53 protein-coding genes and 1 tRNA gene (1 of these 54 only partly in view) are annotated in these 56,718 nt (G+C 71.4%); 40 read left to right on the top strand and 14 right to left on the bottom strand.

The annotated features are described in order from the left end of the window. Nucleotides 1-20: 20 nt before the first annotated feature. Nucleotides 21-93 (top strand) — tRNA-Glu (locus tag BMZ82_RS26945). Between the two features lie 183 nt (nt 94-276). Here BMZ82_RS26945 and ndgR read toward each other — a convergent pair. Beyond that, the gene (gene ndgR, locus BMZ82_RS26950; protein WP_028806673.1) at nt 277-993 is read right to left on the bottom strand and encodes an IclR family transcriptional regulator NdgR; all 717 of its coding nucleotides are present in this window, start codon (nt 991-993) and stop codon (nt 277-279) included. Between the two features lie 187 nt (nt 994-1,180). On the opposite strand from ndgR, the gene leuC reads away from it, so the two are divergent. From leuC to BMZ82_RS26970, 4 genes are all read left to right on the top strand, one after another. Next, entirely contained in the window at nt 1,181-2,611 is a 1,431-nt protein-coding gene (leuC, locus tag BMZ82_RS26955) for a 3-isopropylmalate dehydratase large subunit (RefSeq protein WP_093780000.1), read from the top strand. Nucleotides 2,612-2,617: 6 nt separating this feature from the next. Then, nucleotides 2,618-3,211 (top strand): 3-isopropylmalate dehydratase small subunit, encoded by a 594-nt coding sequence (leuD, locus tag BMZ82_RS26960; protein WP_093780001.1) that lies wholly within the window; start codon nt 2,618-2,620, stop codon nt 3,209-3,211. Between the two features lie 277 nt (nt 3,212-3,488). Then, nucleotides 3,489-3,719: an SCO5555 family protein gene (locus tag BMZ82_RS26965; RefSeq protein ID WP_093780002.1), complete on the top strand. Its 231-nt coding sequence runs from the start codon at nt 3,489-3,491 to the stop codon at nt 3,717-3,719. A gap of 138 nt (nt 3,720-3,857) precedes the next feature. Continuing rightward, nucleotides 3,858-4,517: an HU family DNA-binding protein gene (locus BMZ82_RS26970; protein ID WP_093780003.1), complete on the top strand. Its 660-nt coding sequence runs from the start codon at nt 3,858-3,860 to the stop codon at nt 4,515-4,517. A gap of 67 nt (nt 4,518-4,584) precedes the next feature. Here the strand turns inward: BMZ82_RS26970 and BMZ82_RS26975 are convergent, their stop codons facing one another. Both BMZ82_RS26975 and cofC read right to left on the bottom strand, forming a co-directional pair. Further along, entirely contained in the window at nt 4,585-4,797 is a 213-nt protein-coding gene (locus BMZ82_RS26975; protein ID WP_093780004.1) for a hypothetical protein, read from the bottom strand. 9 nt (nt 4,798-4,806) lie between these two features. Next, complete coding sequence (cofC, locus tag BMZ82_RS26980; RefSeq protein ID WP_093780005.1) at nt 4,807-5,445, bottom strand: 2-phospho-L-lactate guanylyltransferase; 639 nt, start codon at nt 5,443-5,445, stop codon at nt 4,807-4,809. A 163-nt stretch (nt 5,446-5,608) separates the two neighbouring features. On the opposite strand from cofC, the gene BMZ82_RS26985 reads away from it, so the two are divergent. From BMZ82_RS26985 to BMZ82_RS26995, 3 genes are all read left to right on the top strand, one after another. Beyond that, nucleotides 5,609-6,421 (top strand): lysophospholipid acyltransferase family protein, encoded by an 813-nt coding sequence (locus BMZ82_RS26985; protein WP_093780006.1) that lies wholly within the window; start codon nt 5,609-5,611, stop codon nt 6,419-6,421. Further along, the gene (locus BMZ82_RS26990; protein WP_093780007.1) at nt 6,418-7,428 is read left to right on the top strand and encodes an NAD(P)H-dependent glycerol-3-phosphate dehydrogenase; all 1,011 of its coding nucleotides are present in this window, start codon (nt 6,418-6,420) and stop codon (nt 7,426-7,428) included. The genes BMZ82_RS26985 and BMZ82_RS26990 overlap by 4 nt, the downstream gene beginning before the upstream one ends. 115 nt (nt 7,429-7,543) lie before the next feature. Next, a complete protein-coding gene (locus BMZ82_RS26995; RefSeq protein ID WP_093780008.1) occupies nt 7,544-8,701 on the top strand; it encodes a D-alanine--D-alanine ligase family protein in 1,158 nt (385 codons plus the stop codon). Nucleotides 8,702-8,785: 84 nt separating this feature from the next. Here BMZ82_RS26995 and BMZ82_RS27000 read toward each other — a convergent pair whose 3' ends face one another. Together BMZ82_RS27000 and BMZ82_RS27005 are read right to left on the bottom strand one after the other, a co-directional pair. Continuing rightward, nucleotides 8,786-9,268, bottom strand: a complete 483-nt coding sequence (locus BMZ82_RS27000) for a DUF3515 domain-containing protein (protein WP_093780009.1) — start codon at nt 9,266-9,268, stop codon at nt 8,786-8,788. 20 nt (nt 9,269-9,288) lie between these two features. Next, the gene (locus BMZ82_RS27005) at nt 9,289-9,522 is read right to left on the bottom strand and encodes an Lrp/AsnC family transcriptional regulator (RefSeq protein WP_020128743.1); all 234 of its coding nucleotides are present in this window, start codon (nt 9,520-9,522) and stop codon (nt 9,289-9,291) included. Nucleotides 9,523-9,728: 206 nt separating this feature from the next. Between BMZ82_RS27005 and BMZ82_RS27010 the strand changes: the two genes are divergently transcribed. Next, nucleotides 9,729-10,694 (top strand): thiamine-phosphate kinase, encoded by a 966-nt coding sequence (locus BMZ82_RS27010; RefSeq protein ID WP_093780010.1) that lies wholly within the window; start codon nt 9,729-9,731, stop codon nt 10,692-10,694. Beyond that, nucleotides 10,691-11,485 carry a bifunctional hydroxymethylpyrimidine kinase/phosphomethylpyrimidine kinase gene (gene thiD / locus BMZ82_RS27015; RefSeq protein ID WP_093780011.1) on the top strand — a complete coding sequence of 265 codons (795 nt, stop codon included), beginning with the start codon at nt 10,691-10,693 and terminating at the stop codon, nt 11,483-11,485. The genes BMZ82_RS27010 and thiD overlap by 4 nt, the downstream gene beginning before the upstream one ends. Nucleotides 11,486-11,620: 135 nt before the next feature. Here thiD and rpmB read toward each other — a convergent pair whose 3' ends face one another. Then, on the bottom strand, nt 11,621-11,806 hold the full coding sequence (gene rpmB / locus BMZ82_RS27020; protein WP_013000438.1) for a 50S ribosomal protein L28: 186 nt from the start codon (nt 11,804-11,806) through the stop codon (nt 11,621-11,623). A 255-nt stretch (nt 11,807-12,061) separates the two neighbouring features. On the opposite strand from rpmB, the gene BMZ82_RS27025 reads away from it, so the two are divergent. Next, nucleotides 12,062-13,735 carry a DAK2 domain-containing protein gene (locus tag BMZ82_RS27025; RefSeq protein WP_093780012.1) on the top strand — a complete coding sequence of 558 codons (1,674 nt, stop codon included), beginning with the start codon at nt 12,062-12,064 and terminating at the stop codon, nt 13,733-13,735. A 68-nt stretch (nt 13,736-13,803) separates the two neighbouring features. Here BMZ82_RS27025 and BMZ82_RS27030 read toward each other — a convergent pair whose 3' ends face one another. Together BMZ82_RS27030 and BMZ82_RS27035 are read right to left on the bottom strand one after the other, a co-directional pair. After that, complete coding sequence (locus BMZ82_RS27030) at nt 13,804-16,779, bottom strand: hypothetical protein (RefSeq protein WP_093780013.1); 2,976 nt, start codon at nt 16,777-16,779, stop codon at nt 13,804-13,806. Then, complete coding sequence (locus tag BMZ82_RS27035; protein ID WP_093780014.1) at nt 16,772-18,652, bottom strand: HSP90 family protein; 1,881 nt, start codon at nt 18,650-18,652, stop codon at nt 16,772-16,774. Before BMZ82_RS27035 ends, BMZ82_RS27030 begins: the two co-directional genes overlap by 8 nt. A gap of 167 nt (nt 18,653-18,819) precedes the next feature. Between BMZ82_RS27035 and recG the strand changes: the two genes are divergently transcribed. The 8 genes from recG to mutM all read left to right on the top strand — a co-directional run bounded on the left by recG (nt 18,820) and on the right by mutM (nt 26,236). Then, nucleotides 18,820-21,066, top strand: a complete 2,247-nt coding sequence (gene recG, locus BMZ82_RS27040) for an ATP-dependent DNA helicase RecG (RefSeq protein WP_093780015.1) — start codon at nt 18,820-18,822, stop codon at nt 21,064-21,066. A 149-nt stretch (nt 21,067-21,215) separates the two neighbouring features. Next, nucleotides 21,216-21,803: a 16S rRNA (guanine(966)-N(2))-methyltransferase RsmD gene (gene rsmD / locus BMZ82_RS27045; RefSeq protein WP_093780016.1), complete on the top strand. Its 588-nt coding sequence runs from the start codon at nt 21,216-21,218 to the stop codon at nt 21,801-21,803. 26 nt (nt 21,804-21,829) lie between these two features. Continuing rightward, nucleotides 21,830-22,309, top strand: coding sequence for a pantetheine-phosphate adenylyltransferase (gene coaD, locus BMZ82_RS27050; RefSeq protein WP_093780017.1), 480 nt, complete (start codon nt 21,830-21,832; stop codon nt 22,307-22,309). A gap of 58 nt (nt 22,310-22,367) precedes the next feature. Beyond that, nucleotides 22,368-23,420: an ATP synthase F0 subunit B gene (locus BMZ82_RS27055; protein WP_093780018.1), complete on the top strand. Its 1,053-nt coding sequence runs from the start codon at nt 22,368-22,370 to the stop codon at nt 23,418-23,420. A gap of 161 nt (nt 23,421-23,581) precedes the next feature. Beyond that, entirely contained in the window at nt 23,582-24,235 is a 654-nt protein-coding gene (locus tag BMZ82_RS27060) for a YceD family protein (protein WP_093780019.1), read from the top strand. Nucleotides 24,236-24,237: 2 nt separating this feature from the next. Beyond that, nucleotides 24,238-24,411 carry a 50S ribosomal protein L32 gene (gene rpmF, locus BMZ82_RS27065; RefSeq protein ID WP_007493396.1) on the top strand — a complete coding sequence of 58 codons (174 nt, stop codon included), beginning with the start codon at nt 24,238-24,240 and terminating at the stop codon, nt 24,409-24,411. A gap of 7 nt (nt 24,412-24,418) precedes the next feature. Then, nucleotides 24,419-25,252 (top strand): ribonuclease III, encoded by an 834-nt coding sequence (gene rnc, locus BMZ82_RS27070; protein WP_371271309.1) that lies wholly within the window; start codon nt 24,419-24,421, stop codon nt 25,250-25,252. A 123-nt stretch (nt 25,253-25,375) separates the two neighbouring features. Beyond that, nucleotides 25,376-26,236 carry a bifunctional DNA-formamidopyrimidine glycosylase/DNA-(apurinic or apyrimidinic site) lyase gene (gene mutM, locus BMZ82_RS27075; protein WP_093780021.1) on the top strand — a complete coding sequence of 287 codons (861 nt, stop codon included), beginning with the start codon at nt 25,376-25,378 and terminating at the stop codon, nt 26,234-26,236. On the opposite strand, the gene BMZ82_RS27080 is transcribed toward mutM, so the two are convergent. Further along, nucleotides 26,209-26,610: a winged helix-turn-helix transcriptional regulator gene (locus BMZ82_RS27080; RefSeq protein WP_093780022.1), complete on the bottom strand. Its 402-nt coding sequence runs from the start codon at nt 26,608-26,610 to the stop codon at nt 26,209-26,211. The two genes, mutM and BMZ82_RS27080, sit on opposite strands and share 28 nt — an antisense overlap. A gap of 106 nt (nt 26,611-26,716) precedes the next feature. Here BMZ82_RS27080 and BMZ82_RS27085 point away from each other — a divergent pair, with 106 nt between their 5' ends. After that, nucleotides 26,717-27,304, top strand: coding sequence for a flavodoxin family protein (locus BMZ82_RS27085; RefSeq protein WP_093780023.1), 588 nt, complete (start codon nt 26,717-26,719; stop codon nt 27,302-27,304). Between the two features lie 35 nt (nt 27,305-27,339). Here the strand turns inward: BMZ82_RS27085 and BMZ82_RS27090 are convergent, their stop codons facing one another. Further along, complete coding sequence (locus BMZ82_RS27090) at nt 27,340-28,539, bottom strand: CAP domain-containing protein (protein ID WP_093780024.1); 1,200 nt, start codon at nt 28,537-28,539, stop codon at nt 27,340-27,342. Nucleotides 28,540-28,736: 197 nt separating this feature from the next. Between BMZ82_RS27090 and BMZ82_RS27095 the strand changes: the two genes are divergently transcribed. From BMZ82_RS27095 to BMZ82_RS27110, 4 genes are all read left to right on the top strand, one after another. Further along, entirely contained in the window at nt 28,737-29,018 is a 282-nt protein-coding gene (locus BMZ82_RS27095) for an acylphosphatase (protein ID WP_093780025.1), read from the top strand. Nucleotides 29,019-29,399: 381 nt separating this feature from the next. Further along, nucleotides 29,400-29,603: a hypothetical protein gene (locus tag BMZ82_RS27100; RefSeq protein WP_093780026.1), complete on the top strand. Its 204-nt coding sequence runs from the start codon at nt 29,400-29,402 to the stop codon at nt 29,601-29,603. A 299-nt stretch (nt 29,604-29,902) separates the two neighbouring features. Beyond that, nucleotides 29,903-33,472 (top strand): chromosome segregation protein SMC, encoded by a 3,570-nt coding sequence (gene smc, locus BMZ82_RS27105; RefSeq protein ID WP_093780027.1) that lies wholly within the window; start codon nt 29,903-29,905, stop codon nt 33,470-33,472. 223 nt (nt 33,473-33,695) lie between these two features. Beyond that, entirely contained in the window at nt 33,696-35,114 is a 1,419-nt protein-coding gene (locus BMZ82_RS27110; protein ID WP_093780028.1) for a sugar porter family MFS transporter, read from the top strand. A 3-nt stretch (nt 35,115-35,117) separates the two neighbouring features. Here BMZ82_RS27110 and BMZ82_RS27115 read toward each other — a convergent pair whose 3' ends face one another. Further along, nucleotides 35,118-36,089 carry an LLM class flavin-dependent oxidoreductase gene (locus tag BMZ82_RS27115; RefSeq protein ID WP_093780029.1) on the bottom strand — a complete coding sequence of 324 codons (972 nt, stop codon included), beginning with the start codon at nt 36,087-36,089 and terminating at the stop codon, nt 35,118-35,120. Nucleotides 36,090-36,248: 159 nt separating this feature from the next. Between BMZ82_RS27115 and ftsY the strand changes: the two genes are divergently transcribed. Next, nucleotides 36,249-37,454, top strand: coding sequence for a signal recognition particle-docking protein FtsY (gene ftsY, locus BMZ82_RS27120; protein WP_093780030.1), 1,206 nt, complete (start codon nt 36,249-36,251; stop codon nt 37,452-37,454). A gap of 109 nt (nt 37,455-37,563) precedes the next feature. On the opposite strand, the gene BMZ82_RS27125 is transcribed toward ftsY, so the two are convergent. Beyond that, nucleotides 37,564-38,220, bottom strand: coding sequence for a bifunctional DNA primase/polymerase (locus BMZ82_RS27125; RefSeq protein ID WP_093780031.1), 657 nt, complete (start codon nt 38,218-38,220; stop codon nt 37,564-37,566). A 447-nt stretch (nt 38,221-38,667) separates the two neighbouring features. Between BMZ82_RS27125 and BMZ82_RS27130 the strand changes: the two genes are divergently transcribed. The 6 genes from BMZ82_RS27130 (at nt 38,668) to ftsH (ending at nt 48,388) form a co-directional block, all read left to right on the top strand. Further along, a complete protein-coding gene (locus BMZ82_RS27130; protein ID WP_093780032.1) occupies nt 38,668-40,152 on the top strand; it encodes a transcriptional repressor NsdA in 1,485 nt (494 codons plus the stop codon). Between the two features lie 339 nt (nt 40,153-40,491). After that, a complete protein-coding gene (locus BMZ82_RS27135; protein ID WP_093780033.1) occupies nt 40,492-41,829 on the top strand; it encodes an ammonium transporter in 1,338 nt (445 codons plus the stop codon). Then, the gene (locus BMZ82_RS27140; protein WP_006379495.1) at nt 41,826-42,164 is read left to right on the top strand and encodes a P-II family nitrogen regulator; all 339 of its coding nucleotides are present in this window, start codon (nt 41,826-41,828) and stop codon (nt 42,162-42,164) included. Before BMZ82_RS27135 ends, BMZ82_RS27140 begins: the two co-directional genes overlap by 4 nt. A 26-nt stretch (nt 42,165-42,190) precedes the next feature. After that, complete coding sequence (locus tag BMZ82_RS27145) at nt 42,191-44,641, top strand: [protein-PII] uridylyltransferase (RefSeq protein WP_093780034.1); 2,451 nt, start codon at nt 42,191-42,193, stop codon at nt 44,639-44,641. Between the two features lie 135 nt (nt 44,642-44,776). Beyond that, the gene (ffh, locus tag BMZ82_RS27150; protein ID WP_093780035.1) at nt 44,777-46,327 is read left to right on the top strand and encodes a signal recognition particle protein; all 1,551 of its coding nucleotides are present in this window, start codon (nt 44,777-44,779) and stop codon (nt 46,325-46,327) included. 117 nt (nt 46,328-46,444) lie between these two features. Beyond that, nucleotides 46,445-48,388: an ATP-dependent zinc metalloprotease FtsH gene (gene ftsH / locus BMZ82_RS27155; protein WP_093780036.1), complete on the top strand. Its 1,944-nt coding sequence runs from the start codon at nt 46,445-46,447 to the stop codon at nt 48,386-48,388. 29 nt (nt 48,389-48,417) lie between these two features. Here ftsH and BMZ82_RS27160 read toward each other — a convergent pair whose 3' ends face one another. Both BMZ82_RS27160 and BMZ82_RS27165 read right to left on the bottom strand, forming a co-directional pair. Beyond that, the gene (locus BMZ82_RS27160) at nt 48,418-49,053 is read right to left on the bottom strand and encodes a hypothetical protein (protein ID WP_093780037.1); all 636 of its coding nucleotides are present in this window, start codon (nt 49,051-49,053) and stop codon (nt 48,418-48,420) included. A 165-nt stretch (nt 49,054-49,218) separates the two neighbouring features. Continuing rightward, a complete protein-coding gene (locus BMZ82_RS27165; RefSeq protein ID WP_093780038.1) occupies nt 49,219-50,160 on the bottom strand; it encodes a class I SAM-dependent methyltransferase in 942 nt (313 codons plus the stop codon). A gap of 507 nt (nt 50,161-50,667) precedes the next feature. Between BMZ82_RS27165 and BMZ82_RS27170 the strand changes: the two genes are divergently transcribed. The 9 genes from BMZ82_RS27170 to lepB (BMZ82_RS27210) form a co-directional block, all read left to right on the top strand. Beyond that, nucleotides 50,668-51,264 carry a hypothetical protein gene (locus tag BMZ82_RS27170; RefSeq protein ID WP_093780039.1) on the top strand — a complete coding sequence of 199 codons (597 nt, stop codon included), beginning with the start codon at nt 50,668-50,670 and terminating at the stop codon, nt 51,262-51,264. A 286-nt stretch (nt 51,265-51,550) separates the two neighbouring features. Further along, nucleotides 51,551-51,973 carry a 30S ribosomal protein S16 gene (gene rpsP, locus BMZ82_RS27175; protein WP_093780040.1) on the top strand — a complete coding sequence of 141 codons (423 nt, stop codon included), beginning with the start codon at nt 51,551-51,553 and terminating at the stop codon, nt 51,971-51,973. Nucleotides 51,974-51,978: 5 nt separating this feature from the next. Next, nucleotides 51,979-52,218, top strand: coding sequence for an RNA-binding protein (locus tag BMZ82_RS27180; protein WP_003973401.1), 240 nt, complete (start codon nt 51,979-51,981; stop codon nt 52,216-52,218). Between the two features lie 85 nt (nt 52,219-52,303). Next, nucleotides 52,304-52,849, top strand: coding sequence for a ribosome maturation factor RimM (gene rimM / locus BMZ82_RS27185; RefSeq protein ID WP_093780041.1), 546 nt, complete (start codon nt 52,304-52,306; stop codon nt 52,847-52,849). Continuing rightward, nucleotides 52,846-53,679: a tRNA (guanosine(37)-N1)-methyltransferase TrmD gene (gene trmD / locus BMZ82_RS27190; protein ID WP_093780042.1), complete on the top strand. Its 834-nt coding sequence runs from the start codon at nt 52,846-52,848 to the stop codon at nt 53,677-53,679. Before rimM ends, trmD begins: the two co-directional genes overlap by 4 nt. A gap of 137 nt (nt 53,680-53,816) precedes the next feature. Further along, nucleotides 53,817-54,167, top strand: a complete 351-nt coding sequence (rplS, locus tag BMZ82_RS27195; protein ID WP_093780043.1) for a 50S ribosomal protein L19 — start codon at nt 53,817-53,819, stop codon at nt 54,165-54,167. Between the two features lie 45 nt (nt 54,168-54,212). Beyond that, complete coding sequence (gene lepB / locus BMZ82_RS27200) at nt 54,213-54,959, top strand: signal peptidase I (RefSeq protein ID WP_093780044.1); 747 nt, start codon at nt 54,213-54,215, stop codon at nt 54,957-54,959. Continuing rightward, nucleotides 54,952-56,055 (top strand): signal peptidase I, encoded by a 1,104-nt coding sequence (lepB, locus tag BMZ82_RS27205; protein WP_093780045.1) that lies wholly within the window; start codon nt 54,952-54,954, stop codon nt 56,053-56,055. The genes lepB (BMZ82_RS27200) and lepB (BMZ82_RS27205) overlap by 8 nt, the downstream gene beginning before the upstream one ends. After that, nucleotides 55,943-56,718 carry the 5' portion of a signal peptidase I gene (gene lepB / locus BMZ82_RS27210; protein WP_093780046.1) on the top strand. It continues 208 nt past the right edge of the window, so the window shows 776 of its 984 coding nt (coding positions 1-776); it begins with the start codon at nt 55,943-55,945; its stop codon lies off the right edge, out of view. The genes lepB (BMZ82_RS27205) and lepB (BMZ82_RS27210) overlap by 113 nt, the downstream gene beginning before the upstream one ends.

The raw sequence follows: 56,718 nt of genomic DNA on the forward strand, positions 1-56,718 counted from the left end.
TGCGGAAACGCAGTGTTCACGCCCCCGTTGTGTAGCGGCCTAGCACGCCGCCCTCTCAAGGCGGTAGCGCCGGTTCGAATCCGGTCGGGGGTACGTGATCGAAAAGCCCCTCGCTTCGGCGGGGGGCTTTTTCGTATGCCAACCGGACGCGGGACAGGGGCGGTTCGGCGTCCCGTGCGTAGCCGGGTCGTGCGTAGCCGAGTGGGAAAAAGGCCGCCGCGGCGTTGAGGCTGCCCTGTTCCCTCGGTCTCTCGGTCGTCGTCCCCCAGGCGGGCGTCAGCCCGTGCGGCGCAGTGCCTCCGACAGGCGGCCCGCCGCGTCGATGACCGCCTGCGCGTGCATCCGGCCCGGGTGCCGGGTCAGCCGCTCGATGGGGCCCGAGACGGAGACGGCCGCCACCACGCGGTTCGAGGGGCCGCGCACGGGAGCCGACACGGACGCGACGCCCGGCTCGCGCTCGCCGATGGACTGCGCCCAGCCCCGGCGCCGTACGCCCGACAGGGCCGTCGCCGTGAAGCGGGCGCCCTGGAGGCCGCGGTGCAGGCGCTCCGGCTCCTCCCAGGCCATCAGGATCTGGGCCGAGGAACCGGCCTTCATCGTGAGCGTCGAACCGACCGGGACCGTGTCCCGAAGGCCGGACAGGCGCTCCGCCGCGGCCACGCAGATACGCATGTCGCCCTGGCGGCGGTAGAGCTGCGCGCTCTCACCCGTGATGTCCCGAAGATGCGTGAGCACCGGGCCCGCCGTGGCCAGCAGGCGGTCCTCGCCGGCGGCCGCGGCCAGCTCGGCCAGCCGGGGGCCCAGAATGAAACGGCCCTGCATGTCGCGCGCCACCATACGGTGGTGTTCCAAAGCCACGGCCAGCCGGTGGGCCGTGGGTCGTGCGAGTCCGGTGGCAGCGACCAAGCCTGCGAGGGTGGCCGGACCGGACTCCAGGGCGCTCAGGACAAGGGCTGCCTTGTCCAGGACGCCGACGCCGCTACTGTTGTCCATGAAACGATACTCCCGTCTCACTCTGTGAAACGCAAGTTCATTTTCCCGTGAGACGCGCAACCCTGGACACATGGCGGCCCGAAGACCGACGGGCCTGGCGGCGGGTGCCCGGATACGGGGCGTGGGCGTCGCCTCCACAAGATCTCTAGTTGGGCCGGTGCGCCATTTGCCGGCCGGAGGGAAAGCGATGGGTAGGACACTCGCGGAGAAGGTCTGGGACGACCACGTCGTCCGGCGCGCCGAGGGCGAGCCCGACCTCCTCTTCATCGATCTGCACCTGCTGCACGAGGTGACCAGCCCGCAGGCCTTCGACGGTCTCCGTCAGGCGGGCCGTCCGGTGCGCCGTCTCGACCTCACCATCGCCACCGAGGATCACAACACCCCGACCCTCGACATCGACAAGCCCATCGCGGACCCGGTCTCCCGCGCCCAACTGGAGACGCTGCGCAAGAACTGCGCCGAGTTCGGGGTCCGGCTGCATCCGCTCGGCGACGTCGAGCAGGGCGTCGTGCACGTCGTCGGCCCGCAGTTGGGTCTGACCCAGCCCGGCATGACCGTCGTCTGCGGCGACTCGCACACCTCCACGCACGGCGCGTTCGGCGCGCTGGCGTTCGGCATCGGCACCTCGCAGGTCGAGCACGTGCTGGCCACCCAGACGCTGCCGCTGGCCCGCCCCAAGACCATGGCGATCACGGTCGACGGCGAGCTGCCCGACGGCGTCACCGCCAAGGACCTGATCCTCGCGATCATCGCCAGGATCGGCACCGGCGGCGGCCAGGGCTACATCCTGGAGTACCGCGGCCCCGCCATCGAGAAGCTCTCGATGGAGGCCCGGATGACCATCTGCAACATGTCGATCGAGGCCGGCGCCCGCGCGGGCATGATCGCCCCCGACGAGACGACCTTCGAGTACATCAAGGGCCGCGCCCACGCCCCCGAGGGCGAGGACTGGGACGCCGCGGTCGCGTACTGGAAGACGCTGAAGACGGACGACGACGCCGAGTTCGACGCCGAGGTCGTCATCGACGGCGCCGCGCTCGCGCCGTTCGTCACCTGGGGCACCAACCCCGGCCAGGGCGCGCCGCTTTCGGCGGACGTCCCCGACCCCGCTTCGTACGAAGACGCTTCGGAGCGCCTCGCCGCCGAAAAGGCCCTGGAATACATGGGGTTGACGGCCGGGCAGCCGCTGCGCTCCATCAACGTGGACACCGTCTTCGTAGGTTCGTGCACCAACGGCCGGATCGAGGACCTGCGCGCCGCCGCCGCGATCGTCGAGGGCCGCAAAGTCGCCGACGGCGTACGGATGCTGGTCGTCCCCGGCTCGGTGCGGGTCGGTCTGCAGGCCGTCTCCGAGGGCCTGGACGTCGTCTTCAAGGACGCCGGCGCCGAATGGCGGCACGCGGGCTGCTCGATGTGCCTCGGCATGAACCCCGACCAGCTCGCGCCGGGGGAGCGCTCCGCGTCCACCTCCAACCGCAACTTCGAGGGCCGGCAGGGCAAGGGCGGTCGTACGCACCTGGTGTCGCCGCAGGTCGCGGCCGCCACGGCCGTCCTGGGCCACCTGGCCTCCCCGGCCGACCTGTCCGACGCCGAGACCCGTACGCCCGCTGGAGTCTGAGAAGCCATGGAAGCATTCACCACGCACACCGGGCGGGCCGTCCCGCTGCGCCGCTCCAACGTCGACACCGACCAGATCATCCCTGCTCACTGGCTCAAGAAGGTCACACGGGACGGGTTCGAGGACGGGCTGTTCGAGGCCTGGCGCAAGGACGAGAACTTCATCCTCAACCGCCCCGAGCGGCAGGGCGCCACGGTGCTGGTCGCCGGCCCCGACTTCGGCACCGGCTCCTCCCGTGAGCACGCCGTCTGGGCGCTGCAGAACTACGGCTTCAAGACCGTGATCTCGTCCCGCTTCGCCGACATCTTCCGCGGCAACTCGCTGAAGAACGGCCTGCTCACGGTAGTGATCGCACAGAGCGTCGTGGACGCGCTGTGGGACCTCACGGAGCGCGACCCGCAGGCCGAGATCACCGTCGACCTCGAGGCCCGCGAGGTGCGCGCCGAGGGCGTCACCGCCCCCTTCGAGCTGGACGAGAACTCCCGCTGGCGGCTGCTGAACGGGCTGGACGACATCTCCATCACCCTCCAGAACGAGGGCGACATCTCCACGTACGAGGCCAAGCGGCCGTCGTACAAGCCGAGGACGCTCCAGGCCTGACCCCGGAGCCTTCGCGAAGGCCCTGGGCAAGTCGAGTTTCGGCCAGCGCGACACCCCCGCCGTACCCCCGATCGGACCGATCGGGGGTACGGCTGTTTCTGCACCCGTTCGGCCCCGAGAACCTTCGCCGTATCTCCCAACTTCCCACGTTAGGAAGGGTGTTGACTGGGTACGCGCAGTGTGTGGGGATGACCGCCGAAAGCGCCCGGACGGCCGTTCGGGGCGGCAGTTGCCCCCTGGGCGGGCGACAACTCGCCCCAGATGGCACAATCTGTGCATGGAACACGACGGCCAACTCGAGCTCTACGCGGCGGTCGCGGACCAACTCAAGGAAGCGCACGCAGCGGTGCGCGCACTGCAAGTCCCGGAGGGCGTACGGATGGCGCTGACCCGGAAGCTGCTGGTCATTACGGCCGCGGCCAAGCACGATCTCGCCGATGCGACAAGGCGTCTGGAGCGGTTCATGGCAGACCTCGAAGACGGGCGAATGCCCGAAGAGGAGCACTGATCGCCTCCGGAGCCGCCGATTTCGTTGCGGCACAAGGGTGATTAGCCCGTTTCGTGTTTGATTTGCGGTATATATCTGCCTAACGTGCGAAAAAGCTTGAACAGTTTCGTTCTGGCTAATGTCTCCGAAGGGGAAGACGTGAACAAGGCGCAGCTCGTAGAAGCGATTGCCGACAAGGTCGGAGGCCGTCAGCAGGCCGCCGAGGCGGTCGACGCGGTCCTGGACGCCATCGTCCGCGCGACCGTCGCCGGAGACCGGGTCTCGGTGACCGGCTTCGGTTCGTTCGAGAAGGTCGACCGGCCCGCCCGTTACGCCCGCAACCCGCAGACGGGTGAGCGGGTTCGGGTCAAGAAGACGTCCGTGCCGCGGTTCCGCGCGGGCCAGGGCTTCAAGGACCTGGTGAGCGGCTCGAAGAAGCTCCCGCGCGGTGGCGAGGTCGCCGTCAAGAAGGCCCCCAAGGGCAGCCTGACCGGCGGTGCTTCCGCGACGGTCAAGAAGGCCGTCGCGAAGAAGGCCGCCCCGTCGACGCGGGCCGCCGCCGCGAAGCGGACCACCGCCGCCGCGAAGAAGACCACCGCGACCGCGAAGAAGACCGCGGCCACGGCCAAGAAGGTCACCGCGAAGAAGGCCACCACCAAGTCGGCGGCGGCGAAGAAGACCACCACCGCGAAGACGGCCGCCGCGAAGAAGACGGCGGCCAAGAAGGCCCCGGCCAAGAAGGCGACCGCCACGAAGGCCCCGGCCAAGAAGTCGACCGCGCGCAAGACCACCGCCAAGAAGGCCACCGCCGCCCGCTAGACACCAGGCAGCGGGGGCACTCACGCGCCGGGCCGGACTCCCTCACGGAGTCCGGCCCGCGGCGTTCTCAGAGCGTCTGGAGCGTCACGAGGGTGATCCGGGGGGCGTCCGCCGCATCCTCGGCCGCCGCCACCTCGATCCGTACCCGCTGGCCGGGCCGCAGCAGCCGCAGCCCGCCCGCGTCGAACGCCGGGGCGTCGAAGGGCAGCGGGGTGCCGTCGTCCAACAGCACCTGTCCGCTGCGCGTGTCGGGGTCGTACGTGTATGCGGTCGCCTGCATGGCGGCAGCCTACTGCCCCGCGATCAGCAGCCGCGCGGCCGCCGCGGCCGTTCGGGGCCCCACGCCCAGGGACAGGGCCGTGCGCAGGTCTTCGCCGGTGTCCACGTCCTGGCGTACGGAATCCACCGCGTCGAGCAGGAGTTCCACCGCTCCGGAAGCGCGGTGGCGGGCGCGGGAATCCGTACCGAATGCGGGGAGCAATTCACGCCCGGCGGCGACGGCGAGAAGTGTGGTGCCGATTGCGGCGGCGTCCGCGAGAAAAGCGCGGGGGAATTCCGCGGCGGCGTCCAGGACCCGGGCCAATTCCACCGGACGCAGCGCCGGCAGATCCGCGTTGAGGGCCGCGAGCGGGGAATCGGGACGCAGTGCGCGCACGGCCGCCGCGCCGTGCGCCAGAGCCGCGTTCAGGCCCGTGCGCGGCTCGCCCGGGACGATGCGGGCGCCCAGGGCGGCCAGGGTGCGTCCGGCCAGCGCGTCGTCCGTGACGACGGCCACATCCCGCACCGCGGGCGAGGCCAGCGCCGCCGCCACGGTGTCCTCGGCGAAGGCGAGGGCGAGGCCGGGGCGCAGTCCGTCGCCGGCGGTGTCCGCGAGTCGGCTCTTGGCCAGCGTCAAGGGCTTCAGGGGTATGACCAAGGTCCACTGCACCGGCGTACCGTTCCTCTCTTGTCGCGGCCATTGTCACCCGGCCCATTCGCCGCTAGGGCGCGCGGGCGTACCGTGTTCTCGACAGACCGGCGGCCCGGGGCGACACTTGTGCGGCCCCAGGCCCGGGAGCAGGCCTTGGGAAGTCCTAGAGGAAGGTGTTCGCGTGCCCCGCCGCAGAATCGGCTTCTGGTACCGCTTCGCAGCGGTCCTCTGCAAACCCTGGCTGGTGGTTCTGATCAAGCGGGACTGGCGCGGAATGGAGCACATTCCGGCCGAGGGCGGATTTATCACCGCGGTGAACCACAATTCACACGTCGACCCCTTCGCGTACGCGCACTTCCAGTACAACACCGGCCGGGTGCCGCGATTCCTGGCGAAGAGCGCCCTGTTCAGGGACGGGTTCGTCGGCGCCGCGATGCGCGGCACCGGACAGATCCCCGTCTACCGCGAGTCCACGGACGCGCTCAGCGCCTTCCGCGCCGCGATCGACGCCGTGGAGCGCGGCGAGTGCGTCGCGTTCTACCCCGAGGGCACCCTGACCCGCGACCCCGACGGCTGGCCCATGACCGCCAAGACCGGTGCCGCGCGCGTCGCCCTGCAGACCAGGTGCCCGGTGATCCCGGTCGCCCAGTGGGGCGTCAACGAACTGCTCCCGCCCTACGCGAAGAAGCCCGACGTCCTGCCGCGCAAGACGCACCATGTGCTCGCCGGGCCGCCGGTGGACCTCTCGCGGTTCTACGGCCGGGAGATGACCCCGGATCTCCTGAAGGAGGCGACGGAGGTCATCATGGCCACCGTCACCGCGCTGCTGGAGGAGATCCGGGGCGAGAAGGCACCCGAGACGCCCTACGACCCGCGCCTGGAGCGGATCGAGCAGCGCCGCCGCACCCGCGCGGAGACCACCGCGCACACCGGTGCGGACGCCGGCGCCGAGACGGGTGCGGAGATCAGTCACGAGGGGGAGAACAGCAAGTGAGCAAGTCCGTGAAGGCGGCCGTCTTCGGTACCGGATCCTGGGGGACCGCCTTCGGCACGGTCCTCGCCGACGCGGGCTGCGAGGTGACGCTGTGGGCGCGCCGCCCCGAGCTGGCCGACGCGGTCAACTCCACGCGCAGCAACCCCGACTACCTCCCCGGCGTCGAACTCCCGCGCAACCTGCGGGCCACCGCCGACCCGGCCGAGGCGGCCCGCGACGCCGACTTCACCGTCCTCGCGATCCCCTCGCAGACCCTGCGCGCCAACCTCGCCGACTGGGCGCCGCTGCTCGCCCCGGACACCGTCCTGGTGTCGCTGATGAAGGGCGTCGAGCTCGGTACGACCATGCGGATGAGCGAGGTCATCGAGGACGTCGCCAAGGTCGGCCCGGGCCGTATCGCCGTGGTCACCGGGCCCAACCTCGCCAAGGAGATCGCCTCCCGCAGGCCGGCCGCCGCCGTGGTCGCCTGCACCGACGAGGCCGTCGCGCGGCGGCTCCAGGCCGCCTGCCACACGCCGTACTTCCGCCCGTACACCAACACCGACGTGGTGGGCTGCGAGCTGGGCGGCGCGGTGAAGAACGTGATCGGCCTCGCGGTCGGCATCGCGGACGGCATGGGGCTCGGCGACAACGCCAAGGGCTCGCTGATCACGCGCGGGCTCGCCGAGACCACCCGGCTGGGCCTGGCGATGGGCGCGGACCCGCTCACCTTCGCCGGTCTCGCCGGGCTCGGCGACCTGGTGGCGACCTGCTCCTCGCCGCTGTCGCGCAACCACACCTTCGGCACCAACCTCGGCAAGGGCATGACCTTGCAGGAGACCATCGCGGTCACCCGGCAGACCGCCGAGGGCGTCAAGTCCTGCGAGTCGGTGCTGGATCTGGCCCGGCGGCACGGCGTCGACATGCCCATCACCGAGACGGTCGTCGGCATCGTCCACGAGGGCAAGCCTCCGGTGGTCGCGCTCAAGGAGCTGATGTCGCGCAGCGCGAAGCCCGAACGACACTGAGCGAACCCCGACGGGGCCTTCGGCGCGACCCTGTGACGCAACCCGGGGGAACCCTGAGGAACCTGGGGGACGGACGCTGACTCGCGGCATTGCCACCGGGTACTCTCAACCCGATATGAGCACCGAGAACCTCCCCCAGAGCCCTCAGCAGCCCATCCGCAAGCCGCGGGTGGCCGTCGTCTTCGGCGGCCGCAGCTCCGAGCACGGGATCTCCGTGGTCACCGCGGGCGCGGTCCTCAGGGCCATCGACCGGACCAAGTACGAGGTCCTGCCGATCGGCATCACGCGCGAGGGCCGCTGGTTCCTCACCGCCGACGAGCCCGAGCGGATGGCGATCACCGACCGCCGCACGCCCGACGTCGACGAACTCGCCGAGTCGCGGGACGGCGGCGTGCTGCTCCCCGTCGACCCCGCCAACCGCGAAGTCGTCTACTACGAGGCCGGATCGGTGCCCAAGGCGCTCGGCGAGGTCGACGTCGTCTTCCCGGTGCTGCACGGCCCCTACGGGGAGGACGGCACGCTCCAGGGCCTGCTGGAGCTCTCCGGGGTGCCGTACGTGGGTTCGGGTGTGCTCGCCTCGGCCGTCGGCCAGGACAAGGAGTACATGAAGCGGGTGTTCACCTCCTTCGGGCTCAAGGTCGGCCCGTACGTGGTGATCCGGCCGCGCGAGTGGGAGCGGGACGAGTCGGCGGCCCGCAAGGAGATCGTCGACTTCGCGGGCGAGCACGGCTGGCCGCTCTTCGTGAAGCCCGCGCGCGCGGGTTCGTCGATCGGCATCACCAAGGTCGACGACCTGGCAGGGCTCGACGAGGCGATCGCCGAGGCCCAGCGGCACGACCCGAAGATCCTGGTGGAGGCGGCGCTGCGGGGCCGCGAGATCGAGTGCGGCGTCCTGGAGTTCGAGGACGGCCCCCGCGCCTCCGTCCCGGCCGAGATCCCGCCGCCGGACGCGCACGCGTACTACGACTTCGACGCCAAGTACATCGACTCGACCCCGGGGATCGTCCCGGCGCCGCTCACCCCCGAGGAGACGGCGGACGTCCGGCGGCTCGCGGTGGACGCCTTCGAGGCGGCGTCCTGCGAGGGCCTGGTGCGCGCGGACTTCTTCCTCACGGAGGACGGCGAGTTCGTCATCAACGAGATCAACACGATGCCCGGCTTCACGCCGATCTCCATGTACCCGAAGATGTGGCAGGCGGCCGGGATCGCCTACCCGGAGCTGGTGGACCGCCTGGTGCAGGCGGCGCTGCGCAGGTCGACGGGGCTGCGTTGATCTTGGGCTGATCCGGAGCGGATCCAGTGTCGATCTTGCTCCGGTTCGCCTCGGGCACTGCCCCCGCGCCGCTGCGGTGTCGGTCTAGTCGGCGATCCCTTCGGGGATCGCCTTCTTGATGGCGGGGGCCAGGTCGACGAGCGGCGCCATGCCGTTTTCCGTGCGGTCCTTGGGGATCGTCACCTCGACGTACGCCCGGCGCAGGGTCGTGGTGAACCGGAACGACCCCCCGTCCCGCTTCTCCAGCAGCCAGCCCACCCCGTTCACCTCGACTCCGTCGGCCTGGGGGTCGAGCATCTTCTCGGGTCGTTCGACACCGCAGCGCAGTATGATCGCCGGGTTCCCCCAGCCCGAGGTCAGCGCGGACTCGGGCGAGGGATCCCGGCGGCCGAGATCGTCCACGGTGGACGGCAGCGCCTTGTCCAGGTTCCGGCACAGCCCGGTGACCGTCGCCGAGGGACTGGGAACCGCTGCCGCCGTCTCACCGTCTGCTGAGGAGCAGCCCGCCACGGCGAGCAACAGGGCGAGCGAGGGCAGGCCGAAGGGCCGGTGACGGAAAGGGTTCACCGGCCAAGGTTAGACGGGGGCTACAGATGCACGACCGGGCAGGTCAGGGTACGGGTGATCCCGTCCACCTGCTGGACCTTGGCGACCACCATCCGGCCGAGGTCGTCCACCGTGTCGGCCTGGGCCCGCACGATCACGTCGTAGGGTCCCGTCACGTCCTCGGCCTGGACGACGCCAGGAATCTTGCCGATCTCCTCGGCTACGGTCGACGCCTTGCCGACCTCGGTCTGGATCAGGATGTACGCCTGTACCACGGAACCTCCAGGGCGGCCACGAGGATCATGTGGGGAAAAGGAACGCCACGGTATCGCGTCGCCGCTCGCCACGGGGAGACTCGCGCGGCCCACGACTTGCGCGCCGGGGTGCAGGCACGACAGAAGTTGACGGCTCTCTCGACCGTATCGAGGACACTGGTTATGCGCGACCGGGCACGGACAGGTACAGAAGGGGCCAAAGGGCAATGAAGGGCACTGTTGGTGAACTCGGCGAGTTCGGGCTCATCAGGGAGCTCACCTCCCGTCTCACCACCACCCCCGCGGTCCGGGTCGGCCCCGGCGACGACGCCGCGGTGGTCGCCGCGCCCGACCGGCGGGTGGTGGCCAGCACCGACATCCTGCTGGAGGGCCGGCACTTCCGCCGCGACTGGTCCACGGCCTACGACGTCGGCCGCAAGGCCGCCGCGCAGAACCTCGCCGACATCGCCGCCATGGGCGCGGTGCCGACGGCCCTGCTGCTCGGCCTCGTCGTGCCCGCCGAGCTGCCGGTCACCTGGCCGTCCGAGCTGATGGACGGGCTGCGCGACGAGTGCCATGTCGCCGGCGCCTCCGTGGTCGGCGGCGACGTCGTACGGGGCGACACGATCATGGTGTCGATCACCGCGCTCGGCGATCTGCGCAACCAGGAGCCGGTCACCCGGGGCGGCGCCCAGCCCGGCGACCTGGTCGCGGTGACCGGCTGGCTGGGCTGGTCGGCGGCCGGGTACGCGGTGCTGTCCCGCGGCTTCCGCTCGCCCCGCGCCTTCGTCGAGGCCCACCGCCGCCCCGAGCCGCCGTACCACGCGGGTCCGGCGGCGGCGGGGCTCGGCGCGACGGCGATGTGCGACGTCAGCGACGGGCTGATCGCCGACCTCGGGCACATCGCCGAGGCCAGCAAGGTCCGCATCGACATCCGCTCCGGCGCGATCGACGTCCCGACGCAGATGTACGACATCGGGCAGGCCGTCGGCGTCGACCCCATCCAGTGGGTGCTGACCGGGGGCGAGGACCACGCGATCGTGGCGACCTTCCCGCCGGACGTGAAGCTGCCCGCCCGCTGGAAGGTGATCGGCGAGGTCCTCAACCCGTCCGCGCTGCCCCAGGTGACGGTCGACGGCGCGCCCTGGACCGCCAAGGGCGGCTGGGACCACTTCGGGGACCTGGAGCAGTGAGGCCCAGGGTTCTGACGGTGGCCGGCTCCGACTCCGGTGGCGGGGCCGGGATCCAGGCCGACCTGAAGACGATGCTCGCGCTCGGCGTGCACGGCATGAGCGTGCTCACGGCGGTCACCGCGCAGAACTCCCTTGGCGTGCAGGGGGCTTGGGAGCTGCCGGTGGCGGCGGTGCGGTCGCAGTACCGCAGCGTCGTCGACGACATCGGCGTGCAGGCGGTGAAGACGGGCATGCTGGCCTCCGCCGAACTCGTGGAGACGGTCGCCGAGTTGATCGCCGGCACGGACGCTCCGGTGGTCGTCGACCCGGTCGGCGTCTCCAAGCACGGCGACCCGCTGCTGGCGGCCTCCGCGCTGGACTCCGTACGCACGAGGCTGCTGCCGGCCGCGACCGTCGCCACCCCGAACCTCGACGAGGTCGCCCAACTGACGGGCGTGCGGGTCGAGTCGGAGGACCAGTTGAGGGCCGCTGCGGCCGCCGTGCTGGCCTACGGGCCGCGGTGGGTGCTGATCAAGGGCGGCCATCTCCCCGGCGACGCCGTGGACCTGCTGACGGACGGCGTCGAGGAGCACTGGCTGCGCGCCCCGAGGTACGACAACCGTCACACGCACGGCACCGGCTGCACGCTCGCGTCCGCGATCGCGTCGTACCTGGCGATGGGGCGGTCCGTCCCGGAGGCGGTGCGGGCGGCCAAGGCGTACGTCACCGGGGCGATCGCCGCCGGGTTCGCCCTCGGCGCGGGGATCGGCCCCGTGGATCACGGCTGGGATCTCACCCGGGGCACGTCCTGACCCGGTCCTGGGCCGGTCCTGAGCCGCTGAATTGGCACAGCGGAGCCGCCGAACGGGCATAGCAGAAAGCCGGCCCACACGAGGTGGACCGGCTCTATGCAGCGAACCAGCAGTGGCCGCGCACTTAGCTGTGCGTCAGCGCGAGACCTTGCCGGCCTTGATGCACGAGGTGCAAGCGTTCACGCGCTTCGGCGTCCCGCCGACCACGGTACGGACGCGCTGGATGTTCGGGTTCCAGCGACGGGACGTACGGCGGTGCGAGTGCGAGATGTTGTTGCCGAAGCTCGGCCCCTTGCCACAGACGTCGCAGTTGGCAGCCACGGGTCACTCCAAAGACTTCAGATGCACTTACGGTTGATCCCGGCATGCCGGGATCAGGATCGGAGGATCTGAAGTGGCGGTGCCAGGGGGGAGAGCCCGACGGGATCGGGCAACCGGAGCAGCATACAACGACTGCGCCAGTAGAACGAAACTACCATGGCTGCTCAGGGCCCCTGGACCAGCCCCCACCTGTTTCCGGTGGACACCGCCCCGGGGTCTACGCTGCGACCAGTCCAGCCGCTCAAGGAGGCGCAGGTGGCGCAGGTGCCGCAGACATTCTTCGATGCTCTCGCGGTGCGCACCTGGTGCGGCCTCGCGCTCACGGCGCTTGGCCGGGCGCGCGAGGAGATCGACGCGATCAACGTCTACCCGGTCGCGGACGGGGACACCGGCACCAACCTGTATCTGACCGTCGAGTCGGCGGCGACCGCCGTCGAGGCCGTGTTCGCCGGGCAGCCCTCCCTGGGCGACGCCGCGCGCGCGATGGCGCACGGTGCGCTCATAGGGGCGCGCGGGAACTCGGGGACGATCCTGGCGCAGTTGCTGCGCGGCATGGCCCAGGTGCTCGCCGCCGAGGGCGACGCCTCCCACACCGACGGTGACGGGCTGCGGCTGGCCCTTCGGCACGCGGCCGACTCCGCCCGCCAGGCCGTCGCCCATCCCGTCGAGGGCACCGTCCTGACGGTCGCCTCGGCCGCCGCCGACGCGGCCGCGGGAGCGGAGGGCGACTGCGGGGCGGTCGCCAGGGCGGCCTACCAGGGGGCGTGCGCGGCGCTCGCCGCGACCCCGGGGCAGTTGGCCGTCCTGGAGCAGGCCGGCGTCGTGGACGCGGGCGGGCGGGGCCTGGTGGCGGTCCTCGGGGCACTGGTGGAGACGTTCACGGGGGAGGCGCCGGGACTCACCGGGGCCGTGGCCGGTTCCGGTTCCGGATCCGGTTTCGGTTCCGGGGTGCACGCGCGCGTGGAGGAAGTGGCGGAGTGCGTCGACGGGGCGGACGGCGAGGGTGGTCCCGCGTTCGAGGTGATCTACCTCCTTAAGGCGGACGACGCGGCCGTGACGCGGCTGCGGCAGCGGCTGGACGCCCTGGGCGACTCGCTCGTCGTGGTCGGCGGCGACGGCCTGTGGAACGTCCATGTGCATGTGGACGACGCGGGCGCGGCCGTCGAGGCGGGCGTCGAGGCGGGCCGGCCCTACCGGATCCGCATCACGCACTTCGGGGTCGGCGACGCGCACACGCGTGGGGGTGAGCGTGCGCCCCGTGAGCGCGTCCAGCGCGCGGTCGTCGCCGTCGTGCCCGGCGAGGGCCTGGCCGGGCTGTACGCCGAGGCGGGCGCGACCACCGTGCTCGCGCGCCCGGGGGAGCCGCCCGCCAGCGGGGAGCTCGTCGAGGCCGTACGACGGGCCCACGCGCGCGAGGTCGTGCTGCTGCCCAACGACGCCGATCTGCGGCACACCGCCGCCGCGGCCGCCGAGCAGGCCCGCACGGAGGGCATCCGGGTGGCGCTGATCCCGACCCGCTCCGCGGTCCAGGGGATCGCCGCGCTCGCCGTGCACGAGCCGGACCGCCGCTTCGACGAGGACGTCGTCTCGATGACCTCGGCGGCCGGCGCCACCCGCTACGCCGAGGTCGTCGTCGCCGAGCGCCAGTCGTGGACCATGGCCGGCATCTGCCAGGCCGGCGACGTCCTCGGGCTCATCGACGGCGACGTGGCCGTCATCGGCTCCGACGTCACCGCCACCGCCGAGGTCGTCCTGAACCGGATGCTGGCGGCGGGCGGCGAACTCGTCACCCTCGTCCTCGGCGACGAGGCCCCCCAGGGCGTCGCCGAACACCTGGAGGCACGGGTACGGGAGGCCTATCTCGCCGTCGACACGGTGGTGTACCGGGGCGGGCGGCAGGGGTCGCTGGTGTTGGTCGGGGTGGAGTAGGCCGCAGGGCGGAGTTCGGTGGGCCGGGGTTGCGTGGGGGCGGGCGCCCCCGACCCTCACGGGATCGGTCAACGATCCTTTTGTTCCTCCGTCGCCTGCAACAACTGCTCCGCCTCGGCCCGCCGCGCCCGAGCCGTCCCGCCGTCCCCCTCGTCGCCCTCCTCGGCACCGGCACCGTCCTCGGCGTCCGCGTAGGCCCTCAGCACCGCACGCGCGCGTGCCGCCGCCTCCTTGGGGCGTCCGAGGTCCGTCTCCAGCCAGCCCGCGGCCAGCTCGGCTCCGGTCCGGGCGGACAGGGCGCTGTCGCCCAGGGCGACGAACACCGCGACGGCCTCGGACATCTGGGACAGCGCGTCGTCCAGGGCGGCCCGGATCGAGTCGTCGTCCGCGTCGTCGGCGGCGGACCGGGCCAGCAGGTCGCCGAACTGGCGGTGCGTGTGGCCGAGTTCGGCGACGAGCCGCAGGCGCGCCTCGTCGTCGTCCGCCGCGTCGAACGCGTCCGCGCACTGCTCCACGGCGCTCGTCATCAGGTCGCGCGCCGCCTGCGTACCGTCCTCGGTACGCAGCGCGAGCCACGCGCGGGCGCGCAGGGAGCGGACCAGCCCGTGGACGTTGCCGAGGCCGCGCCACAGCTCGCCCGCGCGGGCGTAGGCCTGGTCCGCCTCGGTGTGCAGGCCGGCCTGGCCGAGCGACTCGGCGGCCAGGTGGGCGAGGGTGGCGTGGTCGTGCTGCTCGGGCCAGTGCCGGGCCAGCTCGGCGGCCTGCAACCGGCGTTCGGCGGCGTCCCGGTGGTCCCCGAGCTCGCTCAGGCAGTCGCCGAGCCACCACTGCGTCTGGACGACCGCGCCGTCGCCGTGCGTCTCGGCGGTCAGGTCCGCGAGCGCCGACTCCAGCACCTCCGCGGCCTCGGCCCAGCGGCCCAGCCGCACCAGGAACCCGCCGAGCTGGTGCCGCGCCCACGCACCGAACGTCGGGCCCGCGCCCGCCTCGTCGGCCCAGTGCGCCGCCTCCAGGGCGTGTTCCGCGGCCTCCTCGGCCTGTCCCCGGCCCCCGACGACCTCGGCGAGCTGGAGATGCAGTTGGGCCCGCCCGACGGCCTCCAGGAACGGCCCGCCGTGCTCCAGGGCGGCCCGCAGCGCCCGCTCCGCCTCCACCATGTCGCCCAGTTGGTGGGCGAGACCGGCCAACCGGGCCTCGTACTCCACGGCGAACCACGGCAGACCCGCCTCGACGAACTCCGCCGCGGCCCGCGCGAACCGCTCCGCGCCCGCCTCCGGATCCCCGGCGCACGTGGCCAGCTCGGCGAGCATCGCGTGCCCCTCGGCGACCCGCGCGGCCAGCCGTACGTCGGCGCCGGTGCGGCCGTCCACCAGCGCCAGCAGCTCGCGTACGGCCGCCTCCGCCTGGGTCACCACCGTGGCCGGCACCGGCCCGTCGGCCTCGTGGACGCGCCGCATCAGGATCCGCGCCCGCCCCATCAGCACGCCCGCCGCCTGCGGCACCTCGGTACCGCCGTCGGCGTACAGCGCGAGGACCTGGTCGTACGGGTCGGCGACCGCCTCGAGCGCCTCGTCGACCTCGCCGGCCAGCGCACGGACGTACGCGGCACGCGCGCGTGCGGCCAGCGCCTCGCCGGGGTCGCCCGCCTCCGCGTACAGCCCGGCGGCCTGCTCGAACGTTTCCGCGCCCGCCGGGCCCAGCCCGATCGCCTCGTGGTCGGCGATCTCCGCGCGGTCCCGCGCCGCCAGCTCCACCCCCGCCGACTCCCCGGCCAGCCGCGCCACCCGCGCCCACGCCTCCACGGCGTGCGGTTGGAGGGTGTCCGACAGCCGCCGGGCCTCGACGAGCAGCGCCGCCAGATCCGGTTCGGCGGCCTCCGGGACCGGAGCCGGAGCCGGGGCCGGTGACACCGGTGCCGTGGCGGCCGGGCGGGTCGCCCGCACCCCCAGGGGCAACCGCTCCACCAGGGGCCGCTGCGCCATCCGCGCGCGTGCCCGCTCACTGACGTACGCCGTGCCGTTGCGCTCGTCGAAGCGCGCCGCCAGCGCGAGGGCCTCCACGCGCGCGTGCGCCGCGAGTTCGACGGCCGTCCACTCCCGCCCGGCCGCCCCGGGCACCCGCTGACCGCCGAGCCCGAGCTCCGTCAGCCGCTCCATGAGCAGCACCACGACGCTCAGGAACTCCAGCCTGCTGCGCGGCTGTCCCTCGTCCGTGAAGTACGCCGGCCGCTCCGCGAGCAGCTCCAGGCCCCGCGCCTCGTTGCCGGTCAGCGCGCAGAACTCGACGTGGTCCGCGTAGGCGCCCCGCATGCTCTCCATGGGCCGCACCAGCCGGAAACCCCGCAGATGGTGCGCGCGGGCCTCCTCCAGGCGGCCCAGCCGCAACAGCGGCAGCAGCGACGACGCGAGCACCGTGTGCGGCTCGTGCGCGCACGTGTACGCGCCCTCCAGGACCGGCGCCCACACCTCCAGCGCCACCGCGTCCCGGCCCCGCTCCGCCTGCCACCAGCCCTGCCCGTGCAGCTCGCACGCGTGGCAGTCGGCCATGGTGTCCCGGTCCGCCGCCAGCCACGCGGCGAACGCCCGCTCGGCCCGCGCCACGTCCCCCACATGCACCGCCACACTGAACTCGGCGCTGCGCACCGCCCGTTCGGAGTGCCCGGCGAGCCGGTAGCGGTGCTCCATCTCGCCGAGCCACTTCTCCACCGACGCCAGCGGCACGTGCGGCTGGTCGAGCATGCCGGCCGACACCCACTTGAAGACCCAGTGCAGCGAGTGCGTCTCGTACTCGTCGAAGTCCTCTGGCCGTTCGTCCCACAGGCGCAGCAGCCGCGCGAAGGGGACGAACATCTTCGCCTTCTCGGAGCTGTAGTTGTAGACCTTCAACTGGTGCCCGAGCGCCTCGATCACGGCGAGCGGGACGCTCAGCCTCTCCGCCTCCAGCAGCAACTGCTCCGCGCGCGCGTTGCGGGCCGGCCCCTCCGGCTGCTCGCCGTTCTCCGCCAGCGCCCGGCGGAGGGAGTCGAAATCCGTGATCTCACTCATCAGTGGTCCCCTGCTGCCCCTCTGTCGACTCCCCGTGCCCCGGCTCCCCCTGCGCGGCCGCCCCGTGCGTCGCCCACTCCAGGAGACCGATGAACGCCCGGTTCAGCAGCGCCGAGTCCGCGGGCCGCAGCGGGCGTTGCGCCATCAGCAGCGCCTGCCCGTACAGGGACTCCGTGGCGGTGCCGATCAGTTCCGGCTCGTTCAGCGAACTGATCCGCCGGATCAGCGGGTTGAGATGGTTGAGCACCAGCCGCGCGCGCGGGGCGCTGCCGCGCAGCGAGCCCAGGATGCCCGCCCACAGGTCGTCGGCCTGCTCCTCGGCCTGCGCCCGCGCCTGTTCGTGCCGGGCCGCCCGGTCGTCGAGATGCAGCGCCGGCACCGACAACGGATGGAAGGCCCGCAGGACGACGTCACAGCCCAGCGGGTCGAGCTTCGCCCGCGCGGCCGCCAGGAAGCCCGCCAGCGCCAGCTCGTCGGCCGGGTCGACGCCGTCCAGGTGCGCGGTCACGGTGTCCGCGTCCAGCTCGGCGACCGCCGTCCCCGGCCGCACCGACGGCAGCGCCTCGACCAGCTCGCTGTCGTACGTGTAACCGCCGTTGATCACCCCGACGCCCTGCGCGGACGCGATCGGAGCGACCTGCCGGTACTCCTCCACGGTCCGCGTGAAGTGCACCACCGGGTGCCGCTGCGCGAACTCCTCCAGCGACAGCCGCCCGTCGGTCGTCTCGAAGGGCAGCCACGGCAGCATCGTGCGCAGCATCTCCTTGTCGTGCCGCGCCAGCGACTTCACACCCAGGTGGTGCACCGCGAGGAAGGCCGCGAGCCGCTCCGGATCACCGGCCGCCAGACCCGTCAGCCACGACCGGATCCGCTCCCCGAGCGCCTCCCGTACGGCGGCCAGCGTCTCGTCCTCGTACAGCGACTCGCGCGAGGCCGTCGGCCGCAGACTGTCGGTGTCCAGGACGCAGCGCACGAAGAACGCCCAGTCGGGCAGCAGTTGCTCGCCCCGCTCGGTCAGCAGCATGCCCTTGAGATGCACCCGGTGACCGGCGCGCTGCGCGGGGCTGACCGCCGACGGCAGCACGTACGCCACCCCGCGGATCCCCGCCAGCGGCACGTTCAGCTCGACCGAGTCCAACGGCGTGAACCCGAACAGCGCGTGACAGTGCCGGGCCAGCGCCACCCGCCGGTTGGCGGGGGAGGCGTACGCCCGGTCCCAGGGCGCCGGCAGATCGGTGACCGCCTCCTCGCCGACCCGGACGTCGTACGGCAGCAGCGACCCGAACTCCCGGGCCAGCGCCAGCACCCGCGGCTCGGCGAGCCACTCCCCGGCGCCGGCCCGCGCCACCAGATGCACCGTGGTGCCCGGCTCGGGCCGCGCCTCGTGGGGCAGCGTCCGCACGGTGTACGAACCGTCGTCGCGCGCCGTCCACTCCACGGGCGGCGCGTCCGGCGTACGGGCGCTGCGGCTGACCACGCGGATCCGCTCGGCGACCACGAAACAGGCCAGCAGCCCGATGCCGAACTGGCCGAGGAAGTCCGAACGCACGCCGTGCAGCCCCTCGGCCCGCTTGGAACTGCGCCCGATCGTGGCCAGCAGGTTGTGCACGTCGGCCTCGGTGAGCCCGACGCCGGAGTCCTCCACCCGCAGCCGGCCGCCCGCCGCGAACAACCGCACCCGCGCCGGGGCTTCGGGCTCCTCGGTGCGCCGGGCGGTGATCGCGTCCACGGCGTTCTGCAGCAGTTCGCGCAGGTAGACCCGGGGACTGGAGTAGAGGTGATGGGACAGCAGGTCCACGAGACCACGCAGGTCGACCTGGAAGGTGTGAGGTGACGGAGATGCCTGGGATGACGGTGAGGTCTGGGAGTCCATCGCTGCAGCGCCGCGGGCTGGGGGAGAAGCACGGCGCGGGGTCGGGCGGTCCCGTTGGGGCGGTGACCGCGGATGATGGCCGGAGCGCGCCATCCTAGAGCCCGAACGAGCCGTCTGACCAGGACTTTCAGGACACGTATACGGCAATGTCAGTGGTGTGGTGTGCAATGGATCTCGTGCCCGCACTGGAAGAAGCGCTGAAGCAGCCACTCAGGTCGGTGCTCGGCCCCGCCACCGCGAAGGTGATGGCCGAGCACCTCGGCCTGCACACCGTCGGCGACCTCCTGCACCACTACCCCCGCAGATACGAGGAGCGCGGCCAGCTCACCCACCTCGCCGACCTCCCGATGGACGAGCACGTCACCGTGGTCGCCCAGGTCGCCGACGCCCGCCTGCACAGCTTCGCCTCCGCCAAGGCCCCCCGGGGCAAGGGCCAGCGCCTGGAGGTGACGATCACCGACGGCAGCGGCCGACTCCAACTGGTCTTCTTCGGCAGCGGTGTCCACAAACCCCACAAGGACCTCCTGCCGGGCACCCGCGCGATGTTCTCCGGCAAGGTCTCGGTCTTCAACCGCCGCCTCCAACTGGCCCACCCGGCCTACGAACCGCTGCGCGCCGACCCCGAGGAGGCGGACCCCGAGGAGTCCGTCGAGAGCTGGGCCGGCGCCCTCATCCCGATCTACCCCGCCACCGCCAAACTGGAGTCCTGGAAGATCGGCAAGGCCGTCCAGACGGTCCTGCCCAGCGCCCAGGAGGCCGTCGACCCCCTCCCGGACGCGCTGCGCGACGGCCGCGGCCTGGTCTCCCTCCCCGAGGCCCTCCACAAGATCCACCGCCCGCACACCAAGGCCGACATCGCCGCCGCCCGCACCCGCCTGAAGTGGGACGAGGCCTTCGTCCTCCAGGTCGCCCTGGCCCGCCGCCGCCACGCCGACGCCCAACTCCCGGCCGTGGCCCGCAGACCCGCCCCCGACGGCCTGCTCACCGCCTTCGACGCCCGCCTCCCCTTCACCCTCACGGAGGGCCAGCAGAAGGTCTCCAAGGAGATCTTCGACGACCTGGCGACGGACCACCCGATGCACCGCCTCCTCCAGGGCGAGGTCGGATCGGGCAAGACCCTGGTCGCCCTGCGCGCCATGCTCGCCGTCGTCGACGCCGGCGGACAGGCCGCCATGCTCGCCCCCACCGAGGTCCTCGCCCAGCAGCACCACCGCTCCGTCGTCGAGATGATGGGCGACCTGGCCGAGGGCGGGATGCTCGGCGGCTCCGACCGGGCCACCAAGGTCGTCCTGCTGACCGGCTCCATGGGCATGGCCGCACGCAGGCAGGCACTGCTCGACCTCGTCACCGGCGAGGCCGGCATCGTGATCGGCACGCACGCGTTGATCGAGGACAAGGTCCAGTTCCACGACCTCGGGCTGGTCGTGGTCGACGAACAGCACCGCTTCGGCGTCGAGCAGCGCGACGCCCTGCGCGGCAAGGGCAAACAGCCCCCGCACCTCCTGGTGATGACCGCCACCCCCATCCCGCGCACGGTCGCCATGACCGTCTTCGGCGACCTGGAGACATCCGTCCTCGACCAGCTCCCGGCCGGCCGCTCGCCCATCGCCAGCCATGTCGTCCCGGCCGCCGACAAGCCCCACTTCCTGGCCCGCGCCTGGGAGCGCGTCCGCGAAGAGGTGGCCGGCGGCCATCAGGCGTACGTCGTCTGCCCCCGCATCGGCGACGAGGAGGACGACCCGAAGAAGGCCGCCAAGACCAAGAAGAAGCCCCCGGAGGCGGAGGCCGAGGCCGAAAAGCGCCCCCCGCTCGCCGTCCTCGACGTGGCCGACCAGCTCGTCAAGGGCCCGCTCCAGGGCCTCAAGGTCGAGGTCCTCTACGGCCGGATGCCCCCCGACGACAAGGACGCCGCCATGCGCCGCTTCGCCGCGGGCGACACCGACGTCCTGGTCGCCACGACCGTCATCGAGGTCGGCGTCAACGTCCCGAACGCCACCGCGATGGTGATCATGGACGCCGACCGCTTCGGCGTCTCCCAGTTGCACCAGCTCCGCGGCCGGGTCGGGCGCGGCGCGGCCCCCGGCCTCTGCCTGCTGGTCACCGAGATGCCCGAGGCCAGCCCCGCCCGCCAGCGCCTCAACGCGGTCGCCGCCACCCTCGACGGCTTCGAGCTCTCCCGCATCGACCTCGAACAGCGCCGCGAGGGCGACGTCCTGGGCCAGGCCCAGTCCGGCGCCCGCACCTCACTGCGCGTCCTCGCCGTCATCGAGGACGAGGAGGTCATCGCGGAGGCGCGAGGAGAGGCCGCGCGGGTGGTCGCGGCCGACCCGGAACTGACCGCCTACCCGGGCCTGCGCACGGCCCTGGACGCCCTCCTGGACGAGGAGCGGGAGCAGTACCTGGAAAAGGGCTAGCAGACCGGAAGAGAAGACCGCGAGAGGTGACCGACTCGGCGGCACGGGGCCGTACTGGACATCGGGGCGGTACCGGACACACGGCTAACGCCGCACGGCCGCGACCAGCCACACTGGACCCGAACGCACCCCACGACCAAGGACCCGAGATGACCCGCGTGATCGCCGGCACAGCCGGTGGGCGCCGCCTGGCAGTCCCGCCGGGCAACGGAACCCGTCCCACCTCCGACCGCGCCCGCGAGGGCCTCTTCTCCACCTGGCAGTCCCTGCTGGGCGGCGGCCCCCTCGCCGGCGAACGCGTCCTCGACCTGTACGCCGGCTCCGGCGCCGTGGGCCTGGAGGCCCTCTCCCGCGGCGCGGGCCACACCCTCCTGGTCGAGGCCGACGCCCGCGCGGCCCGCACGATCCGGGAGAACGTGAAGACCCTCGGCCTGCCCGGCGCGGAGGTCAGGGCCGGCAAGGCCCACCAGGTGATCCAGACGCCGCCGCCGACGCCGTACGACCTCGTCTTCCTCGACCCCCCGTACGCCGTCTCCGACGACGATCTTCGGGAGATCCTGCTCACACTCCGCGCGGGGGGCTGGCTCACGGCCGAAGCGCTCGTCACCGTGGAGCGCAGCACCAGAGGCGGAGAGTTCCACTGGCCGGCCGGTTTCGAAGGCCTCAGGGCCCGTCGCTACGGCGAGGGAACGTTTTGGTACGGTCGCGCCGCCGCTACGTGCGAAGACGCACGATGACCGGACCGGAGAGCGAGGGATCACTAGTGCGCCGCGCCGTCTGTCCCGGGTCGTTCGACCCGATCACCAACGGACACCTCGACATCATTTCCCGCGCCTCCCGTCTGTACGACGAGGTCTATGTCGCGGTCATGATCAACAAGTCCAAGAAGGGCCTGTTCGAGATCGACGAGCGGATCGACCTGATCCGCCGGGTCACCGCCGAGTACGGCAACGTCCGCGTCGAGGCCTTCCACGGCCTCCTCGTCGACTTCTGCAAGCAGCGCGAGATCCCCGCCATCGTCAAGGGCCTGCGCGCGGTCAGCGACTTCGACTACGAGCTGCAGATGGCCCAGATGAACAACGGGCTGTCCGGCGTCGAGACGCTGTTCGTGCCCACCAACCCCACCTACAGCTTCCTCTCCTCCTCGCTGGTGAAGGAGGTCGCCACCTGGGGCGGAGACGTCTCCCACCTCGTTCCGGCGATCGTCCTGGAGGCGCTCAACGAGCGCCTGCGCAACGACTGATGGGGCTACAGTCGTTCCGTCCGTCTCCAACACGGCTTTAGAGAGTGGCGAGCAACCGGTGGACGTGCAGAAGAAGCTCGACGAGATCGTCACGGCGGTCTCCAGTGCCCGGTCGATGCCGATGTCGGCCTCGTGCGTGGTCAACCGCGCGGATCTGCTCGCCCTGCTCGAAGAGGTCCGCGCGGCCCTGCCCGACTCGCTCGCCCAGGCCCAGGAACTGATCGGCGGCCGCGAGCAGATGGTCGAGCAGGCCCGCCAGGAGGCCGAGCGGATCATCTCCACCGCGCACGTCGAGCGCGGCTCCCTGATCTCCGACACCGAGATCGCCCGCCGCTCCCAGTCCGAGGCCGACCGCATCCTCGCCGAGGCCCGCAAAGAGGCCGACGACGTCCGCGCGGAGGCCGACGAATACGTCGACTCCAAGCTCGCCAACTTCGAGGTCGTCCTCACCAAGACCCTCGGCTCCGTCGGCCGCGGCCGCGAGAAGCTCCTCGGCACCGGCCCCGGCGTCGACGAGAACGGCTACGAGGACGAGGACGCCCCCGAGCGCAGCCACGACCCGGAGACCCTGCGCCGCGACGCCGACTCCTACGTCGACACCAAGCTCGGCGCCTTCGAGGCGGTCCTCGCCAAGACCCTGGACGCGGTCGGCCGCGGCCGCCAGAAGCTGCACGGCCGCATCGCCTCGGACGACCTCGGCGCCCTCGCCGACGACACCACGACCTTCCAGCACTCCTCGGACGCCGACTACCTCGCCGACCTCACCGCCCTCGCCGAGCAGGACGCGGCGGCCGCCCAGCCGCTCCAGCAGCCGTACGAGCAGCAGCAGGAGGCCTACGCCTACCAGCAGCAGCCGGACCCGTACGCCGGCGGCTACGGCCAGCAGCAGGGCTACGGCGGCCAGCAGCAGGACGCGTACGGCTATCAGCAGCAGGCCGACCCCTACGCCTACCAGGGCTACGACACCCAGCAGGCCCCCTACGACCCCCAACAGCCCGAGCAGCCCCAACAGGCCCAGCAGGGGTACGCCCTCGACGAGACCAGCCTCTTCGACACGGGCATGATCAGCGCCGAACAACTGCGCGCCTACGAGCAGGGACGCGGCCTGTAGCGACCGGGAGCACCCGGTCGGACGGGGTTGTCCACACCCGATTGGGCTGTGGGCGCAAGCTCAAGTATCCTGGCTCCTCGGTCGTGTGTACGTCCGCGATCACCGCTGCCCGGGAACACCGAAGGGCGGCGTCCCTCGAGCTCAGCAGATCGAAAGCAGGAATGGCCCTGAACGCCCGCCTCGACCACCGTAAGCCTCTCGTGTTCGACACACACGAGCTGGGGCGGCGGCCTGGTGCGCAGCAGCGCCTGACCCGCGAGATCGACGCACCCCAGGATCTCGGGATCCAGGGAGTCGTCGGAGTGCCGGAAGGCGCCCCGCTGGAGCTCGAGCTCCGACTCGAGTCGGTCATGGAAGGGGTGCTCGTCACGGGCACCGCCCGTGCATCGGCCGAGGGGGAGTGCGTAAGGTGTCTGGAGCCGCTGGAGCTGGAGCTCGAAGCGGACTTCCAGGAGATGTTCTCGTACCCTGACGCCGACGACCGGGGCCGCCCCAAAGCGGAGCCGGTCGACGACGCCGAGGAAGACGAGGACAGGCTCTTCATCGAGGACGGCCTGTTCGACCTCGAACCCGTGCTGCGCGATGCGGTGGTGCTCGCACTGCCGATGCAGCCGGTGTGCCAGGACGACTGCCTGGGCCTGTGTTCCGAATGCGGAACACGGCTCACGGACGCCCCGGACCACCACCACGACGCCGTCGACATCCGATGGGCGGCACTGCAGGGACTCGCCGGTTCACCTGAAGACGGCGAGAAGGACGAGATGAGCGGCGAAGCGCAGAGAGCAGCACGCGCCGCCGAGAAGCAGGAGAAGTAGCCGTGGCTGTTCCGAAGCGGAAGATGTCGCGCAGCAACACGCGCCACCGCCGGTCGCAGTGGAAGGCTGCGGTCCCCACCCTGGTTGCGTGCGAGCGCTGCCACGAGCCCAAGCTGCAGCACATCGCGTGCCCGTCTTGCGGCACCTATAACAAGCGCCAGGTCCTCGAGGTCTGAGCGGCTGGTGAGAGGCTCCATGTCTGACGCCAAAGAAGTTGGTCCCCGCCTTCGCGGGGGTGGCCCGGCGGACACGGCCTCGTCCCACACGCTTCTGGAAGGGCGGCTCGGCTATCAGCTCGAGTCCGCCCTTCTGGTGCGTGCGCTGACCCACCGTTCCTTCGCATACGAGAACGGCGGCCTGCCGACGAACGAGCGGCTGGAGTTCCTCGGGGACTCCGTGCTCGGCCTCGTCGTCACGGACACGCTGTACCGCACCCACCCCGACCTGCCCGAAGGCCAACTGGCCAAGTTGCGGGCCGCGGTGGTCAACTCGCGTGCGCTGGCGGAGGTCGGTCGTGGCCTCGACCTGGGCTCCTTCATCCGGCTCGGCCGGGGTGAAGAGGGCACGGGCGGCCGGGACAAGGCGTCCATCCTCGCCGACACCCTTGAAGCGGTGATCGGCGCGGTCTATCTCGACCAGGGCCTCGACGCGGCCTCCGAACTGGTGCACCGCCTGTTCGACCCGCTGATCGAGAAGTCCTCGAACCTCGGTGCCGGCCTGGACTGGAAGACCAGTCTCCAGGAGCTCACCGCGACCGAAGGGCTCGGCGTCCCCGAGTACCTGGTCACGGAGACCGGCCCCGACCACGAGAAGACCTTCACTGCTGCCGCCCGCGTCGGAGGCGTCTCGTACGGCACCGGCACCGGCCGCAGCAAGAAGGAGGCGGAGCAGCAAGCCGCCGAGTCCGCCTGGCGGTCCATCCGGGCCGCCGCGGACGAGCGGGCCGAAGCGGCAGAGACGGCCCCGGCCGTCGAGACCGTCGACGTCGGCCAGGACTCCGAGTCCGCCTCCGCCTGACCCACAGCAGTAGATCCACAGCAGTAGCAGCAGTAGCAGCAGTAGCAGCAGTAACAGCGGTACATCGGTACGAGACGAACGCCCGCCTCCACTGGAGGCGGGCGTTCCGTACGAGGGGGTCCCATGCCCGAGTTGCCCGAGGTCGAGGTGGTCCGGCGCGGTCTGGAGCGGTGGGTCGCCCATCGCACGGTCGCCGACGCCGAGGTGCTGCACCCGCGCGCCGTACGCCGTCACACCGCCGGCGCCGACGACTTCGCACACCGCCTCAAGGGCCACCGCATCGGCGTCCCGAGCCGCCGCGGCAAGTACCTGTGGCTGCCGCTGGAGGACACGGACCAGGCGGTCCTGGCCCACCTCGGCATGAGCGGCCAGCTCCTGGTGCAGCCGCACGCGGCCCCCGACGAGAAGCACCTGCGCATCCGCGTGCGCTTCGCCGACGACGTGGACACCGAACTGCGCTTCGTCGACCAGCGCACCTTCGGCGGCCTGTCCCTCCACGACACCACCGCGGACGGCCTGCCCGACGTCATCGGGCACATCGCCCGCGACCCCCTCGACCCGCTGTTCGACGACGAGGCCTTCCACCAGGCCCTTCGCCGCAAGCGCAGCACCATCAAGCGGGCCCTGCTCGACCAGTCGCTGATCAGCGGCGTCGGCAACATCTACGCCGACGAGGCGCTGTGGCGCGCCCGCCTGCACTACGAACGCCCGACCGCGAACTTCACCCGCCCGCGCACCCTCGAACTCCTCGGCCATGTCCGGGACGTGATGAACGCGGCCCTCGCCGTCGGCGGCACCAGCTTCGACAGTCTGTACGTCAACGTCAACGGCGAGTCGGGCTACTTCGACCGGTCCCTCGACGCGTACGGCCGGGAGGGTCTGCCCTGCAAGCGATGCGGCACGCCGATGCGCCGCCGCCCGTGGATGAACCGGTCCAGCTACTTCTGCCCGAAGTGTCAGCGCGCGCCGCGCGCCGTGTCGTAGCGCTCGCGGGCGGCCAGGACGTCGTCCATCCGGCCCTCCAGGCAGTGGATGAGCGACAGCAGCCGCTCGGCTACCTCGCGGCCGAGCGGGGTCAGCTCGTAGTCCACCCGGGGCGGGTTGGTGGGCTGGGCCTCGCGGTGCACCAGGCCGTCGCGCTCCAGGGCGTGCAGCGTCTGGGACAGCATCTTCTCGCTCACGCCGTCGACCCGGCGGCGCAGCTCGTTGAAGCGCAGCGAACCTTCGTGCAGCGCTCCGAGCGTGAGCCCGCCCCAGCGGCCCGTGATGTGCTCGAGCGTGCCGCGCGAGGGGCAGAGCTTGGCGAACACGTTGTACGGGAGGTCCATGTCCGCCGTGCGCTCCTGGGTGCTGGTCATGGCGCAAGGGTACGCGAAGGCAGCGCTAACCAACAGGTTGCACTAACCAGAAGTTAGTGCTTTCCTTTGATCGCCGCACTTGAGTTGCCCATTTCGAGGAGTCCGCATGCCCACCCCCGTTGTCTCCGTCGCCTTCCACTCCGGCTACGGCCACACCGCCGTCCTCGCCGAGGCGGTCCGCGCCGGTGCCGCCGACGCCGGCGCCGAGGTGCACCTGATCGACGTCTCCGAGATCACCGAGGAGCAGTGGACGCTGCTCGACGGCTCGGACGCGATCGTGTTCGGCTCGCCGACCTACATGGGCACCGCCTCCGGCGCCTTCCACACCTTCGCGGAGGCGACCTCCGCGCGCTGGGCCACCCAGGCGTGGCAGGACAAGCTCGCCGCGGGCTTCACCAACTCCGGCTCCAAGAACGGCGACAAGCTGCACACGCTGCAGTTCTTCCAGATCCTGGCCGGCCAGCTCGGCATGCACTGGGTCAACCTCGGCCTGACGCCCGGCTGGAACAGCAGCACCGGCTCCGAGAACGACCTCAACCGGCTCGGCGTCTCCCTCGGCGCGGCCGCGCAGACCAATGTCGACGCGGGCCCGGAGGGCGTCCACAAGGCCGACGCGGCGACGGCGGAGCACCTGGGCCGACGGGTCGCCGAGACCGCGAAGATCTTCGTGGCCGGCCGGACCCAGGCTGCATGATCGTTCCTGCGGAGTCTTTTCCGCAGGCCTAGGGCCTAGTAGCCGAAGTCCTGCGTCCACCAGGGTCCGCCGGACCCGAAGTGGACGCCGACGCCCAGCGTCTTGAAGTCGCAGTTCAGGATGTTCGCCCGGTGGCCGGGGCTGTTCATCCAGGCTTCCATGACGGCTGCCGCGTCGGACTGGCCGCGGGCTATGTTCTCGCCGCCGAGGTCGGATATGCCGGCCTTGGCGGCCCGGTCCCAGGGGCTCGCCCCGTCCGGGTCGGTGTGGTCGAAGAAGCCCCGCGCGGCCATGTCGTCGCTGAACTTCTCGGCCAGCCCCGACAGCGCGCTGTTCGCGGAGAGGGCGCTGCACCCGACCTTGGACCGCTCCACGTTGACGAGCCGCAGCACCTCGGCCGCCGCCTGCGCCTCGGCCGAGACGGTCACCGGCGACTCGACCCGCTCCGGGGCCTTGGCCGCCGCCCTCGACTTGGACGGAGTCGCCACCGGGGCCGCAGGAGTGGTCTTCCGCTGCTTGGAAGGCGTGGGCTTCGGCTTCTGGGGCGTCGCCGTCTTGGCGGGTGCCGTCGACGGCGCCGCCTTCGAGGCGGAAGCGGAAGCAGAGGCGGAGGGTGTGGGCGAGGCGGACGGCGAGGCCGAGCGGTTGGCGTCGCGGCTGGTCGACGTACCACCGCGCTCGTCGTCGGCGGTGCCGGACGTGCCGCCCTGCTCGGCGGGCGAGTTGGTCGGCGAGTCGGCGGCCTGGACCTTCTCGCCGGGGCCGGTGCCGCCGCCGAGCTGGTAGCTCTCGAGTCCGGGCACCACGCCGGTGGCCACCGCGACGGTGCCGAGGGCGACCGCCGCGGACACACCGAGCAGACCCGTCTTGACCGGCGTGCCGATCCTCTTCCTCCGGCGGCGGCTCACACCGGCCTGGCCGGACGCGGTCCGCGGCGCGCCGCCGCCGGGCGTGAACCCGTCGGCCGCGAACACCATGGTGTCGGCGTGGTCGTACCCGCCCTTCTCCCCGTCCGTGCCCCCGTGCCGCGTCGAGAACAGGTACTCCTGGCTCTTCGCGACGGAGTCGGCGTAGGCCTCCGGGTTCAGGTACGGCGCGATCCCCGCCGTGGGGTGGTCGACCCCGTGCGAGTCCTGCGGGATGTGGCTGTCCGCGTGCGAGCCGTGCGTCTGTGTGACCCCCGTGGCGCGGCCCTTGGCGGCGCGGCCGGCGTCGGAGCGTCGGTGGCGTCCCATGTCCTTGCCTTCCTCGTCCAGGCGGTGTTCCCACGGTCGGCCGAAGACCTGGGGCGACGCGCGCCTCCTGGGCCTTCTGGTCAACCTGACTCACCCGATCGAGTGAGTTTCATATGAGAATCATTGGGTCGGGACGGTACCCCATGGTGCTGAGGAGGGAAGTGCTCCGAGCGACTTTGCCCGGTTAGGTTGCACCCATGAACGAGGATGTACGGCTGGTGGCCTGGGTGCGCGGACACGTGCAGGGCGTGGGATTCCGCTGGTTCACGCGGGCGAAGGCGCTGGAGATCGGCGGCCTGAGTGGCTTTGCTCTCAATTTGGCCGACGGCCGGGTCCAGGTGGTGGCGGAAGGGGCCCGTGAGGGCTGCGAGGGGCTGCTCGGCTGGCTCCTGGGCGACGACACGCCCGGGCACGTGGACGGAGTCACCGAGATCTGGGACACACCGCGCGGCGGTTACGACGGCTTCGCGATCCGCTGAGAACTCCGTGCGAGGCGGCCCCCGCCGAGCGCCGGGACATGCCACCGGCACCTGCCCGCAGCGGAAAGGGCCAGGTGGTTGCCAAGAACTGCTTGCGGTGGGACGCTCCGCACGCAAGGATGATCGCCACGCCTCGAGGTCCCCGCAGGAGTCGCAGCGCCGCCGTTTCGGCCGCGTGCCACCGGGATGCCCGCCAATACGGGGCGTGATCGTGTTGACCGTCAAACTTTTTGGTGAGACGCTGAAAGCACCCCGCGCACCTTAGCTGTTTGGCATGGATGAACGGCAGCACCAAACAAGATCCTGCCAAACACCGCGGGTGCGAATCCCTCACGACCCACACCGCTTCGGTCGGTCACTCAGTGTGGAGGACCATCCATCATGGCAAAGGCGCTTCTCGGTTACGTCGGCGGCTCCGACCCGCGACTCCTCTCCGAGATGCGACGGCTCCAGCAGCGCGTACAGGATCTGGAATCCGAGCTCGGACGGATCCAGGCCGAGAACGACGCGCTGACGGCTGCCGCTTCTCACGAATCGCTTCTGGAGAGCATCGACGCACGCCAGGCGGAGCCTGCGCTCACCTGATCGCTGCACCGCTGCACAACGGCACTCGCAGTGGTCGGGCGGCACACATCAGCCGCGTCGAACCGCTAAGTACTAAGAGTTTGCAAGGGACGCTTCGGCGTCCCTTCTTTCTTTCTCTTTCCGTCTTCTGACGTCTTCTACTGACGTCTTCTGCCGTCTTTTTCTTGCGTCTTCTGTCTTTTTCTTTCGCTCCCCCGCGCACCCTTTCAGTCTCTTAACGTCTGGTGTGCCCTGCGCGTTCATGGGTGAAACCGCGGGTTCATGGAGTGGGACATTCCCGGAAGGTAGAGTCCAGCGCCGTGCACCTCAAGGCCCTGACCCTCCGGGGGTTCAAGTCGTTCGCTTCCGCGACCACGCTCCGGTTCGAACCGGGGATCACCTGCGTCGTCGGACCGAACGGCTCGGGCAAGTCCAACGTCGTCGACGCGCTCAGTTGGGTCATGGGCGAGCAGGGCGCCAAGTCGCTGCGCGGCGGCAAGATGGAGGACGTCATCTTCGCCGGCACCACCGGCCGCCCCCCGCTGGGCCGCGCCGAGGTGTCCCTGACCATCGACAACTCCGACGGGGCGCTGCCCATCGAGTACGCCGAGGTCACCATCACGCGGATCATGTTCCGCAACGGCGGCAGCGAGTACCAGATCAACGGCGACACCTGCCGCCTCCTCGACATCCAGGACCTGTTGTCCGACTCCGGCATCGGCCGCGAGATGCACGTCATCGTCGGTCAGGGCCAGCTCGACTCCGTCCTGCACGCCGATCCCATGGGCCGCCGCGCCTTCATCGAGGAGGCCGCGGGCGTTCTCAAGCATCGCAAGCGCAAGGAGAAGGCGCTCCGCAAGCTGGACGCGATGCAGGCCAACCTCGCGCGCGTGCAGGATCTGACGGACGAACTCCGCCGTCAGCTCAAGCCCCTGGGCCGGCAGGCCGCCGTCGCCCGCCGGGCCGCCGTCATCCAGGCCGACCTGCGGGACGCCCGGCTCCGCCTGCTGGCCGACGACCTCGTACGGCTGCGGGAGGCGCTGCGGGCCGAGGTGGCCGACGAGGCCGCGCTCAAGGGGCGCAAGGAGGCCGCCGAGCAGGAGCTGCGGAAGGCCCTCCAGCGCGAGGCGCAGTCGGAGGACGAGGTCCGGCGGCTCACGCCACGCCTCCAGCAGGCCCAGCAGACCTGGTACGAGCTGTCTCAGCTCGCCGAACGCGTCCGCGGCACGATCTCGCTCGCCGACGCGCGCGTGAAGAGCGCGACCTCCGTGCCCCCGGAGGAGCGGCGCGGCCGTGACCCCGAGGACATGGAGCGGGAGGCCGCCCGGGTCCGCGAGCAGGAGGCCGAGTTGGCGGCCGCCCTCGAAGCGGCCCAGCACGCCCTGGACGACACCGTCGCCCACCGCGCCGACCTGGAGCGGGAACTCGCCGTCGAGGAACGCCGGCTGAAGGACGTCGCCCGGGCCATCGCCGACCGCCGCGAGGGGCTGGCCCGGCTGAACGGCCAGGTCAACGCGGCCCGTTCGCGCGCCGCCTCGGCCCAGGCCGAGATCGACCGCCTGGCCGCCGCCCGCGACGAGGCGCAGGAACGCGCGGTCACCGCACAGCAGGAGTACGAGGAGCTGAAGGCGGAGGTCGACGGCCTCGACGCCGGTGACCAGGCACTGGGCGAACAGCACGAGACGGCCAGGCGGCGGCTCGCCGAGGCGGAGGCCGCCCTCGGCGCCGCCCGCGAGGCGGCCACGGCGGCCGAACGCAGCCGCGCCGCGACCCAGGCCCGCCACGAGACGCTGGCGCTGGGCCTGCGCCGCAAGGACGGCACGGGCGCGCTGCTCGGCGCCCGCGACCGCCTGACCGGCCTGCTCGGCCCGGCCGCCGAACTGCTGACGGTGACCCCGGGACACGAGATCCCGCTCGCGGCGGCCTTCGGGGCCGCGGCCGACGCGATCGCGGTGACGACACCCGCGTCGGCGGCCGAGGCCATCCGCCTGCTCCGCAAACAGGACGCGGGCCGGGCCGCACTGCTCCTGGCGGGCGCCCCGGTGGCCCGGGACGCCGACGACTCGGGCGTCCCGGGCCCGGGTGCGGGGAGGTGCTTCGCCGCCGATCTCGTACGAGGCCCCGCCGAGCTGATGCCCGCCGTGCGGCGGCTGCTGCGGGGGATCGTCGTCGTCGGGACGCTGGAGGACGCCGAGGAACTGGTGTACTCCCGGCCCGAGTTGACCGCCGTCACCGCCGAAGGCGACCTGCTCGGGGCGCACTTCGCGCACGGCGGGTCGGCCGGCGCGCCCAGCCTGCTGGAGGTGCAGGCGTCCGTCGACGAGGCCGCCGTCGCACTTGAAGAACTGGCCGTGCGGTGCGAGGAGTTGACGCGGGTGCAGCGGGCGGCGGGGGAGCGGCGTACGGAATGTGCCGCGCTCGTCGAGGAGTTGGGGGAGCGGCGGCGGGCCGCCGACCGGGAGAAGTCGGCCGTGGCCCAGCAGCTCGGGCGGCTCGCGGGCCAGGCGAGGGGCGCGGCCGGCGAGGCCGAGCGGTCCACGGCGGCGGCGGTGCGGGCGCAGGACGCGCTCGACCGGGCCGTGGAGGACGCGGAGGAACTGGCCGAACGGCTGGCCGTCGCCGAGGAGTTGCCGGTCGAGGAGGAGCCCGACACCGCCGTGCGGGACCGGCTCGCCGCCGACGGGGCCAACGCGCGGCAGACCGAGATGGAGGCGCGGCTCCAGGCCCGTACGCACGAGGAGCGGGTCAGGGGGCTGGCCGGACGGGCCGATTCGCTGGACCGGGCCGCGCGGGCGGAGCGCGAGGCACGCGCGCGTGCCGAGCAGCGGCGGGCGCGGCTGCGGCACGAGGCGGCCGTCGCGGAGGCCGTCGGCTCGGGCGCGCGGCAGTTGCTCGCGCATGTCGAGGTGTCCCTCGGGCGGGCCGAGGCGGAGCGGGTCGCCGCCGACGCGGCCAAGGCGCGGCGCGAACAGGAACTGGCCGCCGCCCGCACCGCCGGCCGCGAACTCAAGGCCGAACTGGACACGTTGACGGACTCGGTGCACCGGGGCGAGGTGCTCGGCGCCGAGAAGCGGCTGCGGATCGAGCAGTTGGAGACCAGGGCGCTGGAGGAGCTGGGCGTGGAGCCCGCCGGGCTGGTCTCCGAGTACGGGCCGCATCAGCTCGTGCCGCCGTCGCCGCCCGCCGAGGGCGAGGCGCTGCCGGAGGACCCCGAGGACCCGCGCAACCAGCCGAGGCCGTTCGCGCGGGCCGAGCAGGAGAAGCGGCTGAAGGCGGCCGAACGGGCGTACCAGCAGCTCGGCAAGGTGAACCCGCTCGCCCTGGAGGAGTTCTCCGCGCTGGAGGAACGCCACAAGTTCCTCAGCGAGCAGTTGGAGGACCTCAAGAAGACCCGAACCGACCTGCTTCAGGTGGTGAAGGAGGTCGACGAGCGCGTCGAGCAGGTCTTCACCGAGGCGTTCCGGGACACGGCCAGGCAGTTCGAGGGCGTCTTCAGCCGGCTCTTCCCGGGCGGCGAGGGGCGGCTGATCCTGACCGATCCCGACAACATGCTCACCACGGGCGTGGACGTCGAGGCCCGGCCCCCGGGCAAGAAGGTCAAGCGGCTCAGCCTGCTCTCCGGCGGCGAGCGGTCGCTGACCGCCGTCGCGATGCTGGTGTCGATCTTCAAGGCCCGGCCCAGCCCGTTCTACGTCATGGACGAGGTCGAGGCCGCCCTCGACGACACCAACCTCCAGCGGCTCATCCGGATCATGGAGGAGCTCCAGGAGTCCTCGCAGCTCATCGTGATCACGCACCAGAAGCGGACGATGGAGGTCGCCGACGCGCTGTACGGCGTGTCCATGCAGGGCGACGGCGTGTCGAAGGTGATCAGCCAGCGCCTGCGCTGAGCCATCAAACCGCCCACTCAGACCCCTTCCGACCCCCTCCGACCCATCCGGGTTCAAGAAGTGAACGAACGCGGCACTTCTGTGCCTTAGATCTCACCTTTCCTCACGTTTGACTTTGAGACTTGAAGGCATAGTCTCGGCAACGTTGTATTTACCTTCAGGTACCACCTATCCGGGGGTCGACCCCCGTCGGCAGCGTTGCCGGCGGCCCGAGGAGTTGAACGTGACCAGCGCAGCGCAGGCACAGAAGTCAGGAGCCCGGGCGGCTCACCCCGATCATCTCGGGCACGTCGTCTTCATCGCGGCGGCGGCCGCGATGGGCGGCTTCCTCTTCGGCTACGACAGCTCCGTCATCAACGGCGCCGTCGAGGCCATCCGGGACCGCTACGACATCGGCTCCGTGGCCCTGGCGCAGGTCATCGCCGTCGCCCTGATCGGCTGCGCGGTCGGCGCGGCGACCGCCGGCCGGATCGCCGACCGCGTCGGCCGCATCCGGGTCATGCAGATCGCCGCCGCCCTGTTCACGGTCAGCGCCGTCGGCTCCGCACTGCCCTTCGCGCTGTGGGACTTCGCCCTGTGGCGGGTCGTCGGCGGCTTCGCCATCGGCATGGCCTCCGTGATCGGCCCCGCCTACATCGCCGAGGTCGCCCCGCCCGCCTATCGCGGCCGCCTCGGCTCCTTCCAGCAGGCCGCGATCGTCATCGGCATCGCCGTCTCGCAGCTCGTCAACTGGGGTCTGCTCAACGCAGCCGGCGGCGACCAGCGCGGCAAGCTGATGGGCCTGGAGGCCTGGCAGGTCATGCTCGGCGTGATGGTCGTCCCGGCCGTCCTCTACGGCCTGCTCTCCTTCGCCATCCCCGAGTCGCCCCGCTTCCTGATCTCCGTCGGCAGGCACGACCGCGCCCGCGAGATCCTTCAGGAGGTCGAGGGACCGAGCGGCGACCTGGACGCCCGCGTCACCGAGATCGAGCACGCCATGCGGAGCGAGCACAAGTCGGCCTTCAAGGACCTGCTCGGCGGCGGCTTCTTCTTCAAGCCGATCGTCTGGATCGGCATCGGCCTGTCGGTCTTCCAGCAGTTCGTCGGCATCAACGTCGCGTTCTACTACTCCTCGACGCTGTGGCAGTCGGTCGGCGTCGACCCGACGGACTCGTTCTTCTACTCCTTCACCACGTCGATCATCAACATCCTCGGCACCGTGATCGCGATGATCTTCGTGGACCGCGTCGGCCGCAAGCCGCTCGCCCTCATCGGCTCCGTCGGCATGGTCGTCGGCCTCGGCCTGGAGGCCTGGGCGTTCTCCTTCGACCTGGTCGACGGCAAGCTGCCCGCCACCCAGGGCTGGATCGCCCTGATCGCCGCCCACGTGTTCGTCCTCTTCTTCGCCCTGTCCTGGGGCGTCGTCGTCTGGGTCTTCCTCGGCGAGATGTTCCCCAACCGGATCCGCGCCGCCGCCCTGGGCGTGGCCGCCTCCGCACAGTGGATCGCCAACTGGGCCATCACCGCGAGCTTCCCGTCCCTCGCCGACTGGAACCTCTCCGCGACCTACCTGATCTACACCGTCTTCGCCGCGCTCTCCATCCCCTTCGTCCTCAGGTACGTCAAGGAGACGAAGGGCAAGACCCTGGAGGAGATGGGCTGACCCTCACCCTCCGAGCCGGGGCAGCACGTCGTCGCAGAACAGCCGCAGACTCCGCCACCCCTCGGCCACCGGCATCCCACCCGCGAGCGGATGCAGTACGAGGTGGTCGAGCCCCTGCGCCACACACGCGTCCGGCGTGAGAATCCGGTACACCCCCTCCTCCCGGAGCCCGTCGACCGTCGTCGCCCCCGACCGCACCGCCGAGCGGATGTCACCGGACTGCCAGGATGCGTACGTCCGCGCCTCGTGCAGGAAGTGGCCGCCGTACTCGGCCCACGCCCGGTCCGGATCCTCGGCGAGGTGCAGCAGCGGCGTCTCCGCGCCCGGCATCATCGTCCAGCCGTCCGTCCCGTACTCCACCAGCCGCTCCTTGTAGTACGCCTCCAGCTCCGGAAGGTGCGCGCTCGGGAAGAACGGCAGCCCGAACCGGGCGGCCCGGCGGGCGGCGGCCCGGGAGGAGCCGCCGACCAGGAGCAGGGGGTGCGGGTCGGACCCCGGGCGCGGGGTGACCCGTACCGTACGGCCCCGGTACGTGAACTCCTCGCCGGTCCAGGCCTTGAGCAGGGTGTCCAGGAGCTCGTCCTGGAGGCGACCGCGCCGCTTCCAGTCCACCCCCGCCCACGCGTACTCCTCGGGCCGGTAGCCGATCCCGGCGACCGTGACCAGCCGCCCGCCGCTGAGCAGGTCGAGCACGGCGATGTCCTCGGCGAGCCGCAGCGGGTCGTGCAGCGGGCCGATCGCCGCCGACACGGTCACCGCCAGCCGCCGCGTCGCCCCCAGCACCGCGCCCGCGAAGGCGAACGGCGACGGCAGCCAGTTGTTCTCGACGCCGTGATGCTCCTCGGTCTGCGCGACGGCGACCCCGCGCTCGTCGGCGTACCGGGCCATCTCCAGCGCCGCCCGGTAGCGGACGCCCAGCTCGGCGGGGCTCGCGCCGGGGGCGACGAGGTTGAAACGGACGACGGTGACGGGCATGGGAGGCCCCCTTCGCCGGGCGGGTCGGGTGCTGACGCGGTGCTGACGCAGGGGGACGTTAGCTGACGATGCGTCAGGTAACCAGGGGAGCGGCATGCCGCCGTTCGGGCGTGCGGCCACCCGCCCCGCCGCAGAGGGGTCACGCATACTGGGTGCGTTATGGAAACCGTCATCCTTGCTGTAGTCATCGCCGTGGTCGTGCTCGGTGTGCTGGGCGGGCTCGTCGTCGGCAGCCGACGGAAGAAGTCGCTGCCCCCGCCGCCCCCCACCGCGCCCGACATCACCGCCCCGCCGGCCGAGCCGCACGTCGGCGACGAGGCCGAGACCCCGCGCGACGAACCGCGCCGCACGATCGAGGAGGTGGATCTCCCCGGCGGCGGCCCGACCGGCACCGCCGTCGAGGAACCGCCCGCCGTCGAGGCTCCCGGGATCGAGATCCCGGAGCCCACCGAGGGGCGGCTGATCCGCCTCCGCGCCCGTCTCTCCCGCTCGCAGAACGCCCTCGGCAAGGGCCTGCTCACGCTGCTCTCGCGCGAGCACCTCGACGACGACACCTGGGAGGAGATCGAGGACACGCTGCTCACCGCGGACGTCGGCGTGGCCCCCACCCAGGAACTCGTCGAGCGCCTCCGCGCACGCGTCAAGGTGCTCGGCACCCGCACCCCCGTCGAGCTGCGCGCCCTGCTGCGCGAGGAGCTGCTCAAGCTGGTCGGCACCGACGTCGACCGCACGGTGAAGACCGAGCCCGAGGAGCGCAAGCCGGGCATCGTGATGGTCGTCGGGGTCAACGGCACCGGCAAGACCACCACCACCGGCAAGCTCGCGCGCGTCCTCGTCGCCGACGGCCGGAGCGTCGTCCTGGGCGCCGCCGACACCTTCCGCGCCGCCGCCGCCGACCAGCTCCAGACCTGGGGCGACCGGGTCGGCGCCCACACCGTGCGCGGCCCCGAGGCCGGCGACCCCGCCTCCGTCGCGTTCGACGCGGTGAAGGAGGGCAAGGCGATGGGCGTCGACGTCGTCCTCATCGACACCGCCGGCCGGCTGCACACCAAGACCGGCCTCATGGACGAGCTGGGCAAGGTCAAGCGCGTCGTCGAGAAGCACGCCCCGCTCGACGAGGTGCTGCTCGTCCTCGACGCCACCACCGGGCAGAACGGCCTCGTCCAGGCCCGGGTCTTCGCCGAGGTCGTCGACATCACCGGCATCGTCCTGACCAAGCTGGACGGTACGGCGAAGGGCGGCATCGTGGTCGCGGTCCAGCGCGAGCTGGGCGTACCGGTCAAGCTCATCGGACTCGGCGAGGGCGCGGACGACCTGGCGCCGTTCGACCCGGAGGCGTTCGTCGACGCCCTGATCGGCGACTGACACAGGTACCCGTACCCGATTCAGTGGCCGCCGCGAAGAAGCGCCCGCCCCCAGACGCAGTGGGGAGCGGGCGCTTCGCTGTGTACGACCGGCCCTGGGGCCGATGCGGTTACGCGCGCGACCGGTGCGCCAGATACGCCAGCGTGCCCAGCAGCAGGCGGGCCTCCGGCGGGCGGGTCGCCGAGTCCAGGGCGGGTGGGCGCAGCCAGCGGACCGGGCCGAGGCCGCCGCGGTCGGAGGGCGGGGCCGTGACATACGTACCGGGGCCGAGGCCGCGCAGGTCGAGGGCGGCCGGGTCGTCCCAGCCCATGCGGTAGAGGAGGTCGGTCAGCTCGGCGGCGGCGCCGGGGGCGACGAAGAACTGCGTGCGGCCCTCGGGGGTGGCGGTGACCGGACCGAGGGGCAGGCCCATCCGCTCCAGACGGACCAGGGCCCGTCGGCCGGCGGGCTCGGCGACCTCGATCGCGTCGAACGCGCGCCCCACGGGCAGCATGATCGCGGCGCCCGGGAACTCCGACCAGGTCCTGCTCACCTCGTCGAGGGTGGCGCCGGCGGGGACCCGCGGGGCGAACTCCAGGGGATGCGCGCCCGGTTCGCGACAACCGGCGCGCCCGCACGAGCAGACACCCGCCGCGGCCCGTGCGCCCGGCACCGCGTCCCAGCCCCACAGCCCCGTGAACTCGGCGACGGCGGTGCACTCGGACGAGCGAGAGCGCCTGCGCGCGCCGGAGCGGATCTCGCGAATGCCGCCGATCGTGAAGCCCATGCCCCCTCCAACGGGTCCGGCGCGGCGATGGTTACGCAGCGGTGACCATCATGACTCTCCGTGCTTTCCGCTGTCCGGTGGCCGCTCGATCCGGGCAGCGCCCTGAAGTGCTCCGGGTGGTGTGTTCGGCTGCGTGCGCCCCTGAGTGCTTCGCTCCACTCACTCCCGGCCTTCCGCTGTCAAGTGAATCGCGTGCAGGTCAGCGGGAGTTCATTCGAAGGGGTGGCGAATGGTGGCGTTTCCGGGATCGCCGTGGCTGGAGGCGTGATCGTAGGATTACGTTGAGTGTGCGGGTCCTGGAGGCACATGCGCTTTCGGGTATGCCGGAGGCAAGTCGGCTTTCCGTTCGAAGGGTGGCAGGTCCCGGACGGTGGGCCCTATTTACCGGCATTCTGATAAGGCTTGGCGCACTCAGTGACAAGTGGTCTCAGGGATGGGGGCGTTCCAGTGAGCGGCAACGGCGGAAGCGGAAACAGCGCTACGGGCACGGACAAGCGTCCGAACGAGCTGCTCACGTCGTGGTTCGTGCGCAGCGGCTGGTCGAAGGGCGAACTGGCCCGTCAAGTCAACCGCCGGGCCCGCCAGTTGGGCGCCAACCACATCTCCACCGACACCTCGCGGGTGCGCCGCTGGCTGGACGGCGAGAACCCCCGCGAGCCCATCCCGAGGATCCTCTCGGAGCTGTTCTCCGAGCGGTTCGGCTGCGTCGTCTCCGTCGAGGACCTCGGGCTGCGCACGGCGCGCCAGGCACCCTCCGTGACCGGCGTCGACCTGCCGTGGACGGCCCCGCAGACGGTGGCCCAGCTCAGCGAGTTCTCGCGCAGCGACCTCATGCTGGCGCGGCGCGGCTTCCTCGGCACCTCGCTCGCCCTGTGTGCCGGGCCGACGCTCATCGAACCCATGCAGCGCTGGCTCGTGCCGTCCCCGCCCGCCCCGCGCCAGGAGCCGGACTCGGTGCCCACCAGCCGGGCCCGCGGCCGGCTCTCCGGACCCGAGCTTGACCTGCTGGAGTCCACCACCACGATGTTCCGGCAGTGGGACGCGCAGTGCGGCGGCGGCCTGCGCCGCAAGGCCGTCGTCGGACAACTGCACGAGGTGACCGACCTCCTCCAGGAGCCGCACCCCGAGTCCACCGCGCGCCGGCTCTTCAAGGTCGCCGCCGAGCTGGCGGAGCTGGCCGGCTGGATGAGTTACGACGTCGGGCTCCAGCCGACCGCGCAGAAGTACTTCGTCCTCGCCCTGCACGCCGCCAAGGAGGCCGGTGACCGGCCGCTCGGCTCGTACGTGCTGTCCAGCATGAGCCGCCAGATGATCCACCTCGGCCGCCCCGAGGACGCGCTGGAGCTGATCCACCTCGCGCAGTACGGCAGCCGCGACTGCGCGAGCCCGCGCACCCAGTCCATGCTGTATGCGATGGAGGCCCGCGCCTTCGCCAACATGGGGCAGCCCGGGCGGTGCAAGCGGGCCGTGCGGATGGCCGAGGACACCTTCGCCGAGGCCGCCGAGTGGGACGAGCCGGACCCCGACTGGATCCGCTTCTTCTCCGAGGCCGAGCTGTACGGCGAGAACAGCCACTCCTTCCGCGACCTCGCCTACGTCGCAGGCCGCAGCCCCACGTACGCCTCGCTGGCCGAGCCCCTCATGCGCAAGGCCGTGCACCTGTTCACCGACGACACCGACCACCAGCGGTCGTACGTGCTGAACCTGATCGGCATGGCCACCGTCCACCTGCTGCAGCGCGAGCCCGAGCAGAGCGCGGTCCTCGCCACCAAGGCCATGCAGGAGGCCAAGAAGGTGCGCTCCGAGCGCGTCAACACTCGTATTCGAAAGACCGTGGACAGCGCCGTGCGCGAGTTCGGGGATCTCTCCGAGGTCATCGACCTCACCGAGCGCCTCACCATCGAACTTCCGGAGACGGCCGAAGCGGTCTGAACCGGCCGGTCCACCGACCGAAACCCTTGAACCCCGGCCGCGGCCGGCCCTCCCGAACTGCCCGACTCGGCTCCCCCATGCCAGGTCATCGGAAGGCCGACCGCGGCCGGTCCGCGTGGCGCCCGCCCGAAGGTTGCGCCACGATAACGATCGATTCCGCCAGAATCCGGCAGTTCATCTATGCGTAACACACGAGACGCCTTCGTCACGGCGGCGAAACAACCAGGGGCTTCCACCGAAACCGCGCTGCGCCAATCTCATGGCGCATAACCGGCCCACCCCTCACCACCCGCACTGGCTTCGCCCGCACGGGGCCGTACCTACGACGAGGAGACGCCGATGGCACCAGCCATCACGCTTGCCGCGGAGGCACCCAAGCTGTCCTCCGCGAACACAGGCTTCATGCTCATCTGTTCCGCCCTGGTGCTGATCATGACCCCGGGCCTTGCCTTCTTCTACGGCGGCATGGTCCGCGTCAAGAGCACGCTCAACATGCTGATGATGAGCTTCATCAGCATCGGGATCGTCACCATCCTGTGGGTGCTGTACGGCTTCTCCCTCGCCTTCGGTACCGACTCCGGCAGCCTCATCGGCTGGAACTCCGACTGGGTCGGCCTCAGCAACATCGGCCTGACGGACCTCTGGGACGGCTACACCATCCCGATCTTCGTCTTCATGGTCTTCCAGATGATGTTCGCCATCATCACGCCGGCCCTGATAAGCGGTGCCCTCGCCGACCGCGTCAAGTTCTCGGCCTGGGCGCTGTTCGTCGCCCTGTGGGCCACGGTCGTCTACTTCCCCGTCGCCCACTGGGTGTGGGGCGCCGGCGGCTGGGCCTTCGAGCTGGGCGTCATCGACTTCGCCGGTGGTACGGCGGTGCACATCAACGCCGGTGCCGCGGCCCTCGGCGTGATCCTCGTCATCGGTAAGCGCGTCGGCTTCAAGAAGGACCCGATGCGCCCGCACAGCCTGCCGCTGGTCATGCTCGGCGCCGGTCTGCTGTGGTTCGGCTGGTTCGGCTTCAACGCCGGCTCGTGGCTCGGCAACGACGACGGCGTCGGCGCGCTGATGTTCGTCAACACGCAGGTCGCCACCGCCGCCGCCATGCTCGCCTGGCTCATCTACGAGAAGATCCGCCACGGCGCGTTCACCACGCTGGGCGCGGCCTCCGGCGCGGTCGCCGGTCTCGTCGCCATCACCCCGTCCGGCGGTGCGGTCTCCCCGCTCGGCGCGATCGCGATCGGCGCCATCGCCGGTGTGCTGTGCGCCATGGCCGTCGGCCTGAAGTACAAGTTCGGCTACGACGACTCGCTCGACGTCGTCGGCGTCCACCTCGTCGGCGGTGTCGTCGGCTCCCTGCTGATCGGCCTCTTCGCCAGCGGCAAGGGCCAGTCCGCGGTGGAGGGCCTCTTCTACGGCGGCGGCCTCACCCAGTTCTGGAAGCAGTGCGCCGGTGTCTTCGCCGTCCTCGCCTACTCCCTGATCGCCTCCGCGATCCTCGCCTTCCTCCTCGACAAGACCATCGGCATGCGGGTCTCCGAGGACGACGAGATCGCCGGCATCGACCAGGCCGAGCACGCCGAGACCGCATACGACTTCAGCGGAGCGGGCGGCGGCATCGTCGGCGGCTCGATCTCCTCCCACACCGCAACGGCGAGCAAGAAGGTGGACGCATGAAGCTCATCACCGCCGTCGTGAAGCCCCACCGGCTCGACGAGATCAAGGAAGCCCTCCAGGCCTTCGGCGTCCACGGCCTGACGGTCACCGAGGCGAGCGGCTACGGTCGTCAGCGGGGACACACCGAGGTCTACCGCGGCGCCGAGTACACCGTCGACCTCGTCCCCAAGATCCGCATCGAGGTGCTGGCCGAGGACGACGACGCCGAAGGACTGATCGACGTCATCGTCAAGGCGGCCCGCACCGGCAAGATCGGTGACGGCAAGGTCTGGTCCCTCCCGGTCGAGACAGCCGTACGGGTCCGCACCGGCGAGCGCGGCCCGGACGCGCTCTGACGGCAGAACAGAACAGGAGTCGCTGGGTGACGAGTACGGACGTGCGCATGGATGCAGAGGACTCGGGACCCAGCGGCTACGCGGCGGCCCGGCTGCGCCTCCTCACCGAGGGGGCGCGGTCCGGGCCGCCGCGCCGTGCCGCTCTCGCCGAGCTGACCGACGACTGGCTGACCGGGCTCTTCACCGCCGGCACCGAGGACCTGAAGGGCGTCTCCCTGGTCGCCGTCGGCGGCTACGGCCGCGGCGAGCTGTCCCCGCGCAGCGACCTCGACCTCCTCCTGCTGCACGACGGCGCCGACTCCAAGGCGGTCGCCGCCCTCGCCGACCGCCTCTGGTACCCGGTCTGGGACCTCGGCCTCGCCCTCGACCACTCCGTCCGCACCCCGGCCGAGGCCCGCAGGACGTCCGCCGAGGACCTCAAGGTCCAACTCGGCCTCCTCGACGCCCGCCACCTCGCCGGCGACCCGGCCCTCACCGCCGGACTGCGTACGGCCGTCCTCGCCGACTGGCGCAACCAGGCGCCCAAGCGCCTCCCCGAACTCCTCGAACTGTGCACCGAGCGCGCCGAACGCCAGGGCGAGCTGCAGTACCTCCTGGAACCCGACCTGAAGGAAGCCCGCGGCGGCCTCAGGGACGCCACCGCGCTGCGCGCCGTCGCCGCCTCCTGGCTCGCCGACGCCCCCCGCGAGGGCCTCGACGACGCCCGCCGCCGCCTCCTCGACGTCCGCGACGCCCTCCACCTGGCCACCGGGCGCGCCACCGACCGGCTCGCGCTCCAGGAACAGGACCAGGTCGCCGCCGAACTCGGCCTCCTAGACGCCGACACGCTGCTGCGGCAGGTGTACGAGGCGGCGCGGGTCATCTCGTACGCCAGTGACGTCACCTGGCGCGAAGTGGGGCGCGTGCTGCGCTCGCGCGCCGTCAGGCCGCGGCTGCGGGCCATGCTGGGCGGCGGCGCCAAGCCCGCCACCGAGCGGTCCCCGCTCGCCGAAGGCGTCGTGGAACAGGACGGCGAGGTGGTACTCGCCCGCGCCGCCCGCCCCGAACGCGACCCCGTGCTCCCCCTGCGCGCCGCGGCCGCCGCCGCACAGGCAGGCCTCCCGCTCTCCCTGCACGCCGTCCGCCGCCTCGCCGCCACCGTGCGCCCCCTGCCCACGCCCTGGCCCGCCGAGGCCCGCGAACAGCTCGTCACCCTGCTCGGCTCCGGCCAGCCCACCATCGAGGTGTGGGAGGCCCTGGAGGCCGAAGGCCTGATCACCCGGCTGCTGCCCGACTGGGAGCGGGTGCGCTGCCGGCCGCAGCGCAACGCCGTGCACATCTGGACCGTCGACCGGCATCTCATCGAGACCGCCGTCCGCGCCTCCGAGTTCACCCGCCGCGTCAGCCGCCCCGACCTCCTCCTCGTCGCCGCGCTGCTGCACGACATCGGCAAGGGCTGGCCCGGCGACCACTCGGTGGCCGGCGAGATCATCGCCAAGGACGTCGCCGCCCGCATCGGCTTCGACCGCGCCGACGTCGCCGTCCTCGCCACGCTCGTACGCCAGCACCTGCTGCTGATCGAGACGGCCACCCGGCGCGACCTGGAGGATCCGGCCACGGTCCGCTCGGTCGCCGAGGCGGTCGGCTCGCAGAGCACCCTGGAACTGCTGCACGCGCTCACCGAGGCGGACGCCCTGGCCACCGGCCCCGCCGCCTGGTCCTCCTGGCGCGGCTCGCTCGTGACGGACCTGGTCAAGCGGGTCGCGGCGGTCCTCGCCGGGGACGCGCCCGAGGAACCCGACACCGCCGCGCCCACCGCCGAACAGGAACGGCTGGCCATCGAGGCGATCGCCACCGGCAGCCCGGTGCTGTCCCTGCGCGCCCAGACCGAGGCGCCCACCGAGGAGCAGCTCGCCGGCGACCCCGAGCCGCTCGGCGTGGAACTGCTCATCGCCGTCCCCGACCAGCAGGGCGTGCTGCCCGCCGTGGCCGGCGTGCTCGCCATGCACCGGCTGACCGTCCGTACGGCCGAACTGCGCGCCCTGGACCTCCCGGACGGCGTCGACGGCACCGTCCTGCTGCTGAACTGGCGGGTCGCCGCCGAGTACGGCTCGCTGCCCCAGGCGGCCCGGCTGCGCGCCGACCTCGTCCGCGCCCTGGACGGCTCGCTGGACATCGCCGGCCGGCTCGCCGAGCGCGACGCGGCCTACCCGCGCCGCCGGGGCGTGGTCGCACCGCCGCCGCGCGTCACGGTGGCCTCCGCGGCCTCCCACCACGCCACGGTCATCGAGGTCCGCGCCCAGGACGCCCCCGGGCTCCTGTTCCGCATCGGCCGCGCCCTGGAGGACGAGGGCCTGCGCGTGCGCAGCATGCACGTCTCCACGCTGGGCGCGAACGCGGTGGACGCCTTCTACGTGACCGGATCCCAGGGCCTGCCCCTGCCGGGCGAGGAGGCGACGGCCACGGCCCGCAAGCTGGAGGAACTCCTGCGGGCGTGACCTGCGGTCGCTCCCCGCAGACGCGGGCTTCCGTCCCCGTCCGCCGAATACCGCGGGCGGGGACGATTGTCCTGCCGGGCCAGATACCCTGGAGAGCAATCCACACTGCCCCCGACTCCGAGGACCGACGCCACCGTGTTCGATACCCTCTCAGACCGCCTCAGCGCGACTTTCAAAAACCTTCGCGGGAAGGGCCGGCTCTCCGAGGCGGACATCGACGCCACGGCCCGTGACATCCGCATCGCTCTCCTCGAAGCCGACGTTGCCCTGCCCGTCGTGCGCACGTTCATCAAGAACGTCAAGGAGCGCGCCCTCGGCTCCGACGTCTCCAAGGCGCTGAACCCGGCCCAGCAGGTCCTCAAGATCGTCAACGAAGAGCTGGTCACGATCCTGGGCGGGGAGACCCGACGGCTGCGGTTCGCCAAGCAGCCGCCCACCGTGATCATGCTGGCGGGTCTCCAGGGCGCCGGTAAGACCACGCTCGCGGGCAAGCTCGGCCTCTGGCTGAAGGAGCAGGGCCACTCGCCGCTCCTCGTCGCCGCCGACCTCCAGCGCCCCAACGCCGTCAACCAGCTCAGCGTCGTCGCGCAGCGCGCCGGCGTGGCGGTGTACGCCCCGCAGCCCGGTAACGGCGTCGGTGACCCGGTGCAGGTCGCCAAGGACTCGATCGAGCACGCGAAGACCAAGGTCCACGACATCGTGATCGTGGACACCGCCGGCCGCCTCGGCATCGACGCCGAGCTGATGCAGCAGGCAGCCGACATCCGGGACGCCGTCTCGCCCGACGAGATCCTCTTCGTCGTCGACGCGATGATCGGCCAGGACGCCGTGAACACGGCCGAGGCCTTCCGGGACGGCGTCGGGTTCGACGGTGTCGTGCTGTCGAAGCTCGACGGCGACGCCCGTGGCGGCGCGGCCCTGTCGATCGCCTCGGTGACCGGCAAGCCGATCATGTTCGCCTCGAACGGCGAGAAGCTCGACGAGTTCGACGCCTTCCACCCCGACCGGATGGCCTCCCGCATCCTCGACATGGGTGACCTCCTCACCCTGATCGAGCAGGCGGAGAAGACGTTCAGTCAGGAAGAGGCCGAGAAGATGGCCTCCAAGCTGGCGTCCAAGAAGGGCCAGGACTTCACCCTGGACGACTTCCTGGCCCAGATGGAGCAGGTCCGGAAGATGGGCAGCATCTCCAAGCTGCTCGGCATGCTGCCCGGCATGGGCCAGATCAAGGACCAGATCGCCAACCTCGACGAGCGGGACGTCGACCGCACGGCCGCGATCATCAAGTCGATGACCCCGGCCGAGCGCCAGGAGCCCACGATCATCAACGGCTCCCGCCGCGCCCGTATCGCCAAGGGCTCCGGTGTCGAGGTCAGCGCGGTGAAGGGCCTGGTCGAGCGGTTCTTCGAGGCCCGCAAGATGATGTCCCGGATGGCCCAGGGCGGCGGCATGCCCGGCATGCCGGGGATCCCGGGCATGGGCGGCGGCCCCGGCCGGCAGAAGAAGCAGCCGAAGCAGGCCAAGGGCAAGCAGCGCTCCGGCAACCCGATGAAGCGCAAGCAGCAGGAGCTGGAGGAGGCCCAGCGCCGCGAGGCCCAGGCCCAGGGCGGCAACGCGCTCGGGCTGCCCCAGCAGGGCGCTCAGGACTTCGAGCTGCCGGACGAGTTCAAGAAGTTCATGGGCTGACGGCTCTCTTCGTACGCGGTCGGGGGCGCTGCTCCTCGCACGATGTCCGTGCGGGAGAAGCGCCCCCGATGCGTTCCCGCAGGTGCTGACCTGGGTCCGGTGTCGTAACGTCCCGATATGACCAACCCTGCGCCGCCGCGGAAGTCGCCGGACAAGCCCTGGCGTACCGAGGGCACTCCCGAGGAGCCGCCGAAGCCGTCCTCGGGCGGGCGGCGGATACGCGGCGGCTGGTGGGGGCTGATCCTCACCGCGGTGCTCGTGTTTCTCGTCGCCAACCTGGCGCTGTGGCTCTTCAACGAGGGCGACGAGCCGACGATCTCGTACACCGAGTTCAGCAAGCAGGTCGACGCGGGCAACGTCGGCAAGATCTACGCCAAGGGCGACGCGATCCAGGGGCAGCTCAAGACGTCGCGGAAGAACCCCGACGGCGGCGGCTCGTACACCAAGTTCAACACCCAGCGGCCGTCCTTCGCGGACGACCAGCTCTGGCAGGACCTGACCAAGAACAACGTCACCGTCACGGCGGAGCCGGTCGTCCAGCACCGCAGTGTGCTCGCCAATGTGCTGATCTCACTGGCCCCGATGGTGCTGCTCATCGCCGTGTGGGTGTTCGTCGCCCGGCGGATGCGGGCAGGGGGCGGACTGGGCGGCCCGGGCGGCATGCTCGGCCGCAAGGCGCCGCCCAAGCCGGTCGAGCTGGAGCCGGGACACCTGCGGACGACGTTCGACGACGTCGCCGGCATCGACGAGGTCCAGGGCGAGCTGCACGACGTCGTCGACTTCCTGAAGAACCCCGACGCCTACCGCAGGATGGGCGCCAAGATGCCCCGGGGCGTGCTGCTGGCGGGACCGCCGGGCACCGGCAAGACACTGCTCGCGCGGGCGGTGGCCGGTGAGGCGGGGGTGCCGTTCTTCTCGGCGTCGGCGTCCGAGTTCATCGAGATGATCGTGGGCGTCGGCGCGTCACGCGTGCGTGAGCTGTTCGCGGAGGCCCGCAAGGTGGCGCCGTCGATCATCTTCATCGACGAGATCGACACCATCGGACGGGCCCGGGGCGGGGGCGGGACCGTCGGCGGCCACGACGAGCGCGAGCAGACCCTCAACCAGATCCTGACCGAGATGGACGGCTTCTCCGGCTCGGAGGGCGTCATCGTCATCGCGGCCACGAACCGCGCCGACGTCCTGGACCCGGCCCTGACCCGCCCGGGCCGCTTCGACCGGGTGGTCATGGTCTCGCCCCCGGACCGCAGCGGCCGCAAGGCGATCCTGGAGATCCACACCCGCGAGATCCCCCTCGCCGGGGACGTCGACCTGGCCCACGTGGCCCGTACGACACCGGGCATGACCGGCGCCGAGCTGGCCAACCTCGCCAACGAGGCCGCCCTCCTCGCCGTCAAGCGCCAGCAGGACCAGGTGACCCGGGCCGACCTCTCGGAGGCCCTGGAGAAGGTCCAGCTCGGCGCGGAACGGCCGCTGGTGATGCCCGAGGAGGAGCGCCGCAGGACCGCCTACCACGAGAGCGGACACGCCCTGCTGGGCATGCTCCAGCCGGGCGCGGACCCCGTCCGCAAGATCACCATCGTGCCGCGCGGGCGGGCCCTCGGCGTGACGCTGTCGACGCCGGACGCGGACCGGTACGCGTACACCGAGGAGTACCTGCGCGGCCGGATCATCGGCGCGCTCGGCGGGATGGCGGCCGAGCACGTGGTCTACGGGGTCGTCACGACCGGTGCGGAGAACGACCTGGAGCAGGTCACCAACATCGTGCGCGGGATGGTCGCCCGCTGGGGCATGAGCGAGCGCGTCGGCCGCCTGTCGGCCCTCCCGGGCGACTTCCAGCAGGCCTACGGCCTCTCCGCCGCGCCCGCGACCCTCGACGTCATCGACCACGAGATGCGGCGCATCGTCGACGAGTGCTACGAGGAGGCCTGCCACAAACTCCGCGACCACCGTGGCCAGTTGGACGACCTGGCCCAGGCGCTGCTGGCCAGCGAGACCCTGGAGGAGGCGGACGCCTACCGGATCGCGGGCATCCCGCGCCTCGCTAAGGACGACACGTAACTCCCCCTGTGTGCCTACGCGTTGGAGGACTATGCGTGGGGGAACTTCCAGATGAAGGGCTCCCCGTCCTCCTCCGACCAGTGCACCTCGATGCTCTTGGCGGTGACCGGGACGAGGTACGTCTCGCAGAAGACGTGGCTCTCGCCCTGCTTCCAGCTCTCGACGTCGTAGGGGTCGTCGCAGCCGGCGACGTCGTCCGCCGAGGCGCCGATCAGGATCGAGCCGCGCTGCTCGTCGGCCCAGACGGTCGTGCCGTCGTTCGCGTCGGAGGAGTCGGTGAGCGCCGGACCGGCCTGGTGCGTGAACTTCACGTGCGCGATCGCGAGCACCATGCCCTTGGCGTCCTTCGGGTCCGACACCACCTTCTGCGCCTCGGCCTCGGTGCCGACGTCGACCTTCTGCGCCGCGATCTCGTACGTGACCTCGCCGGGCTCCTCCGCGACCTTCCCCGTGACGCTCTCACCGGTCGCCACGTCGCCGCCGGCGGCGGACGTCGACGCGGAGGCCGATGCCGATGCCGACCCGCCGGTCGACGGAGAGGAGTCGGCCGCTGCCGTGGCGGCGCCCTTCGCGTCCGCGTCGTCGCTCCCGTTGCACGCGCTGAGGGTGAGGGCGAGAACGGCGACGGGCGCGACGAGACGCAGCGCGGTCTTGCGGTGCAGCACAACAGCTCCTGTATGCAGATGTGAGGTCTCCCCCGGGCGGTTCGACAGGCTATGGGGGCGGTGCGCTGGTCAGCGAAGCGAGAGGCACCCCGCTTCGCTTTCTTCACACCATTCACACGTGCGTTTCCAGGAACTTCCTTACCTCGCGCCAGGGCGTGCGCGATGTCAGGGCGTGCGCGCGATCAGGTAGCGGAACACGTTCGGCATCCACACCGTCCCGTCCGGTCGCCGGTAGGGGTGCAGCGCCTCCGTCAGCTCCTTGTCGACCTGGGCCGGGTCGGTCGCCGTGACCGCCGCGTCGAACAGGCCCGTGGACAGCAGCCCCTTGACGGCGCTCGGCACGTCGGCGTACCCGAACGGGCAGGCCACCCGGCCCGATCCGGCCGGCTTCAGCCCGGCCCGCTGGGCGACCTCCTCCAGGTCGTCGCGCCGGGCGGGGCGCGGCCGGGCCGGGCCGCCGCGCAGCGGATCGGCCAGCTTGGCCGCGACCCGCAACACCGCGGAGGTGGCGCAGCGTTCGGGCGGACCCCAGCCGACGAGCACCACGGCCGCCCCGCGCGCGGCGAGCGGCGTCGAGGCTGCGAGCAGCCCGACGAGCCGGTCCGTGTCGCCCGCGAGACACCCGACCGGCTCGAAGGCGGTCACCAGGTCGTACGCGGGCGTCTCCGCGTCGGCCGGGTCGGCTGTGTCGGTCGCGTCGGTCGTGTCGGTCGTGTTCTTCGGTGGCCGGTGGATGAGCCGGATACGGCCATGATCCGAGCCGTCTCCGGTGCCTTCACGCGCGGGTGCGGGGCGGTCGCCCGCCCCTTCCTCCGTGGGCAGCAGCCGCTCGCGCGCGAGGGCCAGCCGTTCGGGGGAGGCGGTCTCGACGCCCGTGAGCAGGGCCGCGCCTCGGGCGGCCGCCATCAGCAGGGCGAGTCCGGAGCCGCAGCCGAGCGCGAGGAGCCGGGTGCCGCGTCCTACGTCCAGCCGTTCGTAGACCGCCTCGTAGAGCGGGACCAGCATCCGTTCCTGGATCTCCGACCAGTCACGCGCGCGTGCGCCCAGGTCCGCGCGGGTCGTCGGCCCCGCGTGAGGCAGGTGCTGTCGCACGAGCACAGATGTCATGGATAAGCGCCCCAATCCGCGGAGAGTTGCCGCAGTAACCGATCAGGTGGCCCCCGTGCAGTGCGCTCGCACTTCCCCCGTATGCCAGGTAACTCCCCGTTCGCGACCGCGTCCAGGGGTCGCGGGCCGCTGCTTGTGGACGGGCTGTGCCTGTGGCCAGAATTCACATTCCGGCAACGTGGAGCCGTACCATCACGTCATGGAAAAGGCTCCCGTTCTCCCCTTGTGGGAGACGGGGACGGCGCCCGCGCCCGAGAGCGCGGCCGAAACGCCTCTTGCGCCCCCGCGGAGCATCCGCACCCCGGCGCGACGGCATGGTCTACGCGCCGGGCCGTACGCAGGACTACGTAGGGCTACGCACCAGCTTGGTACGAGCTGTGAGGCTTCTCCGCAGATCAGCGCACCCGCCCTCGTCCGGACGCATCAGTGCCAACTGACGGGTACGTGCAAATTATTTGGGATGCCCCGGAATAGGAACACAGGGGCACTCCCGCTCGTTGTCATTACGTGAGCACGACACAGACACCACCAGTTCTCGCCGCAGAGCTGGCAGAGGCGTGGGCCGACATTCAGCGGTACCACCCCGAACTGCCGGATCTCGCCGCGCCAGAGTCCCTGATCGGGGAGTCGTCGTCCGCCTGCGGTCACGAGCTCTCCTTCGAGCGACTGCTTCACGAAGCAGTCCATGGCATCGCGGCCGCCCGAGGCGTCCGCGACACCTCCCGTGCCGGCCGCTACCACAACCGCAGATTCCTCGCGATCGCCGAGGAAATGGGGCTTGACCACCCCGAGGAACCCCATCCCAGCAGCGGTTTCTCACTGGTCACGCTCAACCCGGAGGCCAAGCGCCGCTACCGGCCGACCATCGAGCGCCTCCAGCGGGCCCTCAAGGCCCACCTGGCGGCCACCTCTTCCGACACCACCCGCAGCTTCCGCGGCCCCGCGGCCCGGCACGGCTCCTCCGGCGGAGGCGTCCGCGTCAAGGCCGTGTGCGACTGCGGACGCAATGTGCGGGTCGTGCCGTCGGTCCTGGCCCAGGCGCCGATCGTGTGCGGGGGCTGCGGAAAGCCGTTCCGGATCCCGGAGATCGTCGGCGCGGCCTAGTCCCGGCGGCAGTGCACCGGCATCTCGTGGCTGCCGGTTCAGCGCGCTGCGGGGAGCCGTCCACCGACGGGTCCCCGCAGGCGCCGGGCGCCCCTCACGCATGCCCGCACACCACCCGCGGCCGGAAGGGCCCCGCGCGGTGTGGCACAATGGCTAGCTGTACTCGACAGTCGCACAGGACCCCTCTCTCCTCCGGCTGACGCGTCCATCGGGCACTCGGGTACCGCAACCCCACGCGGCAGTCTCGCGGTGCCCAACCACGTCAAAATCAGGAGAGTCCACTTCCGTGGCAGTCAAGATCAAGCTGAAGCGTCTGGGCAAGATTCGCGCGCCTCACTACCGCATCGTCATCGCCGACTCCCGCACCCGTCGTGACGGCCGTGCGATCGAGGAGATCGGCAAGTACCAGCCGACGTACAACCCGTCGGTCATGGAGGTCGACGCCGAGCGTGTGGCGTACTGGCTGGGTGTCGGCGCGCAGCCGACCGAGCCCGTGCTCGCCATCCTGAAGAAGACCGGCGACTGGCAGAAGTTCAAGGGCGAGCCCGCCCCGGCGCCGCTGCTCGTCGCCGAGCCGAAGAAGGCTCGCCCGCTGTTCGAGGCCCTCGGTGGCGACGACTCGGGCAAGGGTGAGGCCATCACCCAGAAGAAGAAGGCTGAGAAGAAGGACGAGGCCGCGGCTGAGTCCTCTGAGCCGACCGAGGCCTGAGCAGCATGCTCGAAGAGGCGCTTGAGCACCTCGTGAAGGGCATCGTCGACAACCCCGACGATGTGCAGGTCGCCTCGCGCAACCTGCGCCGCGGGCGCGTACTCGAGGTCCGGGTCCACCCGGACGACCTCGGCAAGGTGATCGGCCGCAACGGCCGCACCGCGCGCGCTCTGCGCACCGTCGTGGGCGCCATCGGCGGCCGGGGCGTCCGTGTCGACCTCGTCGACGTGGACCACGTCCGCTAGACGCGTTTCGCAGCACCGGCTCGGGCCGGGGAGGGCCACTGGGCCGTCCCCGGCCCGAAGTCGTTACGACAGGAGATCCAGAGAAGTGCAGTTGGTTGTCGCTCGCATCGGCCGCGCCCATGGCATCAAGGGCGAGGTCACCGTCGAGGTCCGTACCGACGAGCCGGAACTGCGGCTCGCCCCTGGTGCCGTGCTGGCCACCGATCCGGCCGCCACCGGCCCGCTCACCATCGAGACCGGCCGCGTCCACAGCGGCCGCCTCCTGCTGCGCTTCGAGGGCGTACGCGACCGCAACGCCGCCGAGGCCCTGCGCAACACCCTCCTGATCGCCGACGTCGATCCGGAGGAACTGCCGGAGGACGAGGACGAGTACTACGACCACCAGCTCATGGACCTGGACGTGGTCACCAAAGACGGCGCCGAGGTCGGCCGGATCACCGAGATCTCGCACCTGCCCTCCCAGGACCTCTTCATCGTCGAGCGGCCCGACGGCACCGAGGTGATGATCCCGTTCGTCGAGTCGATCGTCGTCGAGATCGACCTCGAGGAGCAGAAGGCCGTCATCGACCCGCCGCCGGGACTGATCGACGACCGGGCCGAGATCGCCTCGACCGAGGACGACAGCGCATGAGGCTCGACGTCGTCACGATCTTCCCCGAGTACCTCGACCCGCTGAACGTCTCCCTCGTCGGCAAGGCACGCGCGCGTGGCCGCCTCGACGTGCGGGTGCACGACCTGCGGGAGTGGACGTACGACCGGCACAACACGGTCGACGACACCCCCTACGGCGGCGGACCCGGCATGGTCATGAAGACCGACCCCTGGGGCGACGCCCTCGACTCCGTCCTCGCCGACGGCTACGAGCGGGGAGCGCACGCCCCCGCGCTCGTCGTGCCCACGCCCAGCGGCCGCCCCTTCACCCAGGAACTGGCCGTCGAGCTCTCCGAGCACCCCTGGCTGATCTTCACACCGGCCCGCTACGAGGGCATCGACCGGCGCGTCATCGACGAGTACGCCACCCGGATCCCCGTCTACGAGGTCTCCATCGGCGACTACGTGCTGGCCGGCGGCGAGGCCGCCGTCCTGGTCGTCACCGAGGCCGTGGCCCGGCTGCTGCCCGGGGTGCTCGGCAACGCCGAGTCCCACCGCGACGACTCCTTCGCCCCCGGCGCCATGGCCAACCTCCTCGAAGGCCCCGTCTACACCAAGCCGCCCGCCTGGCGCGACCGGGAGATCCCCGAGGTGCTGCTCAGCGGCCACCACGGCAAGATCGCCCGCTGGCGGCGCGATGAGGCGCTGCGCCGCACGACGGCCAACCGGCCCGACCTGATCGCGCGCTGCGAGCCCAAGACCTTCGACAAGAAGGACCGCGAGATGCTCTCCATCCTGGGCTGGACGCCCGACCCGGAGGGTGCGCCGTACGGTCGATTTTGGCGCAGGACCGAGGGCGTGGAAGAATAGGCCGCTGTTGTGCGCCGTCCGGTGTGCGCCCCTGCCGCAGGGGGACACGACGCCCGCCTCGACGGGCACACGGCACTCAATCCCCGAACTTCTAGTTCCGTTGATGACCTGTGGCATCAGCGAAGAAAGCAGACGAAATGTCTCACGTGCTCGACACCGTCGACGCCGCGTCGCTGCGCAGCGACATCCCGGCCTTCCGCCCGGGTGACACCGTCAACGTCCACGTGCGCGTCATCGAGGGCAACCGCTCCCGTGTGCAGCAGTTCAAGGGCGTGGTGATCCGCCGCCAGGGCGCCGGTGTCCGCGAGACCTTCACGGTCCGCAAGGTCTCCTTCTCCGTCGGCGTCGAGCGCACCTTCCCGGTGCACACTCCGATCGTCGAGAAGATCGAGCTCGTCACCCGCGGTGACGTGCGTCGCGCGAAGCTGTACTACCTCCGTGAGCTGCGCGGCAAGGCCGCGAAGATCAAGGAGAAGCGCGACAACTGAGCACCCTGAGGGGTTCATGACGGGGCCGGATACCATCTGGCCCCGATGGACACCGAAGCTCAGCAGCCGACGGAGCGCGACCGCTCCTCCAGCCCTTCCGTTTCCGCAGGCGCCTCCCAGGAGGCTGCCCCGGACACCGAAGGACCGGGGGGACGGTCGCGCTTCGCGTTTGCCGGACCCTTTGCAGGGCGCTTCACCCAGTGGCTCCCGGGCGGCCGGATCAGCCTGTCCCTGCTGGTCTGCCTGCTGTTTTTGCTGCTTTTGAACACTTTCGTGGCGCAACCATTCCAGATTCCCAGCGGATCCATGGAAAACGCGTTGAGGATCGGCGACCGGGTTCTCGTAAATAAGTTGGCGTACCGTTTTGGTGCCGAGCCGCAGCGCGGCGACGTCATTGTGTTCGACGGCACCGGGTACTTCGGGAACTCCGACTACATCAAGCGCGTAGTGGGTGTAGGGGGAGATCACGTGGTCTGCTGCGACAAGGAGGGGAGCATCCAGGTGAACGGGCGGTCGGTCGACGAGTCGACGTTCCTGTATCCCGGCGACGATCCGTCCACGGTGGACTTCGACGCGGTCGTGCCCCCGGGCACCCTCTTCGTCCTGGGCGACCATCGCAGCCACTCCAGCGACTCCCGGGACCACCTGGGCTCGCCGGGCGGCGGCATGATCCCCGTCGACGACGTGATCGGCCGCGCCGACTGGATCATCTGGCCCTACGCGCATCTCACCGGTCTGACCCGCCCGAGCGCCTACGCGCGCGTGCCCGGCGCGGTGGGCGCCCATGGGTAACCGCGGCAAACCGCGCGGCGTCCCCGCCTCCGCAGCCGAGCAGCTCCTGCCCACCGGCGTCCGGCGCACCGCCGGCTCGTCGTCCGGCGCCGGCCGCTCCCGCGCGGAGCGGCGCAAGCTGCAGCGCAAGGTCAAGCGCAAGCGCAGGCGCTCGGCCGTCCGGGAGATACCGCTCCTGGTCGGGGTCGCCGTCCTGATAGCGCTGGTCCTGAAGACGTTCCTGGTGCAGGCCTTCGTGATCCCGTCCGGGTCCATGGAGCAGACGATCCGGATCGGCGACCGCGTCCTGGTCGACAAGTTCACCCCCTGGTTCGGCTCCAAGCCCACGCGCGGGGACGTCGTCGTCTTCAAGGACCCCGGCGGCTGGCTCGACGACGAGCAGACCGGCACCAAGAAGTCGGACCCGGTCGTCGTCAAGCAGGTCAAGGAAGGGCTCACCTTCATCGGTCTGCTGCCGTCGGACAACGAGAAGGACCTCATCAAGCGGGTCGTCGGCGTCGGCGGCGACCGTGTCGTGTGCTGTGACACACAGGGGCGGGTGACCGTCAACGGGGCTCCCCTCGACGAGGGCGCCTATCTGTACCCGGGCAACGAGCCCTCCAACACGGCGTTCGACATCACCGTCCCGCAGGGGCGGCTGTGGGTGATGGGCGACCACCGGGCCAACTCCGCGGACTCCCGGGCCCACCAGAACACCGATTACGGGGGCACCGTCTCGGAGAGCGAGGTGGTGGGCCGGGCCATGGTCATCGCCTGGCCGGTGGGGCACATGGTCCGTCTCAAGGAACCGCAAACTTTCTCTTCCGTGACCGGCTCGGCCGCCACGGCGACCGCGTCCGCGCGGCAGTCGCATAGGGTTGCACCCGGCGATCCGAACGGATCGATTGGACAACTCCCGACCCCTGCGGAACTCCCGCTCGTTATGGGAGTGGTGGGCCTGCGTCGTATGTGGGGCAGGCAGCGGCACGGAGTAAGGAGTTGGCGTGGGGGATGTGGCGGTTGGCGCACGGTCCGGGCACGACGGCGAGGATCACCGCGGGCGGTCCGTGGAAGCAGCCGACCCGACCGCGGACGGCGCCGTGACCTCAGAGAATGACCCGGTGGCCGGCGGCGAGGGCCCGCCGGCGGACCAGCCGCCCGGCAGCGGCGGTGAGGGTTCGGGCGGCGACTCGACGCCGAAGGCGAAGAAGCCGCGCTCCTTCTGGAAGGAGCTGCCGATCCTGATCTTCATCGCGCTCGTCCTCGCGCTGCTGATCAAGACGTTCCTGGTGCAGGCGTTCTCCATCCCGTCGGCCTCCATGGAGAACACCCTCAAGGTGGGCGACCGGGTCCTCGTCGACAAGCTGACCCCGTGGTTCGGCTCCGAGCCGGAGCGCGGCGAGGTCATCGTCTTCCACGACCCCGCCGACTGGCTGGCGGGCGAGAACACCGCCGACCCGAACGCCTTCCAGACCTTCCTGAGCTGGATCGGCCTGATGCCGTCCGCGGAGGAGAAGGACCTGATCAAGCGGGTCATCGGCGTCGGCGGCGACACCGTCTCCTGCAAGGGCACCGGCCCGCTCATGGTCAACGGCAAGGCGCTGAACGAGCCGTACGTGTACCCCGGCAACACCCCGTGCAGCCAGGACGACCAGGGCGGCCAGTTCACCGTGAAGGTCCCCAAGGGCTCCGTCTGGGTCATGGGCGACCACCGCCAGAACTCGCGCGACTCCCGCTACAACCAGTCGGACAAGAACCACGGCATGGTGCCCGTCAACCA

This window comes from Streptomyces sp. yr375, from assembly GCF_900110755.1.
Taxonomy (GTDB): domain Bacteria; phylum Actinomycetota; class Actinomycetes; order Streptomycetales; family Streptomycetaceae; genus Streptomyces.

Bases quoted from the DNA above. Each gene is read 5' to 3' on its own strand.
- ndgR (WP_028806673.1), bottom strand. From the start codon at position 993: ATGGACAACAGTAGCGGCGTCGGCGTCCTGGACAAGGCAGCCCTTGTC.
- leuC (WP_093780000.1), top strand. From the start codon at position 1,181: ATGGGTAGGACACTCGCGGAGAAGGTCTGGGACGACCACGTCGTCCGG.
- leuD (WP_093780001.1), top strand. From the start codon at position 2,618: ATGGAAGCATTCACCACGCACACCGGGCGGGCCGTCCCGCTGCGCCGC.
- BMZ82_RS26965 (WP_093780002.1), top strand. From the start codon at position 3,489: ATGGAACACGACGGCCAACTCGAGCTCTACGCGGCGGTCGCGGACCAA.
- BMZ82_RS26975 (WP_093780004.1), bottom strand. From the start codon at position 4,797: ATGCAGGCGACCGCATACACGTACGACCCCGACACGCGCAGCGGACAG.
- BMZ82_RS26995 (WP_093780008.1), top strand. From the start codon at position 7,544: ATGAGCACCGAGAACCTCCCCCAGAGCCCTCAGCAGCCCATCCGCAAG.
- BMZ82_RS27010 (WP_093780010.1), top strand. From the start codon at position 9,729: ATGAAGGGCACTGTTGGTGAACTCGGCGAGTTCGGGCTCATCAGGGAG.
- BMZ82_RS27030 (WP_093780013.1), bottom strand. From the start codon at position 16,779: ATGAGTGAGATCACGGATTTCGACTCCCTCCGCCGGGCGCTGGCGGAG.
- BMZ82_RS27035 (WP_093780014.1), bottom strand. From the start codon at position 18,652: ATGGACTCCCAGACCTCACCGTCATCCCAGGCATCTCCGTCACCTCAC.
- recG (WP_093780015.1), top strand. From the start codon at position 18,820: ATGGATCTCGTGCCCGCACTGGAAGAAGCGCTGAAGCAGCCACTCAGG.
- rsmD (WP_093780016.1), top strand. From the start codon at position 21,216: ATGACCCGCGTGATCGCCGGCACAGCCGGTGGGCGCCGCCTGGCAGTC.
- BMZ82_RS27060 (WP_093780019.1), top strand. From the start codon at position 23,582: ATGGCCCTGAACGCCCGCCTCGACCACCGTAAGCCTCTCGTGTTCGAC.
- mutM (WP_093780021.1), top strand. From the start codon at position 25,376: ATGCCCGAGTTGCCCGAGGTCGAGGTGGTCCGGCGCGGTCTGGAGCGG.
- BMZ82_RS27080 (WP_093780022.1), bottom strand. From the start codon at position 26,610: ATGACCAGCACCCAGGAGCGCACGGCGGACATGGACCTCCCGTACAAC.
- BMZ82_RS27085 (WP_093780023.1), top strand. From the start codon at position 26,717: ATGCCCACCCCCGTTGTCTCCGTCGCCTTCCACTCCGGCTACGGCCAC.
- BMZ82_RS27090 (WP_093780024.1), bottom strand. From the start codon at position 28,539: ATGGGACGCCACCGACGCTCCGACGCCGGCCGCGCCGCCAAGGGCCGC.
- BMZ82_RS27095 (WP_093780025.1), top strand. From the start codon at position 28,737: ATGAACGAGGATGTACGGCTGGTGGCCTGGGTGCGCGGACACGTGCAG.
- BMZ82_RS27100 (WP_093780026.1), top strand. From the start codon at position 29,400: ATGGCAAAGGCGCTTCTCGGTTACGTCGGCGGCTCCGACCCGCGACTC.
- BMZ82_RS27115 (WP_093780029.1), bottom strand. From the start codon at position 36,089: ATGCCCGTCACCGTCGTCCGTTTCAACCTCGTCGCCCCCGGCGCGAGC.
- ftsY (WP_093780030.1), top strand. From the start codon at position 36,249: ATGGAAACCGTCATCCTTGCTGTAGTCATCGCCGTGGTCGTGCTCGGT.
- BMZ82_RS27125 (WP_093780031.1), bottom strand. From the start codon at position 38,220: ATGGGCTTCACGATCGGCGGCATTCGCGAGATCCGCTCCGGCGCGCGC.
- BMZ82_RS27135 (WP_093780033.1), top strand. From the start codon at position 40,492: ATGGCACCAGCCATCACGCTTGCCGCGGAGGCACCCAAGCTGTCCTCC.
- BMZ82_RS27140 (WP_006379495.1), top strand. From the start codon at position 41,826: ATGAAGCTCATCACCGCCGTCGTGAAGCCCCACCGGCTCGACGAGATC.
- ftsH (WP_093780036.1), top strand. From the start codon at position 46,445: ATGACCAACCCTGCGCCGCCGCGGAAGTCGCCGGACAAGCCCTGGCGT.
- BMZ82_RS27165 (WP_093780038.1), bottom strand. From the start codon at position 50,160: ATGACATCTGTGCTCGTGCGACAGCACCTGCCTCACGCGGGGCCGACG.
- BMZ82_RS27180 (WP_003973401.1), top strand. From the start codon at position 51,979: ATGCTCGAAGAGGCGCTTGAGCACCTCGTGAAGGGCATCGTCGACAAC.
- trmD (WP_093780042.1), top strand. From the start codon at position 52,846: ATGAGGCTCGACGTCGTCACGATCTTCCCCGAGTACCTCGACCCGCTG.
- rplS (WP_093780043.1), top strand. From the start codon at position 53,817: ATGTCTCACGTGCTCGACACCGTCGACGCCGCGTCGCTGCGCAGCGAC.
- lepB (WP_093780044.1), top strand. From the start codon at position 54,213: ATGGACACCGAAGCTCAGCAGCCGACGGAGCGCGACCGCTCCTCCAGC.
- lepB (WP_093780045.1), top strand. From the start codon at position 54,952: ATGGGTAACCGCGGCAAACCGCGCGGCGTCCCCGCCTCCGCAGCCGAG.